The organism is Streptomyces aculeolatus (assembly GCF_020400605.1).
GTDB lineage: Bacteria > Actinomycetota > Actinomycetes > Streptomycetales > Streptomycetaceae > Streptomyces > Streptomyces aculeolatus.
This window is the reverse complement of the sequence record NZ_JAINRD010000021.1, coordinates 112,041-169,711: the sequence shown is the minus strand read 5'-3', so window position 1 is coordinate 169,711 and position 57,671 is coordinate 112,041. Positions and strand designations below refer to the sequence as shown.

Annotated in this window: 50 protein-coding genes (2 of these 50 cut by a window edge); 22 read left to right on the top strand and 28 right to left on the bottom strand. The window is 72.0% G+C overall.

From position 1 onward, the window contains the following. Positions 1–32, top strand: the 3' end of a protein-coding gene (locus tag LG396_RS29175; RefSeq protein WP_018840808.1) for a hypothetical protein. 112 nt of this gene lie to the left of the window's left edge; 32 of the gene's 144 nt are visible here — the last part of the coding sequence; its start codon lies off the left edge, out of view; the stop codon is at positions 30–32. A gap of 214 nt (positions 33–246) precedes the next feature. On the opposite strand, the gene LG396_RS29170 is transcribed toward LG396_RS29175, so the two are convergent. Beyond that, entirely contained in the window at positions 247–2,304 is a 2,058-nt protein-coding gene (locus LG396_RS29170; RefSeq protein ID WP_225797059.1) for a SpoIIE family protein phosphatase, read from the bottom strand. A gap of 120 nt (positions 2,305–2,424) precedes the next feature. On the opposite strand from LG396_RS29170, the gene LG396_RS29165 reads away from it, so the two are divergent. The 5 genes from LG396_RS29165 (at position 2,425) to LG396_RS29145 (ending at position 8,373) form a co-directional block, all read left to right on the top strand. Beyond that, a complete protein-coding gene (locus tag LG396_RS29165; RefSeq protein WP_018840806.1) occupies positions 2,425–2,913 on the top strand; it encodes a GNAT family N-acetyltransferase in 489 nt (162 codons plus the stop codon). Between the two features lie 101 nt (positions 2,914–3,014). After that, positions 3,015–3,794 carry an IclR family transcriptional regulator gene (locus LG396_RS29160; RefSeq protein WP_225797058.1) on the top strand — a complete coding sequence of 260 codons (780 nt, stop codon included), beginning with the start codon at positions 3,015–3,017 and terminating at the stop codon, positions 3,792–3,794. Between the two features lie 109 nt (positions 3,795–3,903). Continuing rightward, entirely contained in the window at positions 3,904–4,740 is an 837-nt protein-coding gene (locus tag LG396_RS29155; protein WP_145900132.1) for an SMP-30/gluconolactonase/LRE family protein, read from the top strand. Between the two features lie 37 nt (positions 4,741–4,777). Then, positions 4,778–5,689: an aldo/keto reductase gene (locus tag LG396_RS29150; protein WP_225797057.1), complete on the top strand. Its 912-nt coding sequence runs from the start codon at positions 4,778–4,780 to the stop codon at positions 5,687–5,689. Between the two features lie 149 nt (positions 5,690–5,838). After that, positions 5,839–8,373 carry a glycoside hydrolase family 172 protein gene (locus LG396_RS29145; protein ID WP_225797056.1) on the top strand — a complete coding sequence of 845 codons (2,535 nt, stop codon included), beginning with the start codon at positions 5,839–5,841 and terminating at the stop codon, positions 8,371–8,373. A 67-nt stretch (positions 8,374–8,440) separates the two neighbouring features. Here the strand turns inward: LG396_RS29145 and LG396_RS29140 are convergent, their stop codons facing one another. The 9 genes from LG396_RS29140 to LG396_RS29100 all read right to left on the bottom strand — a co-directional run bounded on the left by LG396_RS29140 (position 8,441) and on the right by LG396_RS29100 (position 18,997). Continuing rightward, positions 8,441–9,490 (bottom strand): hypothetical protein, encoded by a 1,050-nt coding sequence (locus LG396_RS29140; protein WP_225797055.1) that lies wholly within the window; start codon positions 9,488–9,490, stop codon positions 8,441–8,443. A gap of 119 nt (positions 9,491–9,609) precedes the next feature. Continuing rightward, entirely contained in the window at positions 9,610–10,851 is a 1,242-nt protein-coding gene (mmsB, locus tag LG396_RS29135) for a multiple monosaccharide ABC transporter permease (RefSeq protein ID WP_308190138.1), read from the bottom strand. Then, a complete protein-coding gene (gene mmsA, locus LG396_RS29130; RefSeq protein ID WP_225797054.1) occupies positions 10,848–12,449 on the bottom strand; it encodes a multiple monosaccharide ABC transporter ATP-binding protein in 1,602 nt (533 codons plus the stop codon). Before mmsA ends, mmsB begins: the two co-directional genes overlap by 4 nt. After that, complete coding sequence (gene chvE / locus LG396_RS29125; protein WP_225797053.1) at positions 12,446–13,576, bottom strand: multiple monosaccharide ABC transporter substrate-binding protein; 1,131 nt, start codon at positions 13,574–13,576, stop codon at positions 12,446–12,448. The genes mmsA and chvE overlap by 4 nt, the downstream gene beginning before the upstream one ends. Before the next feature lie 5 nt (positions 13,577–13,581). Next, a complete protein-coding gene (locus LG396_RS29120) occupies positions 13,582–14,589 on the bottom strand; it encodes a U32 family peptidase (RefSeq protein ID WP_225797052.1) in 1,008 nt (335 codons plus the stop codon). A 79-nt stretch (positions 14,590–14,668) separates the two neighbouring features. Then, on the bottom strand, positions 14,669–15,685 hold the full coding sequence (locus LG396_RS29115; protein ID WP_225797051.1) for a zinc-dependent alcohol dehydrogenase: 1,017 nt from the start codon (positions 15,683–15,685) through the stop codon (positions 14,669–14,671). Beyond that, positions 15,678–16,829 carry a mandelate racemase/muconate lactonizing enzyme family protein gene (locus LG396_RS29110; RefSeq protein ID WP_225797050.1) on the bottom strand — a complete coding sequence of 384 codons (1,152 nt, stop codon included), beginning with the start codon at positions 16,827–16,829 and terminating at the stop codon, positions 15,678–15,680. The genes LG396_RS29115 and LG396_RS29110 overlap by 8 nt, the downstream gene beginning before the upstream one ends. A 92-nt stretch (positions 16,830–16,921) precedes the next feature. Beyond that, the gene (locus tag LG396_RS29105; RefSeq protein ID WP_225797049.1) at positions 16,922–18,028 is read right to left on the bottom strand and encodes an aldose epimerase family protein; all 1,107 of its coding nucleotides are present in this window, start codon (positions 18,026–18,028) and stop codon (positions 16,922–16,924) included. Positions 18,029–18,073: 45 nt separating this feature from the next. After that, a complete protein-coding gene (locus LG396_RS29100; RefSeq protein WP_225797048.1) occupies positions 18,074–18,997 on the bottom strand; it encodes an SGNH/GDSL hydrolase family protein in 924 nt (307 codons plus the stop codon). A 226-nt stretch (positions 18,998–19,223) separates the two neighbouring features. On the opposite strand from LG396_RS29100, the gene LG396_RS29095 reads away from it, so the two are divergent. Beyond that, positions 19,224–19,718 (top strand): DUF3145 domain-containing protein, encoded by a 495-nt coding sequence (locus tag LG396_RS29095; protein ID WP_225797047.1) that lies wholly within the window; start codon positions 19,224–19,226, stop codon positions 19,716–19,718. Positions 19,719–19,815: 97 nt separating this feature from the next. On the opposite strand, the gene fabF is transcribed toward LG396_RS29095, so the two are convergent. The 5 genes from fabF to LG396_RS29070 all read right to left on the bottom strand — a co-directional run bounded on the left by fabF (position 19,816) and on the right by LG396_RS29070 (position 24,827). Beyond that, complete coding sequence (gene fabF, locus LG396_RS29090; RefSeq protein WP_026276534.1) at positions 19,816–21,081, bottom strand: beta-ketoacyl-ACP synthase II; 1,266 nt, start codon at positions 21,079–21,081, stop codon at positions 19,816–19,818. 108 nt (positions 21,082–21,189) lie between these two features. Continuing rightward, positions 21,190–21,438, bottom strand: a complete 249-nt coding sequence (locus LG396_RS29085; protein ID WP_018838976.1) for an acyl carrier protein — start codon at positions 21,436–21,438, stop codon at positions 21,190–21,192. An 85-nt stretch (positions 21,439–21,523) separates the two neighbouring features. Continuing rightward, positions 21,524–22,558 carry a ketoacyl-ACP synthase III gene (locus LG396_RS29080; protein ID WP_225797046.1) on the bottom strand — a complete coding sequence of 345 codons (1,035 nt, stop codon included), beginning with the start codon at positions 22,556–22,558 and terminating at the stop codon, positions 21,524–21,526. Then, a complete protein-coding gene (locus LG396_RS29075) occupies positions 22,555–23,523 on the bottom strand; it encodes an ACP S-malonyltransferase (protein WP_225797045.1) in 969 nt (322 codons plus the stop codon). The genes LG396_RS29080 and LG396_RS29075 overlap by 4 nt, the downstream gene beginning before the upstream one ends. Positions 23,524–23,612: 89 nt before the next feature. After that, positions 23,613–24,827 carry a PucR family transcriptional regulator gene (locus tag LG396_RS29070; protein ID WP_186543324.1) on the bottom strand — a complete coding sequence of 405 codons (1,215 nt, stop codon included), beginning with the start codon at positions 24,825–24,827 and terminating at the stop codon, positions 23,613–23,615. A 79-nt stretch (positions 24,828–24,906) separates the two neighbouring features. Here LG396_RS29070 and LG396_RS29065 point away from each other — a divergent pair, with 79 nt between their 5' ends. The 4 genes from LG396_RS29065 to LG396_RS29050 all read left to right on the top strand — a co-directional run bounded on the left by LG396_RS29065 (position 24,907) and on the right by LG396_RS29050 (position 32,757). Then, the gene (locus tag LG396_RS29065; RefSeq protein ID WP_225797044.1) at positions 24,907–25,578 is read left to right on the top strand and encodes a pirin family protein; all 672 of its coding nucleotides are present in this window, start codon (positions 24,907–24,909) and stop codon (positions 25,576–25,578) included. Positions 25,579–25,848: 270 nt separating this feature from the next. After that, positions 25,849–29,472 carry a chondroitinase-B domain-containing protein gene (locus LG396_RS29060; protein ID WP_225797043.1) on the top strand — a complete coding sequence of 1,208 codons (3,624 nt, stop codon included), beginning with the start codon at positions 25,849–25,851 and terminating at the stop codon, positions 29,470–29,472. Between the two features lie 144 nt (positions 29,473–29,616). Beyond that, complete coding sequence (locus LG396_RS29055) at positions 29,617–30,912, top strand: discoidin domain-containing protein (protein ID WP_225797042.1); 1,296 nt, start codon at positions 29,617–29,619, stop codon at positions 30,910–30,912. Positions 30,913–31,146: 234 nt separating this feature from the next. Continuing rightward, entirely contained in the window at positions 31,147–32,757 is a 1,611-nt protein-coding gene (locus LG396_RS29050) for a right-handed parallel beta-helix repeat-containing protein (protein WP_225797041.1), read from the top strand. On the opposite strand, the gene LG396_RS29045 is transcribed toward LG396_RS29050, so the two are convergent. The 4 genes from LG396_RS29045 to LG396_RS29030 form a co-directional block, all read right to left on the bottom strand. Then, a complete protein-coding gene (locus LG396_RS29045) occupies positions 32,697–34,106 on the bottom strand; it encodes a UDP-glucose dehydrogenase family protein (RefSeq protein ID WP_225797040.1) in 1,410 nt (469 codons plus the stop codon). The two genes, LG396_RS29050 and LG396_RS29045, sit on opposite strands and share 61 nt — an antisense overlap. Before the next feature lie 66 nt (positions 34,107–34,172). Then, positions 34,173–35,195, bottom strand: coding sequence for a UDP-glucose 4-epimerase GalE (gene galE, locus LG396_RS29040; RefSeq protein WP_026276535.1), 1,023 nt, complete (start codon positions 35,193–35,195; stop codon positions 34,173–34,175). Positions 35,196–35,242: 47 nt separating this feature from the next. Then, positions 35,243–37,117: a glycosyltransferase family 2 protein gene (locus tag LG396_RS29035; RefSeq protein WP_225797039.1), complete on the bottom strand. Its 1,875-nt coding sequence runs from the start codon at positions 37,115–37,117 to the stop codon at positions 35,243–35,245. 120 nt (positions 37,118–37,237) lie between these two features. Beyond that, positions 37,238–38,263, bottom strand: a complete 1,026-nt coding sequence (locus LG396_RS29030) for a UDP-glucuronic acid decarboxylase family protein (RefSeq protein WP_225797038.1) — start codon at positions 38,261–38,263, stop codon at positions 37,238–37,240. 504 nt (positions 38,264–38,767) lie between these two features. Here LG396_RS29030 and LG396_RS39830 point away from each other — a divergent pair. Continuing rightward, on the top strand, positions 38,768–39,721 hold the full coding sequence (locus tag LG396_RS39830; protein ID WP_225797037.1) for a DUF3710 domain-containing protein: 954 nt from the start codon (positions 38,768–38,770) through the stop codon (positions 39,719–39,721). A 39-nt stretch (positions 39,722–39,760) separates the two neighbouring features. On the opposite strand, the gene LG396_RS29020 is transcribed toward LG396_RS39830, so the two are convergent. Next, a complete protein-coding gene (locus LG396_RS29020; protein WP_225797036.1) occupies positions 39,761–40,681 on the bottom strand; it encodes an NmrA family NAD(P)-binding protein in 921 nt (306 codons plus the stop codon). 107 nt (positions 40,682–40,788) lie between these two features. On the opposite strand from LG396_RS29020, the gene LG396_RS29015 reads away from it, so the two are divergent. After that, entirely contained in the window at positions 40,789–41,376 is a 588-nt protein-coding gene (locus LG396_RS29015; protein WP_225797035.1) for a TetR/AcrR family transcriptional regulator, read from the top strand. A 56-nt stretch (positions 41,377–41,432) separates the two neighbouring features. Here the strand turns inward: LG396_RS29015 and LG396_RS29010 are convergent, their stop codons facing one another. Together LG396_RS29010 and LG396_RS29005 are read right to left on the bottom strand one after the other, a co-directional pair. Further along, positions 41,433–41,801 (bottom strand): YciI family protein, encoded by a 369-nt coding sequence (locus LG396_RS29010; protein ID WP_018838991.1) that lies wholly within the window; start codon positions 41,799–41,801, stop codon positions 41,433–41,435. Between the two features lie 83 nt (positions 41,802–41,884). Further along, entirely contained in the window at positions 41,885–44,656 is a 2,772-nt protein-coding gene (locus LG396_RS29005) for an ATP-binding protein (RefSeq protein ID WP_225797034.1), read from the bottom strand. Between the two features lie 303 nt (positions 44,657–44,959). On the opposite strand from LG396_RS29005, the gene LG396_RS29000 reads away from it, so the two are divergent. Further along, positions 44,960–46,480 (top strand): alpha/beta hydrolase, encoded by a 1,521-nt coding sequence (locus LG396_RS29000; RefSeq protein WP_225797033.1) that lies wholly within the window; start codon positions 44,960–44,962, stop codon positions 46,478–46,480. 230 nt (positions 46,481–46,710) lie between these two features. Then, entirely contained in the window at positions 46,711–47,238 is a 528-nt protein-coding gene (locus tag LG396_RS28995) for a hypothetical protein (RefSeq protein ID WP_225797032.1), read from the top strand. A gap of 122 nt (positions 47,239–47,360) precedes the next feature. On the opposite strand, the gene LG396_RS28990 is transcribed toward LG396_RS28995, so the two are convergent. Both LG396_RS28990 and LG396_RS28985 read right to left on the bottom strand, forming a co-directional pair. Next, positions 47,361–47,573, bottom strand: a complete 213-nt coding sequence (locus tag LG396_RS28990) for a DUF397 domain-containing protein (RefSeq protein ID WP_225797031.1) — start codon at positions 47,571–47,573, stop codon at positions 47,361–47,363. Beyond that, a complete protein-coding gene (locus LG396_RS28985; RefSeq protein ID WP_225797030.1) occupies positions 47,570–48,385 on the bottom strand; it encodes a helix-turn-helix domain-containing protein in 816 nt (271 codons plus the stop codon). The genes LG396_RS28990 and LG396_RS28985 overlap by 4 nt, the downstream gene beginning before the upstream one ends. Positions 48,386–48,474: 89 nt before the next feature. Between LG396_RS28985 and LG396_RS28980 the strand changes: the two genes are divergently transcribed. Beyond that, positions 48,475–48,912: an ATP-binding protein gene (locus tag LG396_RS28980; RefSeq protein WP_225797029.1), complete on the top strand. Its 438-nt coding sequence runs from the start codon at positions 48,475–48,477 to the stop codon at positions 48,910–48,912. A gap of 10 nt (positions 48,913–48,922) precedes the next feature. Here the strand turns inward: LG396_RS28980 and LG396_RS28975 are convergent, their stop codons facing one another. Beyond that, positions 48,923–49,096 carry a hypothetical protein gene (locus LG396_RS28975; RefSeq protein ID WP_165440292.1) on the bottom strand — a complete coding sequence of 58 codons (174 nt, stop codon included), beginning with the start codon at positions 49,094–49,096 and terminating at the stop codon, positions 48,923–48,925. Positions 49,097–49,250: 154 nt separating this feature from the next. Between LG396_RS28975 and LG396_RS28970 the strand changes: the two genes are divergently transcribed. Further along, positions 49,251–49,841: a DUF6879 family protein gene (locus LG396_RS28970; protein ID WP_225797028.1), complete on the top strand. Its 591-nt coding sequence runs from the start codon at positions 49,251–49,253 to the stop codon at positions 49,839–49,841. Between the two features lie 30 nt (positions 49,842–49,871). On the opposite strand, the gene LG396_RS28965 is transcribed toward LG396_RS28970, so the two are convergent. Beyond that, positions 49,872–50,723 carry a helix-turn-helix domain-containing protein gene (locus LG396_RS28965; protein ID WP_225797027.1) on the bottom strand — a complete coding sequence of 284 codons (852 nt, stop codon included), beginning with the start codon at positions 50,721–50,723 and terminating at the stop codon, positions 49,872–49,874. A gap of 270 nt (positions 50,724–50,993) precedes the next feature. Between LG396_RS28965 and LG396_RS39445 the strand changes: the two genes are divergently transcribed. Continuing rightward, positions 50,994–51,116, top strand: coding sequence for a hypothetical protein (locus LG396_RS39445; RefSeq protein WP_263979706.1), 123 nt, complete (start codon positions 50,994–50,996; stop codon positions 51,114–51,116). A 68-nt stretch (positions 51,117–51,184) separates the two neighbouring features. Continuing rightward, positions 51,185–51,622, top strand: a complete 438-nt coding sequence (locus LG396_RS28960) for a hypothetical protein (RefSeq protein WP_225797026.1) — start codon at positions 51,185–51,187, stop codon at positions 51,620–51,622. Positions 51,623–51,656: 34 nt separating this feature from the next. Here the strand turns inward: LG396_RS28960 and LG396_RS28955 are convergent, their stop codons facing one another. After that, entirely contained in the window at positions 51,657–52,496 is an 840-nt protein-coding gene (locus LG396_RS28955) for a serine hydrolase domain-containing protein (RefSeq protein ID WP_225797025.1), read from the bottom strand. A gap of 86 nt (positions 52,497–52,582) precedes the next feature. Here LG396_RS28955 and LG396_RS28950 point away from each other — a divergent pair, with 86 nt between their 5' ends. Beyond that, on the top strand, positions 52,583–52,996 hold the full coding sequence (locus LG396_RS28950; protein WP_100302686.1) for a MerR family transcriptional regulator: 414 nt from the start codon (positions 52,583–52,585) through the stop codon (positions 52,994–52,996). Next, complete coding sequence (locus LG396_RS28945; RefSeq protein ID WP_225797024.1) at positions 52,984–54,006, top strand: aldo/keto reductase; 1,023 nt, start codon at positions 52,984–52,986, stop codon at positions 54,004–54,006. The genes LG396_RS28950 and LG396_RS28945 overlap by 13 nt, the downstream gene beginning before the upstream one ends. Before the next feature lie 209 nt (positions 54,007–54,215). Here the strand turns inward: LG396_RS28945 and aceE are convergent, their stop codons facing one another. Beyond that, the gene (gene aceE, locus LG396_RS28940) at positions 54,216–56,963 is read right to left on the bottom strand and encodes a pyruvate dehydrogenase (acetyl-transferring), homodimeric type (protein WP_225797023.1); all 2,748 of its coding nucleotides are present in this window, start codon (positions 56,961–56,963) and stop codon (positions 54,216–54,218) included. A 374-nt stretch (positions 56,964–57,337) separates the two neighbouring features. Between aceE and LG396_RS28935 the strand changes: the two genes are divergently transcribed. Continuing rightward, positions 57,338–57,671, top strand: partial view of a DUF3052 domain-containing protein gene (locus LG396_RS28935; RefSeq protein WP_018839008.1) — the 5' portion only. 107 nt of this gene lie beyond the right edge of the window; only the first 334 of its 441 coding nucleotides appear in the window; its start codon is at positions 57,338–57,340; the stop codon falls past the right edge of the window.

Below are 57,671 nucleotides of genomic sequence, written 5' to 3'. Positions count from 1 at the left end.
ACGTCCCGCTCATCAGCTTCGACGGTCGCTGACCTGGTATTCGTCCCCGTCGCGGAGGCCGCGGCGGGGGCTTTGCCACGCCCGGGGAGTCCGCGCCCGCGGGGTCGCGACACGCCGAGGACACGGTGTCGTATCGATGGCGAAAATTTGTCGACCAGGTGACAAGTAGTCACCGTCCGGTGGCGCGGTGCGGTGCTCTGCGTGCGGTACGCGCCGGTGCCGTGCGCCGGTGGCGCGCGGAGGCTTTCAGCCGAACTCGGCCCACACGCACTTGTCGTTGCCGCGCGACTCCACGCCCCAGGCGTCTGCCAGCATGTCCACGAGCAGCAGCCCGCGGCCCGAGACGCCCGCTTCGCCCGGTTCGCGGCGGTGGGGCAGGGCGCTGGAGCGGTCCTCCACCTCGACGCGCAGCCGGGACCCGGGCGCGCCGAGCGGCCGGATCGTCACCACCGCGGGGCCGTCGGTGTGCAGCAGGGCGTTGGTGATCAGCTCGTCGGCGACCAGCTCGATCTCGTCCGCGCGCTCGCCCGCGCCCCAGGAGCGCACCGCGCTGCGGATCATGTGCCGGGCGGCGGAGAGCGCCTCGGGGTCGGAGGCCGGGATGTACTGGCGCAGCCGGCTGCCGGGCTGCGCGGTGTCGCCCGCGGTGCGGCGCAGCATCACCAGCGCCATGTCGTCCTGGATGTGCCGCTCGTCGACCACCTCGCACAGCCGGTCCGACAGTTCGGCGATGTCGCCCGGCCCGGTGCTCACCAGCTCCATGAGCTGCGCCATGCCGTCGCCCAGGTCGGCGCCGGGGACCTCCACCAGGCCGTCCGTGCACATCAGCAGCGCGTCGCCGGGGTCGAGGGCCAGGGTTGTCACCGGGTAGTCCAGCGGGCCGAACGTCGCGGAGAGCCCGAGCGGCAGCCCGCCGGGTACGGACAGCGCGCGGCAGCCGCCGTCGGCGTGCCGTACGAGCGGGTCGATGTGCCCGGCGCGGACGAGTTGCAGCGCGCCCGTCGACAGGTCGATCTCCGCGTACGTGCAGGTGGCGAAGCGCTCGGTGTCCAGCTCGTGCAGGAACTCCGAGGCCCGGGCCATCACGGTGGCCGGCGCGTGCCCCTCGCCCGCGTACGCCCGCAGCACGATGCGCAGTTGCCCCATCACCGCCGCCGCCTGCGTGTCGTGGCCCTGGACGTCGCCGATGACGACGCCGACCCGGTCGCCGGACAGCGTGATCACGTCGTACCAGTCGCCGCCGATGCCCTGCCCCTCGTGCGCCGCCCGGTAGCGCACGGCGACCTCGGCGCCCGGCACCTCGGGGATGCTGCGCGGCAGCATGGCCTGCTGGAGGTCCTCGGCGAGGCCGTGTTCGCGGTCGTGCAGCTTGGCGCGCTGGAGGCTCTGCCCGACGCCGCTGCTCAGCGCGACCAGCAGGTTGCGCTCCTCGGGCGAGAAGGCGCTCTTGCCGCGGTAGGACAGCCCGAGCGCCCCGATGACGCGGCCCTCGGCGATCAGCGGCAGGTACGCGGCGGAGTCGATGCCCAGGGACTCCGCGTACGGGTAGAGCCGCGGGTACGCGGCGGCGAACTCCGCCCGGGAGAGCACCAGCCGCGGCCGGCCCGTGCGCACGACCTCGCTCAGCGGCAGCCCGGGGTCGTCCACCCGGACGTAGTCGGCGATCTGCGACTCCGCACCCTCTCCCATGGCGATGATCTGGATCCGCCCCGCGTCCACCAGCCCCAGGACCATGTTCACCGCGCCCAGGCGGGCCAGCCCCTCCGCGCCGCCGAGCACGCCGATCACGTCGTGCACGGTGGTGGCGTTCGCCAGCGCCGCCGTGGTCTGCTGCACGACGCCCGTCTGCCGGCGCCGCTCCTGGTCCAGCGCGAACTGCTGCGCGGAGTAGTTCAGCTCCAGCGTGGCGTCGCGGACCATGCCGATGATGCGGTGCGCCCGGCCGTCGACGTCGCGGAGGATGGCGCCCTGGGTGTGCGCCAGGCGGGAGGAGCCGTCCCGTACCTGCACCCGCAGGTACGCGCTGTAGGCGGGCCGGCCCTGCGCGATGGCCTGGGAGACCAGCGCGTCGAGCCGGGCGCTCTCCTCCTTGGTGACCCGCGAGTTGAGCTGCTGCGGGTCGCCGCCGTACTCCTCCGGCCGCAGGTCGAAGACCCGCAGGGCCGCCTCGTCCAGGTGCATCTGGCCGCCTTCCAGGTCCCAGTCGAAGCTGCCCATGTGGTTCAGCTCCATGCTGAGAGCCGCGGGCGCGGGCCATTCCCCGGCCGCCGGGACCGACGCCGCCGTGCCTCCCCGGTCGCTCATTCCGCTACTTTCGCACCTTTTGTACGGATATTCGAGTGGGTCGCCATTCTACGCCCCGCGCGCAGCCGCCCGCCCGGGAAACCGGTGGCGCCGCTCCCGCCCGCCCGGCATGCTGGGCCCATGCTGATCAGGGACGCCACCGCCGACGACTGGCCCGCCATCTGGCCCTTCTTCCACCGGATCGTCGCCGCCGGCGAGACCTATCCCTACGCGCTGGACATGAGCGCCGAGCAGGGCCGCGACGTGTGGATGCCGCCGCCCCCGGACCGTACGACCGTCGCCATCGACGACGAGGGCCTGATCGTGGGCTCGGCGAAGATGAACGCCAACCGGCAGGGCAACGGCGACCACGTCGCCAGCGCGAGCTACATGGTCGACCCGGACCGCTTCGCGCGCGGCACCGGCCGCGCGCTGTGCGAGGACTCCCTGCGCTGGGCCCGTGCCCGCGGCTTCCTGTCCATGGAGTTCAACGCGGTCGTCGAGACCAACGTGCACGCCGTGAAGCTCTACGAGTCCCTCGGCTTCCGCATCACCGGCACCCAGCCCCGCGCCTTCCGCCACCCCGTGGCGGGCCTGGTCGGCCTGCACTGCATGCACGTCGATCTCTGAACCGGCCCCCATTGCCCGCCGTGAGGACGGACGTTACGCTGCGTCCGTCATTTCGATAACTGGTCGAGATTTCGGACTTCCGATGGGGTGGGTGGGCGCGCATGGGGCGACTCGTACCGGCCGTGACGCGCGCTCTCGACATCCTAGAGCTGTTCCTCGACCGGGACACGACGCTCTCCGCCCCCGAGATCACCCGCAAGCTGGGCCTGCCCAGGACCACCGTGCACGAGCTGGTCACCACCCTGGCCGCCCGCTCCTACCTCGGCACCGTCCCCGGCCAGCCGGGGCGCTACCGGCTGGGCGTGCGCACGTACCAGCTCGGCAGCACCTTCGGCGAGCAGCTGGACCTGGCCGCCGAGGGCCGCGAGGTCGCCCGCGAGGTCGCCGAGACCTGCGACGAGACCGTGCACATCGCGATCCTGGAGGACACGGACGTCATCTACATCGCGAAGGTCGACAGCACCCGCGCGGTACGGATGGTCTCCGCCACCGGCCGCCGGCTGCCCGCGCACTGCACCGCCGTCGGCAAGATGCTCCTCGCCTCGCTGCCTGAGCAGGCCCTCGACGCGCGGCTGCCCGAGGGCCGGCCGCTGGTCGCGATGACGGACCGCAGCCACACCTCCGTACGCGAGTTGCGCCGCCACCTCGCCGGGGTGCGTGAGCGCGGCATCGCCGTCGAGGAGCGCGAGTCCAACCCCGACGTGAGCTGCGTGGCGGCGCCGGTGCACGACTCCGCGGGCCGGGTGGTCGCCGCGCTCAGCATCTCGGTGCCGATGATCCGGTGGAGCGGGGAGCGCAGGGACGAGCTGGCGGAGCTGGCCGCGAAGGGCGCGGGCCGGCTGTCCGGGCGCCTCGGCCACCGGGGCGCGGGGAGCGCGTGACCCCGGGGCGCAGGCGGCGCGCAGCGGGCCGGGACGTACCAGGACACGGCAGCCGGGGACGTACCCGGAGACGAGAGCCGGGGCACACCCGGGGAGGAGCCAGGTGACGATGCTGGACGTGGCCGTACGCACGCGCGCCGAGCTGGGTGAGGGGCCCGTGTGGGACCCCGCGGCCGGGCGGCTGGTCTGGGTCGACATCCTGGGCGCCCGCATCCACGCGTACGACCCGGCCACCGGCCGGCGCACCGTGCAGACCACCGAGCAGCACGTCGGATCCGCCAGGCCGCGCGCCGGCGGCGCCGGCTACGTCGTCAACCTGCGCGACGGCGTCGGGCTCTACGACACCGACGGCGCGTTCCGCTGGCTTGTCCACGAGCCCGTCGCCGGCCGCCGCGGCAACGAGGCGGTGGTCGCCCCCGACGGCGCCCTGTGGGCCGGCACCATGCGCTACGACTCCGCCCCCGGCGGCGGCACCCTGGCCCGCGTCACCGGCGACGGCACGCAGCAGGTCGTCCTGGACGACGTCACCGTCAGCAACGGCACCGGCTGGAGCCCGGACGGCCGGCTGATGTACTACGCCGACACCCCCACGGGCCGGATCGACGTCTTCGACACCGACGGCACCGGGGTCACGGGCCGGCGCCTGTTCGCCGCCGTCGAGGACACCCCGGGCTCGCCGGACGGGCTGTGCGTGGACGCCGAGGGGTACGTGTGGGTCGCGCTGTGGGACGGCGCCGCCGTCCGCCGCTACGCCCCGGACGGCACCCTGGACCGCACGGTGGAGGTGCCCGTACGCCGCCCCACGTCCTGCGCGTTCGGCGGGCCGGAGCTGACCGACCTGTACATCACCTCCTCGTCGCTGGCGGACACGCATCCGCTGGCGGGGTCGGTGCTGGTGCTGCCGGCCGCGGGCCGCGGGCTGCCGCAGGCGCCGTTCGCGGGGTGAGGCGCGGATGACGGCGGGGACGGGAGGTTCGGCGGGTATGGCGGGTTCGGCGGGGACGTTCCGGATCGGCGGGGACCTGGAGGTCGGCCGGCTCGGGTTCGGCGCGATGCAGCTGCCGGCCGGGCCGGCGGACGCGCGGGCGGAGTCGGTGGCGGTGGCGCGGCGGGCGGTGGAGCTGGGCGTCACGCTGATCGACACGGCGCACCTGTACGGCGGCGGCGCGAACGAGGAACTGCTCGCCGAGGCGCTGTACCCGTACCCGGAGGGGCTTCTGATCACCACGAAGGTCGGCGTCGCGCGCTCCGCGGAGACGGGGGAGTGGGGGCTCGACGGGCGGCCCGAGGTGCTGCGGGAACAGGTCGACCACGCCCTGCGGCGGCTGCGGGTGGAGCGGATCGAGCTGCTGCAACTGCACCGCATCGACCCGGAGGTGGACCTCGCCGAGCAGTTGGGCACGCTGCGGGAGTTGCAGGAGGCGGGGAAGGTCGCGCGGCTGGGGCTGTCGGAGGTGACCGCCGGGGAGCTGGCGCGGGCGCGGGAACTGGTGGACGTCGCGAGCGTGCAGAACCGGTACAGCGTGGGCGACCGGGAGCACGAGGCGGTGCTCCGGGCGTGTACGGCGGCGGGGATCGCGTTCCTGCCGTGGCGCCCGGTGCTGGGCGCGCTGCCGCCGGCCGGGGACACGGACGGTGACGGCGCCGGAAACGGCGGCGCGGCGGACGCCGGTGCCCCCGAGGCCCCGTACCGGGTGATCGGCGCCGTGGCCCGTGAACTCGGCGCCACACCCGTGCAGGTCGCCCTGGCCTGGCTGCTGGCGCACTCCCCGGTGGTGCTGCCGATCCCGGGCACCGCGAGGCTCGGCCACCTTCAGGAGAACGTCGCCGCCGCGGGCGTACGCCTGGAGCAGGCGCACCTCGACCGGCTGGACCGGCTGTCGCACGGGGCCTGACGCCGGCCGCCCGGCCTGTGAAATCGATTGCTTGCCGCGGGGCTTGACAGTCGTCGCGTACAACTCCTCTTCTTCACGCACCCCTTGACCCGGCCCATGGTCGCCTCTAGCTTCTCGTGAAATCGATTTCGAGAAGCCTGGGAGACACCGTGGACAGACATGGCCGGATACGCGGCGGCGTCGCCGCACTCCTCGCCGTGGTGACGGCGCTGGCGACCGGGGGCCTGGCGGCGGCCGCGCCCGAGGCACCCGAGCCGCGCGGCGGGCCGGACCGGGGGCAGGACCGGGCGTCGGCCAAGGGACCCGTCGGGTGGGACACGTACCGGCAGCTCGACCGGCTCTCCGACCTGCCGGCCGGCGTGCACACCAAGCAGTTCTCCAGCTACGACCGCACCGGCGGCAACGCGCACGACGGCTTCGACGGCAAGTACTCCTGCCTGCGTACGACCGCCGCCGGCTGCGTCATCGCCGAGCAGGCCGGGGCCGGCGAGATCGGCGCCATCTGGTTCACCCGCGACGAGGGCGACGTCACCAGGACGGGCCGCATCACCATCGAACTCGACGGCGAGAAGGTCGTCGACGCGCCGCTCCAGGACCTGGTCGACGGCAAGCTCGGCGCCCCCTTCGTCAGCCCGCTGGTCGCCAACGCCGACCAGACGTCCGGCGGCGTCGTCATCGAGGTGCCGATGCCGTACCGCGAGTCGATGCGGATCACCACCGAGCACAACCCGCTCTTCCACCACGTCTCGTACCGCACCTTCGCCGACGCCGAAGGCGTCAGCACCTTCGACCCGGACGACCCCGCCCGCGACGTCGTCGACATGCTGCGCGCCGCCGGCACCGCCGACCCCAAGCCGGCCCTGCCCGGCGCCCGCACCCGGCGCACCGCGCTCTCCCTCGCACCCGGCGAGTCCCAGACCCTCGCCCGCGCCACCCGCCCCGGACTCCTGTCCGCGCTGCGCCTGAAGCTCCCGCAGGCCCCGTACGTCGAGCCGCGCAGCGAGACCGACGAGGGCCGGGCGTACGGCGAGGGCGGCGGCAGCGAGTTCACCGTCGCCGTCGACCCCGCGAACGAGGGCGTCCGGCTGACCCGCCGCTACGACCCGATCATCGCGGGCCAGGTCGCCACGGTGTACGTCGACGGCCGCGAGGCCGGCACCTGGGGCCCGACACCGCAGGCCGGCGGCGGGCTGTGGGCCGAGGACAGCGTCGAGGTCCCGGCCGAACTGACCGCCGGGAAGTCGGAGATCACCGTACGCAACGCCTTCGTCTCCTCCGACCTCGACGTCAACGAGTTCACCTACTGGGCCGACAGCCGCGTCGGCGGCGAGACGCGCCGCACCGACACGATGGACGTCGGCGACGCGGCGAGCGAGACCGCCCACGGCTACACCATCACGTCGCCGAACTGGGAGGGCGTGCGCACGTACGACTACCCCCTCGACGACGACCAGCGCGCCGAACTCGCCGCGGCCCAGGAGGTCCTGCGGGGCCTGCGGCTGCGCGCGACCTTCGACGGCGAGCGCACGGTGGACGCCCCGCTGGGCGAGTTCTTCGGCTCCGGCCACGCGACCGCGCCCGTACGGGCCCTGATGTACGGCATCGACGCCGAGGCCGCGGGCGGGCCCGAACTCACCTCGTGGTGGCCCATGCCGTTCGCGCGGAACGCGGAGGTCGAGCTCTACAACGGCTCCGGCACGGCGATCACGGCGGGCACCGCCGAGGTCACAACCGCCGCGTCCCGCACCCACGCGCAGGCCGTCGCCTCCGGCGACGCGGGCCGCTTCCGCGCCACCTCCCACGCCGGGCCGACGGAGCCGGGGGAGAGCTGGGACTTCCTGGCCACGGGCGGCACCGGCAAGTTCACCGGCGTCACCCACACCATGACCGGCGAGCTGAACCGCAACTACCTGGAGGGCGACGAGCGCGTGTACGTCGACGGCGCCCGCACCCCGCAGATCCACGGCACCGGCACCGAGGACTTCTACCAGAGCGGCTGGTACTTCAACCGCGGCACCTACACCCAGCCCTTCAACGGCAACCCCACCCACCTCGGCCCGCCCACCGGCTGCGCGGCGGAGCGGGACTGCACGGGCACGTACCGGCTGATGATCCACGACGCGGTGCCGTTCACGCAGTCGATCGACTTCGACATCGAGCACGGCTTCGTCAACGACAAGCAGGCGGACTACTCGACGACCGCGTACTGGTACGGCGAGAAGAAGCCGGCCGGCACGCGGACCGACACCCTCGACGTGGGCGACGCCCGCAGCGAGAAGGCCCACGCCTACACGTCGGACGCCCCCGGCGACGTCACCTCTCTGGACTCCGTCTTCGACGGCGACGCGCAGCACCCGCGGCAGCTCACCGCGGACACCCGCGCCACGACGGCACCGGTCAGCTTCACCCTGCGCGTCGACCGCGGCAACGAGGGCGTGGAACTCCGCCGCACGAGCGACCAGGCGCAGCCGTACCAGCGCGCGGCGGTGACCGTCGACGGAGAGGAACTGCCGGACTGGCTCCAGCCGCTGGGCAACGCGGAACGCCGGTGGCTGGACGACACGTACCAGATCCCGGCGAGTGCGACGGCGGGCAAACGCGAGATCACGGTGACGCTGACCCCGGCGGCGGACGCCCCGCCGTGGTCGGCGGAGTCGTACGAGGCCCACACCCTGGGCGGCTGACCCGGCCCCGCCACGGAACCCCGCCCCGCAGGAACGTCAGGTACCTGCGGGGCGGGGGCTCGGGGGGTCACTCGTACTGGGCGAGGACCGTGCGGGCCGTGGATTCCGCCGCGGCGCGGCGGTCGGCGGCCGGGCCGGGGGCGACGTACCAGACCCTGACCAGGAGGTTGCCCTTGCGGACGTAGAGGTTGTCGTCTTCCGGGTCCGTGTGGACGAGGGCCTCGTCGCCCAGCCCTTCCAGCGGCTCGCTGCCGAACGCGACCTGGTCGAGCGCGTACGCCGCCTCCGTCGTTCCGTCGCGGTCCGCGAGCGTGCCGGGAGCGAACGCCGCGGCCTCCACGAAGAGCCGGCTCTCCGGGCCGCCATCGCCCCCGCGCCAGTGGCACCTGCGGATCTCGTCGCCGGCAGGCGACTCGGCCGACGGTTCCACGCCCGGCATCAGCCGCGCCCCCTGGGCGCGCAGCGCCCCGCACAGCGGCTTCACCTGCCGCACGTCGTCCGCGGCGGGCTCCGGGGGCTTCGGCAGTTCGGCGTCGTCAAGCGGCGCGCCGGCGGCGTCCAGGACCTCCCGGGCCGCCGCCAGGACGGCGGTCTCGGCGGTGGCCGGCGGCACGGCGGCGGCGTCGTCGAACTTGTACCCCGTGCCCGCCTCGACCCACACCACGACGTTGCGCTGCCGCACGACGAGCTTGTGGGTGGTCGGGCCGCCCCGGTAGGTGACCGCGCCGTCGCCGAGTCCGGGCACCTTCCGCAGGCTCCTGGCCGGGGCGCCGCCGAGCCTTCTCACCTCGTCCGGGGGAAACTCCGACGCGGCGGCCTCCGTCGCGGTCACGTCGTTCTCCCGGTCGGGGGTGTATGCCTCCACGCTGACGGTCAGGGTCTGCCCGGTCTCCGACGCCCGGTCCGTCATCCAGTGGCAGACCTTCCCCCTCGACGGTTTGATGCGCAGCAGCGCCAGGGTGTCGGCGGAGACCTCGCGGCACGCCGCGTCGGCGGCATCCGGCCTGACCTCCCCGTCCTCCCACCCGTCCGAGCCGGACGAACACCCCGCCGCGCCGAGCAGCGCCGCGCCCGCGCAGAGTGCGGCGATGCCCTGCCGTAACGCCCGTCGCGCCATGGCCCGTTCCCCCTGTCGTCCGCTGTGAGGTCGGACGGTGAGCGTAGCGGCGGGGCACCGGGGCCGGCGGGGTCGTTACGCGGCTGTCGACCGGTTCGTCGCGGACGCGGAGATTCCGGTTACGAACCCGCCCTCCGCTTGTTCCAGATGTCGAAGCCCACCGCCGCCAGCAGCACCAGCCCTTTGATGACCTGCTGGTAATCCGTGCCCAGGCCCACCAGCGACATGCCGTTGTTCAGCACCCCCAGCACCAGGCCACCGATGACCGCGCCGAACACCGTGCCGATGCCGCCACTCATCGACGCGCCGCCGATGAACGCCGCCGCGATCGCCTCCAGTTCGAACATCTCGCCGGCCTTCGGGACGCCCGCGTTCAGACGGGCCGCGTAGACGCAGCCCGCGAGGGCGGAGAGGACGCCCATGTTGACGAAGACCAGGAACGTGACCCGCTTGTCCTTCACGCCGGACAGCGTGGCCGCCGCCCTGTTGCCGCCCAGGGCGTACACGTGGCGGCCGACGACGACGTTGCGCATCACGTAGCCGAGGGCGACCAGCAGGCCCGCCATGATCAGCAGGACCACCGGGACGCCCCGGTAGCTGGCCAGCATCAGCGTGGCGACGAGCACGGCCCCGACGATGAACGCGCACTTGCCCAGCCACAGGGGGTACGGCAGCACGTCCAGTTCGTACGACAGCTGGCGGCGGCGGTCCCGCCACTCCTGCCACAGCAGGAACAGCCCGACGCCCACGCCCAGCAGCAGCGTCAGGTTGTGGTAGTTCGTGTCCGGGCCGGCCTCGGGGAGGAAGCCCTGGGCGATGTTCTGGAAGCCCTTGGGGAACGGGGACAGCGACTGGCCTTCGAGCACGATCTGCGTGAGGCCGCGGAAGACCAGCATGCCCGCCAGCGTCACGATGAATGAGGGGATGCCGATATACGCGATCCAGTAGCCCTGCCACGCCCCGGCGGCCGCGCCGATGAGCAGCGAGCACGCGAGGGCGAGCGGCCACGGGAAGTCGTGGTTGACCATCATGACGGCGGACATGGCGCTGACGAACGCCACCAGCGAGCCGACGGACAGGTCGATGTGGCCCGCGATGATGACGATCATCATGCCCATGGCCAGGATCAGGATGTAGCTGTTCTGCTGGACGATGTTGGAGACGTTGCGCGGCAGCAGCAGGGTGCCGTCGCTCCATATCTGGAACAGCAGGACGATCAGGCCGAGCGCGACGAGCATGCCGTACTGCCGCATGTTGTTGCGCATGGCGTTCAGCAGCGCGGCGGCGAGTGCCCCGCCGCGTCCGCCGCCCGCCGGCGCGGCCGGCGCCGAATCGGGCTTCTCCGTGGTCACCGGGCTCATCCGTCGTTCCTTACGTGCGTGGTCATGTGGCGCATGAGGACTTCCTGGGTGGCCTCGGCCCGTGGCACCTCGCCGGTCAGCCGGCCCGCGGCCATCGTGTAGATCCGGTCGCACATCCCCAGCAGTTCCGGCAGCTCGGAGGAGATGAAGACCACCGCCTTCCCGCGGGCGGCCAGTTGGTCGATGACCGTGTAGATCTCGTACTTGGCGCCCACGTCGATGCCGCGGGTGGGCTCGTCCAGCAGGAGCACCTCGGGGTCGGCGTGGACCCACTTGCCGAGCACGACCTTCTGCTGGTTGCCGCCGCTGAGGCGGCCCACGGTCTCGAACACCGTCGGGGTCTTGATGTTCATCGACCTGCGGTAGCCCTCGGCCACCCGCCGCTCCTCGTGCTCGTCGACGGCGCCGCGGCGGCGGAGCTTCGGCAGCGACGGGAGGGTGATGTTGCGCATGACGTTGTCGATGAGGTTCAGGCCGTACGTCTTGCGGTCCTCGGTGACGTACGCGATGCCGTGCCGCACCGCGTCCGGCACGGTGTGCACGTCGGCCTCCCGGCCGTCGACGCGGACCACCCCGGCCTCGTACCGGCCGTAGGAGCGGCCGAAGACGCTCATCGCCAGCTCCGTGCGGCCCGCGCCCATCAGGCCCGCGATGCCGACGATCTCGCCGCGCCGCACCTCGATGGAGACGTCGTCGACGACCTTGCGCTCGTGGTCGATGGGGTGGCGTACGGTCCAGCCCTCGACGGCCAGCGCGACGGTGCCGGCGTCGGCGCCGCGGTAGTGCGAGCGTTCGGGAAAGCGGTGGTCGAGGTCGCGGCCCACCATTCCGCGGATGATGCGGTCCTCCGAGAGCCCGCCGCCCTCGCCCCCGCCGCCGTCCCCGTCCTCGGCCCCGCCGCCGTCCCGTACCGCCAGCGTCTCGATCGTCCGGCCGTCGCGCAGGATCGTCACCCGGTCCGCGACCTGCCGGATCTCGTTGAGCTTGTGCGAGATGAGGATGCACGCGATGCCCTGGTCCCGGAACTCCCGGATGAGGTCCAGCAGTTTGCGGCTGTCCTCGTCGTTGAGGGCGGCGGTCGGCTCGTCGAGGATGAGGAGCTTGACCTCCTTCGACAGCGCCTTGGCGATCTCCACCAGCTGCTGCTTGCCCACGCCGATGTCCGCGATCCGCGTCTGCGGCTTCTCCGCGCCCAGCCCGACGCGCCGCAGCAGTTCGGCGGCGGCGCGCAGCGTCTCGTTCCAGGAGACGACCTTCAGCCGCCGGCTCGCCCGCTCGTTGCCGAGGAAGATGTTCTCGGCGATCGACAGGTACGGCACCAGGGCCAGCTCCTGGTGGATGATGACGATGCCGCGCGCCTCGCTGGCCCTGATGTCCCGGAACGCGCACGGCTCGCCCTCGAAGAGGACCTCCCCCTCGTAGCTGCCGTGCGGATGGACTCCGCTGAGGACCTTCATCAGGGTCGACTTGCCGGCGCCGTTCTCACCGCAGACGGCGTGGATCTCGCCGGGCGCGACGGTGAGCCCGACGTCGGCGAGCGCCGTGACGCCGGGGAAGGTCTTGGTGATCGAGCGCATTTCGAGGACCGGAGCGGTCACTTGAGGTCCCCGGCCTGGTAGAAGCCCTCCTCGACCAGCAGGTCGGTGTTGGTCCTGTCGATGCTGACCGGGTCCAGCAGGAACGACGGGACGACCTTGACGCCGTTGTCGTACGTCTCGGTGTCGTTGACCTCGGGCTTGCCGCCGGTGAGCACGGCGTCGGTCATCTGCACGGCCTGCTTGGCGAGCTTGCGCATGTCCTTGTAGACGGTCTGGGTCTGCTCGCCGGCGATGATGGACTTCACCGACGCCAGTTCGGCGTCCTGCCCGGTGACCACCGGCAGTTCCTTGCCGCCGCTGCCGTAGCCCGCGCTCTTCAGCGCGGAGAGCACGCCGATGGAGATGCCGTCGTACGGCGACAGCACTGCGTCCACGTCCTCGCCGCCGTAGTTGCCGCTGAGCAGGTCGTCCATCCGCTTCTGCGCGGCGGCGCCGTCCCACCGCAGGGTGGTGACCTGGTTCAGCTTCGTCTGCCCGGAGCGCACCGTGAGCTGTCCGGAGTCCAGGTAGGGCTGGAGGACGGACATGGCGCCGTTGAAGAAGTACCGGGTGTTGTTGTCGTCCGGGGAGCCGGCGAAGAGCTCGATATCGAACTTCTCGCCCTTGTCCTCCTCCAGCTTCAGGGCGTCCACGATGTACTGGCCCTGCAGCTTGCCCACCCGCTCGTTGTCGAACGAGGCGTAGTAGTCGACGTTCTCCGTCTGGAGGATCAGCCGGTCGTACGCGATGACGGGGATGTCGGCCTCCTTCGCGTCGGCCAGCACCTCCGTCAGCGACGTGTTGTCGATCGCGGCGACGACGAGCGCGTCGACGCCCTTGGTGATCATGTTGTCGATCTGCGCGACCTGGTTCTCGACCTTGTCCTCGCCGAACTGCAGGTCGGTCTCGTAGCCGGCCGCCTCGAACTCCTTGACGATGTTCTCGCCGTCGGCTATCCAGCGCTCCGAGGACTTGGTGGGCATCGCGATGCCGATCGTGCCGCCCTCCGCGGAGTCCTTCTTCTCCTCGCTGCCGCCCTCGCTGTCCTGGCCGCAGGCGGCGAGGGCGAGGGCGAGCGCGGAGACGGCGGCGGCGGTGCGCAGGCGTGCGGCTCGGGAGATGCGTCGCGAGGTGCGGGGGGTGCGCATGGTGGTCAGATCCCTTCGGGTACGGAGGCGGAGTCGGGAGCGGAGTCGGGAGCGGGGTCGGAGGCGGAGTGGGGGGCGGGGAACCGGCGCAGGTCGCCGGGCAGCCGGGACCCGGGCGGCGACATGTCGCCGCCCGCGCCGAGCCGGTCGAGGAGGTCCAGGACCAGCCGCCCGCGGCGCACCCGTTCGCGCGCGGTGGCGATCACCGTCTCGCGCATGTGGGCGCCGTACGGGTAGATCCCGGGGGCCTTGGACAGGCCGAACTTCAGGTACAGCGGCGCCCCGCGCCGGATCAGCTCGGCGGCGTCGTACATCCGCACGAAGCCGCCGAGGTCGTCGGGCGCCTCCACGTACAGGTCCATCGGCGCCGCGCTGGCCCGGCGGATCTCGGTGAGCTGCTGGAGCGACAGGTCCGAGGGGATGTTCAGCGAGTCGGCACCCAGCCGCTCCCACACCGCGTACGCGGCGGGGTTCACCGGGCCGACGAGCGCGGAGACCTTGAACGTGGTGTGCGCCGGCAACTCGCCCAGCTCGCGCAGCCCGTGCAGCAGCCACAGCACGCCCTCGTCCGCGACGAGCAGGCACGTCACCCCAAGACTGACGGCGCGCAGCGCGTCCTCCACGCAGCCGGCGACCTGGTCGTGCCCGCGGGCCCGCAGCCCGGCGCCGCCGGAGGCGCTGCGGGCGGCGGCACCGGTGTCCCAGGTGCCGCGCGGGCCGGTGAACAGCGACAGCTCGATGTCACGTGCCGCGCAGGCAGCGACCATGTCGGTGATCTCGTCGTCCGTGAGCATCCACACCCCGCTGCCCTGGCTGATGCGGTGGACCGGCACCCCGAGGCGCGTGCTCTCCTTCAGAACGGCGGCCAGCGCCTCGGGGCCCTCGACGGACGGGATCTCGGTGCGCCAGCGGCCGCCGTCGGGGAAGGCGTGCGGCGAGGTGTCGACGGGGTCGGGCGGCGGGGCGGCGAAGCCGAGGCGGCCGAGGGCCGGTTCACCGGGGGCGTGAGGCACGGTACTCCTTCGTTCGGAATATCGGACATCGTTCGGTTCCCAATCGACGGGAAGGCGGCAGCGGCAGCCGCTCCCGCACCTACGGCCGCAGCAGCACCTTGCCCACCGCGGGGTCCCCGCCGCCGACCAGGCCGACGGCCTTCTCGTACGCGTCCAGCGGCAGTTCGTGCGTGATCAGCGCCGCCGGGTCCAGCAGCCCGGCGCCGAACGCGCGCACCGCGTACGACCACGCCGCCGACGAGGCGCCGAAGACGCCGGACACGGCGATCTGCCGCATCGCCAGCTCCACCGGGTCGATGCCCGCCGCGCCGGCCGGCGGGATGCCGGCGACGACGGCCCGCCCCCCGCGCCGCAGGAGCGCCACCGCGGCCACCGCCGAGCGCGCCGCACCCGCCGTCTCCACCACCACGTCGTACGCCCCCGCCAGGCCCGCGGCAGCGCCGGGTGCCACCGCCCGTGCGCCGAACCCCCGCGCCACCTCGGCCCGTTCCTCCCGCGGCTCCACCACCAGCAGCTCCGCCGGCTCCGCCCCGGCGAGCAACTGCACCGCCAGCAGCCCCAGCGTCCCGCCCCCGACCACGGCCACCCGCTCGCCCGGCTGCGGCCCCGCGCGCAGCACCGCCGCCGCGGCGACGGCCGCCGGCTCCAGCAGCGCGGCGGCGCGCAGGTCGGCGTCATCGTCCAGGACGTGCAGCAGCCGCGCCGGCACGGTGACGGTCTCGGCGAACGCCCCGGCGCGGGTGAACCCCGTCTCGTCGTAAGGACCGGCGCACAGGTTCGTCTCCCCGGCCCGGCAGCGCGCACACACCCGGCAGCAGCGGAAGCCCTCCGCGACGACCTTCCGCCCGGCCGGCACCCCGCCGGCGCCGGGCCCGGCGGCCTCGACGGTCCCCGACCACTCGTGCCCGGGGGTCAGCGGGTACGCGACGTAGCCGGCGGGCCGGGTGCCGTCGTACACCTCGCGGTCGCTGCCGCACACCCCGGCCGCGTACACCCGCACCCGCACCTCGCCGGGACCGGGCGGCGGCGACGGCACGCGCTCGACCCGCGCGCGCCCCGGCTCCCGCAGCACGACGGCACGGTGGGACTCAGCCATCGGGGTTCCTCTTCTCCCAGCCGTCCGCCCACAGGTCGAAGTGCGCCCGCTGCTGGGGGAACTCCGCCGCCGCGTCGGTGTCCAGCTCCACCCCCAGGCCCGGGGCCTCGGAGCGCGAGAAGAAGCCGTCGACCACCTCGGGCGCGCCCCTGACCACGTTTTTGATCTCCGCGTCGGCGAAGTCGTTGAAGTGCTCCAGGATCTTGAAGTTGGGTGTGCAGAAGCCGACCTGGAGGGAGGCCGCGGTCAGCACCGGGCCGCCGACGTTGTGGGGTGCGACGAGCACGTAGTGGGTCTCGGCGGTGGCGGCGAGCTTGCGGGTCTCCAGGATGCCGCCGACGTGCCCCACGTCCGGCTGCACGATGTCCGCGGCCTGGCTCTCGAACAGCTCGCGGAACTCGATCCGGTCGTGGATCCGCTCCCCGGTCGCCACCGGCAGGTCCACCCGCCCGGCCACCTTCGCCAGCGCCCTGAGGTTCTCCGGCGGCACCGGCTCCTCCAGCCACGCGGGCCGGAACGGCGCCATCTCCCGCGCCAGCCGCACCGCGGTGGCGGGGGAGAAGCGGCCGTGCATCTCCAGCATCAGCTCCGTCCCGTCGCCGACGGCGTCGCGCACGGCCTCGACGAGGGAGACCGCGTAGCGGGACTCGGCGTGGTCCAGCTCGAAGCGGCCCGCGCCGAACGGGTCGATCTTCAGCGCCCGGTAGCCGCGCTCGACCACCCGGCGGGCGGCCTCGTGGTACGCCTCCGGGGTGCGCTCCGTGGTGTACCAGCCGTTGGCGTACGCCTTCACCCGGTCGGTGACCGCGCCGCCGAGCAACTGCCACACGGGCACGCCCAGCGCCTTGCCCTTGATGTCCCAGCAGGCCGTCTCCACGCACGCGATCCCCGACATCACGATCTCGCCGGCGCGGCCGAAGTCGCCGTACTTCATCCGGCGGACCAGGTCCTCGATCGCGAACGGGTCGGAGCCCGCGATGTGGTTCACCTCCGCCTCGCGCAGATAGCCGACCAGGGCGTCGGTGCGGCCCAGCATCCGGGTCTCGCCGACCCCGGTCAGGCCCTCGTCGGTGTGCACCTGGACGTAGGTCAGGTTCCGCCAGGGGGTGCCGACGACATGCGTGCTGATCCTGGTGATGCGCACGACTGGTGGCTCTCCTTCACCGTGTTCGAAATTTCGTCAGGCGTTCGAAATCCAGGCCAGACGGTAAGGAGGCCGGCGGCGGCTGTCAACGGTCAGCGCACGGCGAACTCGTAGACCGTGGCCGAACGGTAATCCTCGCCGGGCCGCAGCACGGTCGAGGGGAAGTGCGGGTGGTGGGGCGAGTCGGCGAAGTGCTGCGTCTCCAGGGCGAGTCCGTCGCCGGGACGGTACGCCCGCCCGGACGGGCCGGTGAACGACGGGAAGACGAAGTTCGCCGTGTAGAGCTGGAGCCCGGGCTCGGTGGTCAGCACCCGCAGCGCCCGCCCCGAGGCCGGCGAGTGCACCTCGGCGACCGGCTCGGGTCCGGCGGTGACGCCCTTGTCGAGCACGAAGTTCTGGTCGTACCCGAGGCCGATCAGCAACTGCGGGTGCCCGGAGCGCAGTTCGGCGCCCACCGGGCGCGTGGTGCGGAAGTCGAACGGCGTGCCCGCCACGTCCGCGATCTCGCCGGTCGGCGCCGAGGTGGGCGCGTTGACGGTGAAGCGGCTCGCGGCGATGCGCAGCCGGTGGTCCTCGATGCTGCCGCTGCCCTCGCCGTCGAGGTTGACGTACGTGTGGTTCGTCAGGCTCACCACGGTCGGCGCGTCGGTCGTCGCCTCGTAGTCGAAGCGCAGCGCGCCCCCGGCGGTCACCGTGTACGTCGCCCGCACCTCGAGCGTGCCGGGGAAGCCCTCCTCGCCGTCCGGGCTCGTCCGCGACAGCAGCAGCGCCGCGGCCCCCGGCGCGGCCGGCGCCTCGGCGGCGGCCCACACCCGCTTGTCGAAGCCGCGGGCGCCGCCGTGCAGGCAGTTGGGGCCGTCGTTGGCGGGCAGCGCGTGGGTGCGGTCGCCGAGGGCGAACGAGGCGCCCGCGATGCGGTTGGCGTACCGCCCGATGAGCGCGCCGAAGTACGGGTCCGGGTGCTCCACGTACTCGTCCAGCGTCGCCAGGCCCAGCGCCACGTTCGCGTACCGGCCGGCCCGGTCCGGCACCTCCACGGACTGCACGATCCCGCCGTACGACAGCACCCGCACCCGGGTGCCGCCCGCGACCAGCGTCCACCGCTCGACGGGCGTGCCGTCGGCGAGCTTCCCGAACGGCTCGGCGGTCACGGACGGCGCCGGCACGGCGTCGGGCGGGGGCAGGGGGGTCTCGGCCATGGCACGACCCTATGCGCCCCGCCGGCCCCGCCCGAGCCCCCGGGCCTAGCCCTCCTCACGGGCCGCGCGGAGCTTGTCGTACGCGATCCGCGCCAGGACGTTCTGGCCGTCCTCGTCCGGGTGGAAGGAGTCCCAGCGGCTCAGGTGGTCGCCGGTGAAGGCGTACTGGAACGCGGCCCCGTCGTCGTACACGCACAACGGGTGCTCCCCGCACTCCTCCTGGAGCACCGCGTTGAACTCCACCACCCGGTCCTGCACCTCCTCGCGCCGCCCGGTCGCCGACGCGCCCAGGTCCGAGGGCTCCGCCAGCATCGACTGGCAGACGCCCAGCGACCATATCTGCCGCGTCAGCACGCTGCCCCGGCCCACCTCCCACAGCCGCATGAGGCTCGGCACGCTGGAGACGTACACCTGCGTCCGCGGCAGGTCGGCCTCCAGCCGGTCCAGCGAGTCCGCCACCGCCGTGCGGAAGTCCGCCACCGGCGTCATGCCGGCCGCGCTGTCCGTGCAGGCGTCGTTGGCGCCGATGAGTATCGTCACGAGACCGGGCTGGCGGGCGATCGCCTCGCCCGTCTGGACGGGCAGGTCCGCCACTTGCGCGCCCGAACGGGCGAAATTCCACGTGTGCCCCGACGGCTTGTCCAGTAAACGCTGCGCGAGGCTGTCCACGTCCTTCGAGTCGCCCGTCGACCAGGACTTCTCCGGGCAGTCGGACAGCGGCTCGCAGGCGTGGAAGCCGCGCGTGATGGAGTCGCCGAGCGCCGCGACGGACGCCGGCGGCCGCGGCGCCGCCCGGGCCCGCTCCGGCCGCGCGCTTCCGTCCCCGGCATCCCCGGCGCCCTCCGCGCCGCCTGACGGCGCGGCAGATCCCCTGTCTTTCCCCTGTGTCGCACCCTCGCCGGTGCAGCCGGCGAGGACAAGTGACAACGCGGCAGCCCCCGTGCAGACGAGTGCCGTGCCTGTGCGCATCCCTGCGCTCCCTCCCGCCCCCGAGGTCCTCCTCCGAACGTAGGTCAGCATGCCCAGGACCGACCGTACGGCACGCGCGGGGTGCGGCGGCACGGTAGCTTGGCTGGTGCTCAACGGGCCGTATCGCGGCGGGACAGCACCCGGTGACGGAGTGTCCTGTTTACCCGGAAAGGCGACCCGTGGTGTTTACTCTAGGCAACTTCGAGCCCGCGGATGGAGGCCCCCGGTGACGACACGTGGAGTTCTGTTCGTCCACTCTGCCCCGCGGGCACTCTGCCCGCACATCGAGTGGGCGGTCGCCGGCGTCCTCGGCGGCCGGATCAGCCTCGACTGGATCCCGCAGCCCGCCTCTCCCGGCACGTGGCGCGCGGAGTTCTCCTGGCAGGGCGAGCCCGACACCGCCTCCCGCCTGGCCTCCGCGCTGCGCGGCTGGCACCTGCTGCGCTTCGAGGTCACCGCCGAGCCGTACGCCACCGCGGAGGGCGAGCGCTACAGCTCCACCCCCGACCTCGGCATCTTCCACGCCGTCACCGGCGTGCACGGCGACATCCTCATCCCCGAGGACCGGCTGCGCGCCGCGCTGACGCGCGCGCAGCGCGGCGAGACGCACCTGGAAGCGGAGATCGCCAAGCTGCTGGGCAAGCCGTGGGACGACGAGCTGGAACCGTTCCGCTACGCCGGCGAGGGCGCCCCGGTCCGCTGGCTGCACCAGGTCGTCTGACCCCGCCGCCCACCCGCCGCACCAAGTGGTCCGCCCCGGCGGGCCGTCGGGCCCGCCGGGGCGGTACGTGCGCTGCGTGCGGTGCCGGACCGCGGCGTCAGACCGAGCGGAACGCCAGCACCACGTTGTGGCCGCCGAAGCCGAACGAGTTGTTCAGCGCCACGATCGGGCCGTCCTTCGGCAGCGGCGTCGCCTCCACGGCGATCAGCTCCGGGTCGATGTCGTCGTCCAGGTCGTCCACGTTGATCGTCGGCGGGGCCACGCGGTGCTTGACGGTCAGCACCGACGCCACCGACTCGATACCGCCGGCGCCGCCCAGCAGATGGCCGGTCATCGACTTCGTACCGGAGACGAGGACGTGCCGCAGGTCGTCGCCGAAGACCTTCTCCATGGCCTTGACCTCCGCCACGTCGCCCTGCGGGGTCGACGTCGCGTGCGCGTTGACGTGGACGACCTCGGCGGGGGTCAGGTCGTTGTGCGCGAACAGGTTCTCCAGCGCCGCCGCGATGCCGCGCCCGCTGGGCTCCGGCTGCGCGATGTGGTGCGCGTCCGCCGACAGGCCCTGGCCCACCGCCTCGCAGTAGACCTTCGCCCCGCGCCGCCGCGCGTGCTCCGCGGACTCCAGCACCAGCACGCCCGCGCCCTCGCCGAGCACGAAGCCGTCGCGGGCCTTGTCGTACGGGCGGGAGGCGCCCTGCGGGTCGTCGTTGTTCTTCGACATCGCCATCATGTTGGCGAACGCCGCGATGGGCAGCGGGTGGATCGCCGCCTCCGTGCCGCCGGCCACGACGACGTCGGCGCGGCCGGTGCGGATCATCTCCACCGCGTACCCGATCGCCTCCCCGCCGGAGGCGCAGGCGCTGACCGGCGTGTGCACGCCGGCCCGCGCGTTGATCTGCAGGCCGACGTTGGCCGCCGGGCTGTTGGGCATGAGCATCGGCACCGTGTGCGGCGACACGCGCCGGGCGCCCTTGTCCCGGAGGTTGTCGTACTGCTCCAGCAGGGTCGTCACGCCGCCGATGCCGGAGGCGACGACCGCGCCGAGGCGGTCGGGGTCGACCGCGGCGTCCTCGCCCGCCTTGGCGGTGAACCCGGCGTCGGCCCACGCCTCCCGGGTGGCGACCAGCGCGAACTGCGCCGCCCTGTCCAGCTTGCGGGCCTGCGGCCGGGGGATGGTCTCGGTGGGCTCCACGGCGACCTCGCCGGCGAAGTGCACGGGCAGGTCCGCGGCCCACTCGTGGTCCAGTTCCGCGATGCCGGAACGGCCGGCCACCAGGCCGTCCCAGGTGGATGCGCTGTCGCCACCCAGCGGTGTGGTGGCGCCGATTCCGGTGACGACCACGGTGCGATCGGTCGCGTTCACGTCGATGCTCACTCCGAAGGTTGAGGTGTTTCCACGGCGCCACCGCGGGCCGCCGCCCGCGCCCGGGGGCGCGGGGGAGCAGGTGGCGACAGCGGGCGAGCCGGTCGGTCAGCCCTGGTGCTTGAGGATGTAGTCGGTGGCGTCACCGACGGTCCTGAGCTGCTTGACGTCGTCGTCCGGGATCTTGACGTCGAAGCGCTCCTCGGCGGCGACGACGACCTCGACCATGGACAGCGAGTCGACGTCCAGGTCGTCGGTGAACGACTTGTCCAGCTGGACGTCCTCGACCGGGATGCCGGCGATCTCGTTCACGATCTCCGCGAGACCGGCGACGATCTCTTCCTGAGTGGCGGCCATCTTGGGGACTCCTTCTTTCCGTTCCTTGAGGGTTCTTCTCGGTGGGAGTGAGCTGCACGGCGGCCGGGCGCGGCCCGGCCGCGGGTCAGGGCAGGGTCACGACCGTGGCGGCGTAGACCAGTCCGGCCCCGAAACCGATGACGAGGGCGGTGTCCCCGCTCTTCGCCTGCCCGGTCGCCAGCATCCGCTCCATGGCCAGCGGGATGGAGGCGGCCGAGGTGTTGCCGGTGGTCTCGATGTCGCGGGCGACCGCGACATGCTCCGGCAGCTTGAGGGTCTTCACCATCGAGTCGATGATCCGCATGTTGGCCTGGTGCGGGATGAAGACGTCCAGCTCGTCCGGCGTGATGCCGGCGGCGTCCAGGGCCTCCTGGGCGACCTTGGCCATCTCGTAGACCGCCCAGCGGAAGACCGTCTGGCCCTCCTGGGTGAGCGCCGGGAACTTGACGTCGCCGTTCTCGTCCAGGGGCAGCTGCGCCAGGTCGCCGATGCGGAAGCGGTCCCACCCCACGGTCTGCTTGATGGTCTGGTGCTTGTCGCCCTCCGAGCCCCACACCGTCGGGCCGATGCCCGGCTCCTCGGCGGGGCCGACGACGACCGCGCCGGCGCCGTCGCCGAAGAGGAAGGCGGTGGTCCGGTCGGACTTGTCGGTGAGGTCCGAGAGCCGCTCGACGCCGACGACGAGCACGTGCTCCGCGCTGCCCTCCACGATCAGGCCCTTGGCCAGCGTCAGCCCGTACCCGAAGCCGGCGCAGGCGGCGGAGATGTCGAACGCGGCCGGCTTGCCGGCGCCCAGCAGGTGCGCGATCTGGGTGGCGACCGACGGGGTCTGCATGAAGTGCGAGACGGTCGAGATGATCACGGCGTCGATCTGCTCCGCCGTCACGCCTGCCGCGGCGAGCGCCTTGCCGGCGGCCTCGACGGACATCTGCGCGACGGTCTCGTCCTCGCCGGCCCAGTGCCGGGTGGCGATGCCGGAGCGGCTGCGGATCCACTCGTCGGAGGAGTCGATGTACTGGAGGATCTCCTCGTTGGACACGACGCGGGTCGGGCGGTAGCCGCCGACGCCCATGATGCGGGCGTACGGAGCACCCTTGGTGGGGCGGATCTTCGCGGTCATGCGCTCTCCTCCGCGGCCGTGGGGGCGGCCGTCTCTGCGGCCGTCTCGGCGACGGCGGCGCGGGCCTTCTCGATGTCCTCGGGGGTCTTCACCGGCACCGCCCGCACGCCCTTCAGCGCGCGCTTGGCGAGCCCGGTGAGCGTGCCGCCCGGGGCGGCCTCCACCACTGCGGTCGCGCCGTGCGCCGCGAAGGTCTCCATGCAGGCGTCCCAGCGCACCGGGCTGGCGACCTGCGCGACCAGGCGCTCGACGATCCCGGTGCCCGTCGTGACGACGCTGCCGTCGCCGTTGGACACGTACGGAATCCGCGGGTCGGCGGGGGTGAGCCGGGCGGTCTCCGCGGCCAGCGCGGCCACCGCGGGCTTCATGTGCTCGGTGTGGAAGGCGCCGGCGACCTTCAGCGGGACGACGCGCCGGGTGCCCTCGGGCTTGTCGGCGGCCAGCTCCGCGAGCTGCGCGGCGGTGCCGGCGGCGACGATCTGGCCGGCGCCGTTGACGTTGGCGGGGGTCAGGCCCAGGCGGTCCAGGTGCGCGAGGACCGTGTCCTGCTCGCCGCCGAGGATCGCGGCCATGCCGGTCTCGGTGACGGCGGCGGCCTTCGCCATGGCCAGGCCCCTGGCCCGGACCAGCGCGATGGCCTCCTCATCGGTGATCACCCCGGCGAGCGCCGCGGCGGTCAGCTCGCCCACGCTGTGGCCCGCGACCATGCCGACGTCGCGGCGCAGCGGCCCGGGGCCTTCGAAGAGCGCGTACGCACTGACGAGGCCGGCGGCGACCAGCAGCGGCTGCGCCACCGCGGTGTCGCGGATCTCGTCCTCGTCCGCCTCGGTGCCGGCGCGGACCAGGTCGAGCCCGGCGACGTCCGACCAGGCCGACAGCCGCTCGGCGACGCCGGGCAGGTCGAGCCAGGGGGTGAGGAAGCCGGGCGACTGGGCGCCCTGGCCGGGAGCTACGAGTACGAGCACCCTTCAACCTTCTCTTGTCGGGGGTGTCCGCCGCCCGTGGGGACGGGGACGAAGAACACCGGAGGGATTTGTTGAGTCCGAACAAATGACTAGGGCTGGGGTTCCGTCTCGGTCAGTCGGCCGAGGATCAGTGCGATACGCAGAGTAAACGCCGAACGGACATCGGACGGGGACCAGCCCGTGACATCGGTCACACGTCGCAGCCGGTAGCGAACGGTGTTGGGGTGAACGAACAACATCCGCGCGGCGCCCTCGAGGCTCGAGGCCTGCTCCAGATACACGCTCAGCGTCTCCAGGAGCGCCGAGCCGGCCTCCGCGAGAGGACTGTAGATCTCCTCCACCAGCTGCTCGCGCGCCGCCGGATCCCCGGCGATCGCGCGCTCCGGCAGCAGGTCGTCCGCCAGCACGGGCCGCGGCGCGTCCTCCCAGGCCGAGCACGCCTTCAGCCCGGCGGCCGCCGCCTGTGCCGAGCGCGTCGCGGCCAGCAGGTCGCCCACCACGGGGCCCGCCACCACCGGCCCCTGCGCGAACGGGCCGATCAGCGCCTTCGCCGCCTTCAGCGGCTCCGCGCTGCCGCCCGCGATGACCACGAGCCGGCTGCCCAGCACCCCGGTCAGCACCTGGAGCTTCGCGTGCCGCGCGGCCCGGCGGATCGCCTCCACGGTCAGCTCGCTGTCGCCGTCCGGCGCGGTGCCCAGCACCACGCACACGTGCTCCGGCGAACTCCAGCCGAGCGCCGCCGCGCGGGACACCGCGCCCTCGTCGGCCTCGCCGGAGAGCACCGCGTTGACCACCAGCGACTCCAGCCGGGCGTCCCAGGCGCCGCGGGCCTCGGCCGCCTGCGCGTAGACCTGGGCGGTGGCGAAGGCGATCTCGCGGGCGTAGACGAGCAGGGCCTCGCGCAGCGCGGACTCGTCGCCGGGCGCGGCGACGTCCTCGATCGCGGACTCCATCACCTCGATCGTCGTACGCACCATCTCCACCGTCTGCCGCAGCGTGATCGCCCGGGTCAGCTCGCGCGGCGCCGTGCCGAACACGTCGGTGGAGATGGCCTGCGGCGTCTCGGGGTGCCGGAACCACTCCGTGAACGCCGCGATGCCCGCCTGCGCCACCAGCCCGATCCACGAGCGGTGCTCCGGGGGCATGGCCCGGTACCAGGGCAGCTGCTCATCCATACGGGCGATGGCGCCGGCGGCGAGTTCCCCGGACGACTTCTCCAGCCGGCGCAGGGTCGCGGCGTGCGGATGCTGCAACCGGGCGGCGTCGCGATCGGGCGGCTCGGGTGTCTCGGTCGGTTCAGGCACGGGTCTAGCCTGCCCTATCCGGGTCGCGTCGGACGAAAGAGGCGTCCGGCGGCCGTCTTCCGGGGCGTACGGTGGCGGGGTGATTCAGCTACGGCGGGCGCGGGGGCGCTACCGCGGCGGGGACGCGCAGGCGGGGATCGAGACGCTGCACGCGTTCTCCTTCGGCGGCTTCTACGACCCGGAGAACGTGCGCTTCGGCCCGCTCGTCGCGTGCAACGAGGAGCGGCTGGCACCGGGCGCGGGCTTCGCCGAACACCCGCACCGCGACATGGAGATCGTCACCTGGGTCCTCGACGGCGAGCTGACCCACGAGGACTCCGCCGGCCGCACCGGGACCGTCCGCCCCGGGGACGTCGCCCTGCTGTCCGCGGGCACGGGCATCCGGCACGTGGAACGCAACGGGGGCCCGGCGCCGCTGGCGTTCCTGCAGATGTGGCTGATGCCCGCGGCCCCGGGCGGGGACCCCTCGTACGAGGTGGTCCGCGGCATCGCCGACGGCACGCCGCTGGCCGTCGAGCGGGCCGCGTCGGTGCTGCACGTGCGCCGGCTGCGCGCGGGCGAGCGCACGGCGCTGCCGGACGCCCCGTGGGTCTACGTCCACGTCGTCCGCGGCGCGGTGCGCGTCGGCGGCGAGTCCCCGGCGGCGGAGCCGGGCGACGCGGTGCGCATCGCGGGCTGCGAGGGGCTCGACCTGACCGCGGAGGGGGCGGCGGAGGTCCTGGTGTGGGAGATGCAGGCGGCGGAGGCCTGAGCGGCGGCGGCCGAATCGTGCCGCCCGCCCGCGTGCGCAGACCGGTTTTCCACTGGACGACATCCGGAATCGGTGCTCCGGGACCGGTCCCCGCGGGCCTCTGACAGCGTGGCGCACCATCGCCGTACCCGACCTCGCGGTGTGCACCCCCGACCGTCCAGCCCCGCCCGGCCGCCCCGGCCGGCCCGGTGCTGCCAATCCCAGTGAGGCCCTGTGAGACGAATCCATCGTGCGCTTGCGGTGGGGCTGTTAGCCCTCGGAATCTCGACCGTGTACCAACCCGTCGCCTCGGCCGAGCCGGGTGGCCCCCTGGAGGTCACCGGCGTCACGGCCAGCGCCGACGACGGCAACGTGCCCGCCAACACCCTCGACGGCGACCTGAGTACGCGCTGGTCGGCCGAGGGCGACGGGGTGTGGATCCGCTACGACCTCGGCTCGGCGCAGACGATCGGCTCCGTGTCGGTCGCCTGGCACCAGGGGGACACGCGGAAGAACACCTTCGACGTCGAGGTGTCCGACGACGGATCCTCGTGGACGCCGGCCCTGTCGCGGAAGACCACCAGCGGCAGCACGCTCCAGCCGCAGAACTACGACTTCGCCGACACCTCCGCGCGCTATCTGCGCATCGTCGGCCACGGCAGCACCACCAACGACTGGACCAGCATCACCGAGACGGCCCTCTACGGAGCCGACGGCGGCAGCGGCTCCTGCGACTACCCGGCCGACGTGCTGGACCTGACGAACTGGTACATCGGGCTGCCGGTCGGCGAGGAGGAGTCGCCGACCAACGTCGAACAACCGGAACTCGCCACGTACGCGAACGACCCGTGGTTCACCGCGACCGACGACTGCGCGGCCGTGCAGTTCCGCGCCGCCGTCAACGGGGTCACCACGAGCGGCTCGAACTACCCGCGCTCGGAGTTGCGCGAGATGACGGACTCGGGGGAGACCAAGGCGAGCTGGTCCTCGACGTCCGGCACGCACACGATGGTCATCGACCAGGCCATCACGGACCTCCCCGAGGACAAGCCCGATGTCGTCGCCGGGCAGATCCACGACTCCGACGACGACGTGTCGGTCTTCCGCCTGGAAGGCAGCAAGCTCTACGTCACCTCTCCCGACGACAGCAACCACAAGCTGGTGGACGAGAACTACGAGCTGGGCACCAGGTTCGAGGCCAAGTTCGTGGTCGCCGACGGCGAGATCAAGGCCTACTACAACGGCGTGCTGCAGACCACGCTCGCGGAGGACTTCTCCGGCGCCTACTTCAAGGCGGGCGCGTACACGCAGGCCAACTGCGAGCGCTCGTCGCCGTGCAGCGACGACAACTACGGCCAGGTGGAGATCTACGGGCTGAGCGTCACCCACGACGACGACCAGGGAAGCGCTGACCCGACCGAGGCCGCCGAGCGGTACGGCTGGGGCGAACCGCTGCCGGTGTCGGACGAGTTCGACTACACCGGCCCGGTCGACCCGGAGAAGTGGGACGTACCGTCGGGCGAGGTCGGCGGGACGCCCCAGTGCTGGGAGGGGCATGCCGGGAACGGCCGCCGGTGCGGGAAGAACAGCACCGTCGCGGACGGCATCATGACGATGCGCGGCGAGGCGAACGGCGATACGGGATGGATCCGGCAGAACGTCGACATGCAGTACGGCCGCTGGGAGGTCCGGTCCCGGTCACGGAACACCGGCGCCGACGGCGGGCTCTACCACCCCCTGCACCTGATCTGGCCCACCGCCGGCAACCGGCTCGAGAACGGGGAGTACGACTGGGTCGAGTACTCGAACCCGGACGCGCAGTGCCTGGGGGCGTTCCTGCACTATCCGCAGAGCCCGACGGATGAGAAGGAACACGAAGAACTCTGCCCCGTCGACATGACGGAGTGGCACAACTTCGCGTTCGAGTGGACGCCGGAGGAGCTGGTCGGCTACGTCGACGGCGCCGAATGGTTCCGGCTTTCCGACGGCGCGAACTCCGAGCGGGGCGACATCCAGACGATGCCGCTGGGGAACTACGTCATCCAGCTCGACAACTTCACCGGCGACAGCGGACTGCGCCCGGCGGTGTTCGAGGTCGACTGGGTCCGGACGTATGCGCTCGGGGGCGGCGGAGACTCCCCGGGTCCCGCGGTGCCGGTCGAGGCGGTCTCGGCCAGCGCCGACGACGGCAACGTGCCCGCCAACACCCTTGACGGCGATCTGAGCACCCGCTGGTCCGGCGAGGGCGACGGGGTGTGGATCCGCTACGACCTCGGCTCTGAGCAGACCGTCGGGTCGACGTCGATCGCCTGGCACCAGGGAGACACCAGGAAGAACACCTTCGACGTCGAACTGTCCGACGACGGCTCGTCGTGGAAGACGGTCCTGTCGGGGAAGGAAAGCAGCGGGACCACCCTCCAGCCGCAGAACTACGACTTCGCCGACACCTCCGCGCGCTATCTGCGCATCGTCGGCCACGGCAGCACCACCAACGAGTGGACCAGCATCACCGAGACGACCGTCCACGGGCCCGACGGCGGGGGCGAGGACCCGGGCCCCGGCCCCGGCCCCGGCCGTACCGTGCCGGTCGCGGACTCGGACGAGTTGCAGGACGCCTTTGCGGACGCGCGTGCCGGGGACCGCATCGTCCTCGCCGACGGGGCGTACTCGATCGGGAAGATGAGCGGGAAGAACGGGACCGCCGACGAGCCCATCACGGTCGTCGCGGAGAACCGCCACCAGGCGGTCGTGGACGACGGCCAGTTGGAGGTGGCGGACTCCTCGTACGTCACCTTCGAGGGCCTGAAGTGGACGAACAGCGACACGCTGAAGATCACCGGCTCGAACAACGTGCGGCTGACCCGCAACCACTTCCGGCTGACCGAGGAGTCCTCGCTGAAGTGGGTGATCATCCAGGGTGAGAACAGCCACCACAACCGAATAGATCACAACCTCTTCGAGGACAAGCAGCAGCTGGGAAACTTCATCACCATCGACGGATCCGAGACCCAGCAGTCGCAGCATGACCGGATCGACCACAACCACTTCCGCAACATGGGTCCGCGTGCGGAGAACGAGATGGAGGCCGTCCGGGTCGGCTGGAGCGAGATCTCCGAGTCGAGCGGATTCACCGTCCTCGAGTCGAACCTCTTCGAGAACTGCGACGGCGATCCGGAGATCGTCTCCGTGAAGAGCAACGACAACATCGTCCGCTACAACACGTTCCGCACCTCGCAGGGCGTGCTGTCGCAGCGGCACGGGAACCGCGGTTCCTTCTACGGCAACTTCTTCCTCGGCGAGGGCAAGGAGGGGACGGGCGGCATCCGGATCTACGGCCAGGACCACAAGATCTACAACAACTACTTCGAGGGCCTGACGGGCTCCGGCTTCGACGCCGCGCTGCAGATCGACGGCGGCGACGTGGACACCTCGGGCGCACTCAACGCGCACTGGCGCGTCTACCGGGCGACCGTCGTCAACAACACCTTCGTGGACAACGTGTCGAACATCGAGGTCGGCGCCAACTACGACCTGGCGCCGGTCGACTCGGTCGTCGCCGACAACGTGGTCACCGGCGACCGCGGCAAGCTGTTCAACGAGCTGATGGAGCCGGTGGACATGACCTACGCCGGCAACATCGCGTGGCCGACCGGATCGGCGACCGTCGGCGTCGACGCACCCCCCGACGCCGTCAGGGCGGCGGACCCGCTGCTGGCCCCCGACGGACCGGTGCAGCGGATCGGCGCGGGAAGCCCGGCGATCGACGCCGGCAGCGGCGGCCACCCGTTCGTGACGGACGACATGGACGGCCAGGCCCGCAGCGGCGCCGTCGACGCGGGAGCCGACGAGCGGTCGGCGTCCGCCGCCACGCGAGCCCCGCTCACCGCGGCCGACGTCGGCCCCGGCGCTCCGTAGGGACGCGGGTGCGACCGGCGGCGGGCCGCCGCCGGTCGCACCCCGTCGTCGCCCGGTGCAGAGGACCCACTCCAAGGAGACGAGACGCACGTGAACGTTCTGAACGCCCGTACACGGACGGGAACGACGAGGAGAGGCATACCGGTGAGACGCCTGCTGACCGCCGGGCTGGGCGCGTGCACGGTGCTCGGCTCGGTGGTGGCGCTCGGCCCCGCGGCATCGGCGGCGACGCTGCCCATCACCGCCGCGACGGCCAGCTCCCACGACGGCAACGGGCCGGCCAACGCGATCGACGGCGACCTGTCGACCCGCTGGTCCGGCGCCGGCGACGGGGTCTGGATCCGCTTCGACCTGGGCACGGTCACGACCGTCGACTCGGTGGCGCTGGCCTGGTACGAGGGCGACGACCGGCGGGCCACGTTCGACGTCGAGCTGTCCCGGGACGGCTCGGCGTGGTCGCCGGTGCTGTCCCGCGAAACCAGCAGCGGCACCACCGGCGGCTTCGAGACGTACGACTTCACCGCCGGGCAGGCCCGCTACGTACGGATCGTCGGCCACGGCAACGACTCCGCCGACTCGGCCAAGTGGACGAGCATCTCGGAGGCGACCGTGTCCGGGGAGCCCGGTGGCGACCCGGAGCCGCCCGGGCAGTCCCTCGGCGTCGGCGGGGTGGCGACTCCGCCCGGCGCGATCCTCGTACCGGACCAGGACTCCCGGTACGAGATCGACTCCGGTGGCACCGCGGCCGACCCCGACGTCCACGACTGCCAGGGGAACACCGTCCGCGGCGGAATCCTCATCGAAGCCGACCACGTGGTCGTGCAGAACTGCCGGGTGGTCGCCGAGCAGCAGTACGGCATCTACTCGGACGACAACACGGACGTCACCATCCAGAACAACGACATCAAGGGCGTCGAGGGCCCCGGCGACCTGAACGCCATCACGTTCTTCGGCGACCGCCACAAGATCATGTACAACACCGCGATCGACTTCGTGACCGGCGACCCGGGCGACAGCCACACCGACTTCATCCAGACCTGGGTGTCCAGCTCCCACCCCATCGCCAGCGACGACGTGCAGATCCGCGGCAACAAGGCCGTCGGCCCGGCGAACCCGGACCGCGACGAGAGCATCCCCAGCATCCACCAGTGGCTCATGGCCGAGGACTACGGCCGCGGCGGGAACTCCGGCGGCAACACCGACGGCATGAAGAACTGGATCGTCGCGGACAACGAGATGGGCGACAGCTGGAACCAGTCCGTCAAACTCGACGGGCCCGACGACGTGTCGATCACCCGCAACGACTTCGCGGGCTCCTCGACCCGGGTCATGGAGGTCACCTCGGCCTCGACCGGCGTGAAGTTCTACGCCGACAACGAGGTCGGCCCGGACTACGGCTCGGTCGGCATGCCGGTCACCCCGGGCGAAGGGCCCGCCTGAGGGAGCACGGCCCCGGCCGCTTCATTCCTATGCGTCATGTCGCTCACGAAACGAGGGCGCGGCCTCTGGCAGGCTGATTTCCCCGTCGGAGAACCCGGTGAGGAAACCAGAGGAGTGAGTGCGCTGGGACCGGCAGGAACGAGGAGGGCTGACGGACCGTCCGAACGTGCGGGAGGCGCGGCGTACGCCGGTGCGTCGCGCCACCGGCTCGTGACGGGAGTGTCGGCCGCTCTCGTGGGCCTCCTCCTTTCCGGCTGCGAGGCACTGCCCAAGCCCTATGCCCCGCCGGGCAAGAACTCCGGTGGCGGGTACACCTACTACGTCAGCCCGGACGGCGACGACGGCAACGACGGTCTCTCCCCCGAGCGCCCCTGGCGGTCCCTCGCACACGCCGACGACGCGCGGTTCAGGCCCGGGGACCGGCTCCTGCTCAAGGCCGGAGCGCGGTTCCGCGGCGAGCTGACCCTCGGCGAGAAGGACGCGGGCAGCGCCGAGGAACCCGTGAAGATCGAGTCGTACGGCAGGGGGCGCGCCACGATCGCGAGCACGGGCGGGACGGCGATCTCCGTCCACAACACCTCCGGTGTCGAGATCCGCGACCTCAACCTCGTGGGGGACAGGGCATCGTTCAGGAAGAAGCCCGGCATCAACTTCTTCGCCGACGTGCCGGACGGCGGAAAACTGGAGCACGTCATCGTGGCCGGCGTCGAGGTCTCGCACTTCAGGGCCGGCATCAGCATCGGCGCCGGAAAGGGCACCACCTCGGGATTCCGGGACGTACGGATCAGTGACGCCACGGTGCGTGACAACAAGGATGCCGGTCTGTCGACGTACGGGCCGGACTTCGATACCCGTGATCCGGCGTACGCCCACGAGCGGGTGACCGTGTCCCGCGTCAGGGCTTTCGGCAACGACGGCGATCCGCGAGCCCACGGCCGCAACACCGGCAGCGGCATCGTCCTCGGCAGTGTCCACGGGGGCAGGGTGCAGCGGGCGGTCGCGCACGACAACGGGGCGAGGTCGTCCGCCAGGGCCGTGGAAGGGCCGGAGGGCATCTGGACCTACGACTCGACCCGCATGGTCATCGAGAACAGCGTCTCGTACGCCAACCACACCGGCTCGCGTTCGGACGGGGGCGGGTTCGGCCTGGACAACAACGTGTCCTCGTCGGTCCTTCAGTACAACCTGTCCTACCGCAACGACGGCCCCGGCTACCTGGTCTATTCGGCCGCCGACAACGGTGCGCAGAAGGACAACACCGTCCGCTTCAACCTCAGCGGGAGCGACTCCCGGAAGTTCTCCCTGTACGGCGCCATCGTGGCGTACGGCAAGAGGATCAAGAATGTGGACATCTACCACAACACCGTGGTGCAGGCGGCCAACGGAGCCGTTCGGCCCCCGGCCCTCCGTCTGCAGGAGGGACTCAGGGATGCCACGGTGCGCAACAACATCTTCGTCACCGACGGGGTGCCGCTGGTCGCCTCGTCCGCCGCGTACAAGCCGACGGCGGTGCGGTTCCAGGGCAACAGCTACTTCAGCACCGGAGAGTGGACGGTGGAGTGGGGTGCCGGGTCGTACGACGGGCTGAGCGGGTGGCGTATGGGCACGGGCCAGGAGATCCTCGGCAATATTGCGACGGGGACGACGGAGGACCCCTGCCTCCCGGGGGCGGCGGCCCCGGTCACGAGTGTGTCCGGGGCCGCCAGGATGGTGCCGACGTGCGCCGCCGGGGTGGCGGGCGCGGTGGACCTGGAGGCGATCGGTGTCGACCCGGGTCCGGTGGACTACTTCGGGGACAGGCTCAGCGGGTCGCCGTCGGCCGGAGCGGCGCAGCCGGAGCCGTGAGGGATGACGACCCGCGCCGGCTGCCGGCCGAGGGCCGGGGCGGGCCGGCCGAGCGCCCGCACGAACCAGCCCGCGGTGCGCCACCGGTCGGCATCGAGGCTGTTGCGTGCGTCCAGGATCTTCGGGGTGCGCACGACCGTCGCCAGTGCGGCCGGATCGAGGTCGCGGTAGTGGCCCCACTCGGTCAGGTGCAGCACCAGGTCGGCGCCCCGGCACGCCGCGGCCGCGTCGGCGGCGTACCGCAGGGCGGGCAGGACCGCCCGGGCGTTGTCCACCCCTTGCGGGTCATGGACGTGTACCTCGCCGCCCCGGTCGTGGATCGCGGCCGCGACGGCGAGGGCGGGTGAGTCGCGTACGTCGTCGCTGTCCGGCTTGAACGTCGCGCCGAGGACCGCGATCCGGCGGCCGGTGAACGTGCCGCCGGCCAGGTTCCTGGCGATCGCGACGGTGCGCCTGCGCTGCCGCATGTTGATCTCGTCGATCTGCCGCAGGAACGCCACCGCCCGGCCCACGCCGAGTTCCCCGGCGCGGGCGGCGAAGGCCCGGATGTCCTTGGGGAGACAGCCGCCGCCGAAGCCGAGGCCGGCGGAGAGGAAGCGCCGGCCGATGCGGGTGTCGTGCCCGATGGCGTCCGCGAGGGTGACCACGTCGGCCCCGGCCGCGTCGCACACCTCGGCCATGGCGTTGATGAACGAGATCTTCGTCGCGAGGAACGAGTTGGCGGCCACCTTGACCAGCTCCGCCGTCGCCGGATCCGTGCCGACGTACGGGACGCCGGCCCGGAGCATGGGTGCGTACACCGCTCGCAGCGTCTCGTCCGCCCGGTCCGAATCGGTGCCGACCACGAGGCGGTCCGGTTCGAGGGTGTCCTGGACCGCGAAGCCCTCCCGGAGGAACTCGGGGTTCCAGGCGACCTCGGTGTCGACGCCGGGGGCGAGTTCGCGCAGCCGCGCGGTGAGCCGGGCGGTCGTGCCGACCGGCACGGTGGACTTGCCCACGATCAGGCACGGGCGGTGCAGATGCGGCGCGAGTGAGTCGATGACCGCGTCGACGTGGCGCAGGTCCGCCGCCGGCGAGTCGCGCCGCTGGGGTGTGCCCACGCAGACGAAGTGGACCTCGCCGAAGTCGGCGGCCTCGCGGAGCGAGGTGGTGAACCGCAGCCGGCCGGAGCCGACGTTCGCGGTGAGTACGTCGTGCAGACCGGGCTCGTAGAAGGGTGGTCGGCCCTCGGCCAGCGCCCTGACCTTCCCGGCGTCGATGTCGACGCCGAGGACCTCGTGCCCGATGTCCGCCATGCACGCGGCGTGCACGGCTCCGAGATATCCCGTACCGATGACCGTCAATCGCATGCGTTACCCCTGTCTGTCTGACTTCTGGCTCCTGAACCGCCGAAACACCGATGGCTGCAGATGTGGTCAGTCGGGATAGCCCGACGGGTTCAGCTCCTGGAACGCCCATGCGTCGCGGCACATGGCGGCGAGGTCGCGGGTCGTGGCCCAGTTCCAGGCCCGGGCCACGGCGCCCGGGTCGGCGACGAGCGCGGCCACGTCACCGGGCCGCCGCGCGGTGACCTCGTACGGGACGGGTCTGCCGCAGGCGCGGGAGAACGCCGCCACGAGTTCGAGGACCGAGGTGCCCGCGCCGGTGCCGAGGTTGAAGGTGCGCATGCCGGTGTCGTCGTCGAGGTGTTCGAGAGCGACGCGGTGGCCGTCGGCCACGTCCATCACGTGGATGTAGTCGCGGACCCCGGTGCCGTCGGCGGTGGCGTAGTCGTCGCCGAAGACGCGGAGCCGGGGCAGCCGCCCGACGGCGACCTGGGTCAGGAACGGCATGACGTTGTTCGGCACCCCGCGGGGGTCCTCGCCCAGCAGGCCGCTGGGGTGCGCGCCGACCGGGTTGAAGTACCTGAGCGCGAGGACGCTCATCTCCGGCAGCCGTCGGCACACGTCGGCCAGGACCTGCTCGCAGAGCCACTTCGTCGTGGCGTACGGGTTGGTGGGGCCGGCCGGGTCGTCCTCGGCCAGCGGCACCTTGGCGGCGTCGCCGTAGATTGAGCACGACGACGAGAACACCAGGCGGTGCACACCGTGCTCACGCATGGCGGACAGGAGCGCGGTGGTGCCTCCGACGTTGGTGTCGTAGTACTCGACCGGCTTCTCCACGGACTCGCCGACCGCCTTCTTCGCGGCGAAGTGGATCACCGCGTCGACGGGGTGGGCGGCGAACACCGCCGACAGCGCGCGCCGGTCCCGCAGGTCGCTCTCGTACGCCGCGGTGACCGGGCGGCCGGCGACCTTGGCGATCCGCTCCAGGGCGCGGGGCGAACTGTTGGAGTGGTCGTCGAGCACCACCACGTCGTAGCCGTGGTCGAGCAGTTCCACGCACGTGTGGCTGCCGATGAACCCGGCGCCGCCGGTCACCAGCACTGTTGCTGACATGGGAGAACCTCTTTCGACGTCGTTGCGGGATGGGGGCGGAGCCGGTCTCACCAGTCGAGTACGCCCGTCAGGTAGACCGGGTACATCGAGATGGCCCAGGTGAGCGGCAGCAGCAGGAGGCCGCCGGCGAGGAACGGCGGGCCGGCCGTCCGGAGCGCGCGGTGGAAGCGCACCCCGGCAGCCCTGGCCGTCTCGAGGACGTGCAGCCAGGCGACCGCCAGGGTGACCAGGAGGTACGACACGGCACCGGCGAGGCAGAGGAAGACGTACCCCGCGGCGGGGCCGGTCAGCTCGCCGGTGATGGCCGCGGCCGTCAGCACCCACGCGACGAAGAGGTGGGGGGCGACGAGACGCAGGGGCAGGGGCTCCAGGCCGGCGCGGCGCTTCGGCGTGACCTTGAAGACGACCGTCCTGGGGCGCAGCCGCTGGAGTACGGCCGTGCTCACACCCCAGACGACGAACGGCCAGCGGGCCAGGCTGAACAGCCAGTTCTCCCAGCTCACGACCGGTGCGTCCCGGGGACGCAGCAGGCCGCGGCGACGCATCACCACGGCCAGGAGAACCATCCACACGGTCATCGCCCAGAAGTGGCCGAGGAACTCGAAGTAGTTCACGTCGATCCACGGCAGCCCGGTGACGGCCGCCACCGGGGGCAGCGCGAGTCCGACCGTCGACGTCAGTGCGAGCAGCGGGTAGTACGACAGCGCGAGCAGGAAGCGTGCACGCAGCAACCCGCTCATCCGGCCCAGGTGCCGGGGCACCAGGCCCATCATCATCACCGCGAGGCTGCGCGACCACTGGAACTCCTGAGTCGCCATCGCCGCGAAGGTGATCGGCCCGTCGCCGTGCGCCTCGGCGTCGATGGCGAACGCCCCCTCCCATCCCGCGGAGTTGAGCAGGAAGGCGGTGGAGAAGTCCTCCGCCAGTTCGGGGCCGATGCCCCCGATGTCGCGCAGGGCCCGGGTGCGCACCGCGTAGTGGGAGCCGATGCACACGGGGGCGAGTCCGGCGGAGTGGCCGAGCTGGACGGCGCCGTGGAACATGGCTTCCCGGTGCAGGCGCCCGCGGGCCGACCACGAGGCGGCCGCGTTGGCGTCGCACACACTGGGGGCGGCCACGTATCCGACCGCGGGATCGGCGAACGGCCGGACCACCTCGGTCAGATACCTCCGGTGCGGGACGTGGTCGCAGTCGAGCTGGGAGACGACGTCGTAGTAGCGGTACCCCCAGTGGTCGTAGAAGAAGGCGAGATTGCCCTCCTTGCAGCGCGTCCGGCGCGGCCAGGCGGCCCTGTGGTAATCCGCCTGACCGCGCCGGCACGACACCCGCACCCCGTTCGCCGCGCACCATCGCAGGACCTCTGCGGACGGGTCCTCGTCACAGAGCCACACGTCGTACGCGTACGGGAAGTCCTGCGCCAGCATCGCCAGGAGCGTGCCGCGGGCCATCTCCCAGTGCTCCGACGGCGCGCGTGTCACCACGAACGCGGTGCGCACGCGCGGGACATCGATCCGCGGATGGAATCTGCGCAGGCGCAGGACCGGGACGAGGAAGTGCAGGGGCATGAGCGTCAGGTACATCAGGAGCACGCTGTTCACGATCAGCCCCGGCCAGCCGATCCGGTGCGCGGGCTGCAGCCACCATGACCAGAACCAGACCAGGCAGAGCAGCCAGCCCGCTGTCAGCGTCGCCACCTTCGCCTGGTCGGCCCGGGAGAGCACGGTGACGAAGCTGGTGGCCCGGGTGCGCAGCGACCGTGAGGGCCGGCCGAACGCGGGGCCGTCGGGGGAGAGGCGAACGACGTTGCCGTCCGAGAGTGCGAAGATCCGGTCACTCAGGTCCTGCTGCGTGTCGGCGGTGTCCGTGCGGGGCCCACCGGTCGCCACAGCCTGGCCTGCGAGCCCTGGCTCGGCCTGCGTCATGGGAACGTGCTCCGGGAGTCGTTTCGGCGCGGCGGCGCGAGGGGATTACGGCCGCCCTGATCGAAAGTGGCTCGGGCCACAACCGCCGGCATGCCGGCGGTTCCGGGCCTTACGCGCGCGTCAGAGCCCGCTCTCGGCGGCCGGCCCTGCGGCCCCGACGGCACGGGCGCCGTCCTCCTGGCCGCCCCTGATCGCCGCGGCGCCGGCCGCCACGTCCCGGGGCCGGGCGGCGAACCACTCCACGGTCCGCCGCAGCCCCTCCTCGATCCCCACGTCCGGGTACCAGCCGAGCCGGTCCTGCGCGCGGGTGATCACCGGGCGGCGGCGGGCCGGGTCGTCGACGGGCAGCGGGTGGTACTGCAGCTCCGACGTGGAACCGGTGATTCCCAGGACGAGTTCGGCGAGTTCCGTGACGGTCCGCTCCGCCGGGTTCCCCAGGTTCAACGGGCCGCCCTCGGGCGAGTCGAGCATCGCGACGATGCCGCGGACCAGGTCGTCCACGAAGCAGAAACTGCGCGTCTGCTTTCCGTCGCCGTAGATCGTCAGCGGCTCGCCGCTCAGGGCCTGCGTGATGAAGCTGGACACCACGCGGCCGTCCTGCGGGCGCATGCGCGGGCCGTAGGTGTTGAAGATGCGCAGGATGCCGACGTTCACACCGTGGGTGCGCCGGTAGGCGGCAGAGAGCGCCTCGGCGAACCGCTTGGACTCGTCGTACACGCTTCTCGGCCCGACGGGGTTGACGTTCCCCCAGTAGCCCTCGTCCTGCGGATGGACCAGGGGGTCCCCGTACACCTCGCTGGTCGAGGCCAGCACGAAGCGGGCGCCATGGCGCCGGGCGAGGCGGAGGCAGTTCTCGGTGCCACGGCTGCCCACGGCCAGCGTCTCCAGGGGCCACCGCAGATAGTCGGGCGGCGACGCGGGGCTCGCGAGATGCGCAACGGCATCGAGCCGGCCCGGAACGTCCGCCGCGGTGCTGACGTCGGTATGGATGAACTCGAAGGCGGGATACGCCTTCAGGTGTGCGATGTTCTCCGGCTTGCCGGTCGAGAAGTTGTCCAGGCACACCACGGAATTCCCACGCCGCAGCAGTGCTTCGCACAGGTGCGACCCCAGAAACCCGCCGCCACCGGTCACGGCAACGCGCATGTTGTTCTCCACGGGTCAAGAAGACGCGGCTCCGGGAGCGGGGGACCCACCGCCCCTTTCGTGGCAGGGGAGTTTCCGGACGGAGACGGCTCTCGGTGAACCGCAGAAAAAGCATATGGGCATAAGTAAGATTTGCCTCAAAAGGTGCGGGGCTCCACTGGGCCGATCAGCCGTACGCGGGCGCGCGCCCACCGCCGCGATCACCGCCCAAAGAAACGCACCCGCCCCACCACCCCACCCACCCCCGACTCACCCCCGCGTGTGAACGCCCCCCTGCGCGTCGCCGGTCCCGGAAAGCCCTCCCGCCGCCGGCACGGACGCCGGACGCTGCGCTCGACTCACCGGCACCGGCCCGAGTGACCCCGGCGGCCGACGGAATCGTTCCGGCCCCACGGCACCGTGCTCCCGCCTACACTCAAGAACCGGTCGTGAAGAAGCTGACCAGCGGAAATGCAGGTGCCGGCCGCCGGCCCGCAACCAGCTCAGCAGGTGAGGAGTTTGGTCGTGTCGGAATCGGCGGCGCAGGTCAGGGAGATTCTGCGGCACCTTGAAACCGAAGGAGGGCCCCGGGCCTCCCTCCCGGGCGAGCGCCAGTGGTCATGGCGTCGCGTCACACCCGGAATGCTCGCTGCCCTCGCCGTTCACACCGCAGTCTCGGACGAGTTGGGGGGACTTCCCGACGGCGACGGTGTGGAAAGGGTGCTGGCCGGGGCCGTCGCGCACACGCGGGGACTGGAGCATGTCGATGTCGGCGACCTGGCCGCACTGCTGCGCGCGGACCTGGTGCGGGCGAGTCGCCTCGACCTGCCGGGAGGAATGACCTGGGAGGGGTGCTTCCGCCTCCTCGACGGGCTGGTGGGTGCCCGCCGTATGTCCTCCGCGGACGTTGACGATCTGCTGGAGCGGGCGGAAGCCGCGTGCCGACGGATTCTGGAGAGCGGGCTCATGACGGAGTCCCGGGTACGCGACGGCGAGTACGGGCCGTGGGACGTCTCGGAATCCTGGAGTTCGGACGTCGGTCGGACCGCCGTCGGGACCCTGCGGGTGCCGCGTATACCGGGAGTCGACATCCTGCCCTACCGGGTCGAGGACAGCACTCTGGGCGCAACCGCGAAGCTCGTCGGCGTGAGGTTTGTGCTCCAGGCGTTCCAAGTCGGATCGACTGGCAAGACGTGGCGTTCCTCCCGGCAGGGCATCATGGCGAACGCCGTGGCCGAGGGTGGCGAGGCGAAAGAGGCAACTCACGCTCTCGGCCCCGAGGTTATGGCGCGTATGCCCCGTGCCGGGGACGGAAAGACGGTGGAGCTGAAATTCGTCGGCTGTGACGGCCCCGGGTGGATTCTCAGGGGAATGATGTCCGGGGCGGGAGCCATGTCGGACATCATCGACGCGAGGATCCATTTCCTCTTCACCCACACGGTGGTCGATCTGCGGGATCCGGAGGGCGCCGAGGAGTGAGCCCGCAAGCGCCTGGCGGCAACCGGGCGGCCAGGGGATTCAGAATTCGGTCGGCAGGTGGTGGTGGGCCCACTGGTTGAAGTCGGTGAGCGGGATGCCCAGGGCCCTCGCGTACTCGGGGCGGCCGGGCTGGCCTGCCGTGTTCAGCCACTCGTGCGTCACGCCCATCGGCGGCATGCCCGCGGCGAGGGCCTGCTCTGCCGTCATCTCCGGTGCGGGCAGGTGCGTACCGAGGACGCGCGAGAGGACCTCGGCGATCTCCGTCATCGACAGGTAGTCGCTCGCCAACTCCAGCTCGACCCGGTCGAACCGCTCCGGTGCCGCGATCGCCGCCGCCGCCGCGCGGCCGATGTCGTCCACCGCCACCAGGGAGAGCCGCGTCCCCGGGTTCAGGACGCTCACCAGGCCGCCTTCGACGCCGCGCGGGAAGAGGAACCCCATGGAGGGAAGGAAGTTCTCCATGAACGTGCCCGGCTTGAGGAGCGTCCAGCGCGGAAACCCGGCCGCCCGAAGCCGGTCCTGGACCGCGGCCTTGGCGGCCAGGCTGGCCGCCACCGCCCAGCGCCCCTCCGCCCAGCCGGGGGTCCCGGTGTGCTGCCCGGCGCCCGTGACCGAGGAGTGCACGAACTGCCGGACCCCGGCGGCCCGCGCGCCCTCGATGAGGTTCACGCCCTGGGCCACCTCGCCGTCGAAGTCGAAGCCGTCCGCGGTCACGGCCGGCATCTGTACGGAGAACACCGCCCGGGCGCCGGCCGCGGCCCGGATCACGGAGTCGCGGTCGCGGAGGTCGCCGGCCGCCAACTCGGCGCCGAGCGCCGCGACATCGCGGGCCCGGTCGCCGCCCGGGTCCCGTACCAGCGCGCGGACGGGAACCCCCGCCGCCCGCAGGGCGCGGACGGTGGCGCCGCCCTGCCTGCCGGTGGCGCCGGTGACCAGGACGGGTGCGGAAGCTGCGGGCATGGCGCTCCTCGGGTACGGGCCGGAGGTTAAACGGCGGGGCCCGCCGGTTAGCCTCCGGGTACGATACGGCGGACCCCGCCGCTTCGTAAACCCGGAGGCGAGACGCCATGCCCGGCACCCAGCGCGCAGACGCCCGGCGCAACTACACGCGCATCCTCGCCGTCGCCGCGGAAGAGGTCGCCGCGCAGGGCGCGAACGCCTCCCTGGAACAGATCGCCCGCACCGCGGGCGTCGGCTCCGCGACCGTACGGCGCCACTTCCCCACCCGCCGCGCCCTGTTGGAGGCGGTCTCCCGCGACCGGATCGAAACCCTCCGCGGGCGCGCTCACGACCTGGCCGCCGAACCCGACAGCCGCAAAGCCCTCCTGCGGTGGCTCGACGACGTCGTCGCCTACTGCGTCACCGCCCGCGGCCTGGCCGCCGCCCTGTCCTACGACACCGCCGGCACCGACCCGGTACGCGGCAACTCCTGCGCGGCCGCGCTGGAGGAAGCGGCGGACCCGCTCCTGCAACGGGCCGTACAGGACGGCGCGGTGACACCGGACGCCACCGTCGCCGACCTGATCACCCTCATCGTCGGCATCACCCTGGCCACGGAACACCACCCCGACCCGGCCCCCGAGGCGACCCGCCTCTTCCACCTGGCCGTGACGGGCCTCGGCCCACAGCGCCGTGAAGCGCGCCCGGGGACATGACCCCCGCGGCACCGGCAGCCCGGCAGCCCGGCAGCCCGGCTGCCCGTCACGGATCGTCAGGCACCGGGCTCTTCCTGGAGGGCCCGCACCTCGACCCTGCTGCGCAGCGCCCGCGAGCCCTGCTTGGCCCATTCGAGCGCGACGTCGTCGTTCTCGGCCTCGATGATCCAGAAGCCGCCGAGGTACTCGTCGGCCTTGACGAACGGGCCCGGTGTGATGACGGGGGTGTCTCCGGAGTAGTCCACCGTGGTCGCGCTCGACGGCGGCTGGAGGCCCCCGGCGGTCACGAACGCCCCCGCCTCCTGAACGGCGGTGTTGAACGCACCGACCGCGGCAATGACCTCCTGCAGCTCCGCGGGGTCCATGCTCTCCATCGTCGGCTCCTCGGCGGAGTCGTGCGGGAGGCTCAGGAAGTACTTCGTCATCGTCGTCTCCTCGTCGTACGGGCGCCGGCCGGCGGCCGCTGCCTGGATGCCCGCAACGCTAGGCGCGGCTCCCCGCCGACGTATCAGTCATCGTGACCGGTGTCCGGGAAGCCGGCGACCGGCTCCGGCCCCCGGACGAGGCGGGCCAGCCCCGCGCGCCCGGTGACGCCGAGCTTCGGGTACGCCTTGTAGAGGTGGTGGCCGACGGTCCGCGGGCTGAGGAAGAGCTGTGCGGCGATCTCCTTGTTGGTGCGACCGCCGGCGGCCAGCCGTACGACCTGCAGCTCCTGCGGGGTCAACAGGGTGAGCGGGCCGCTGCGCCGAGGCTCGTCGCCCCGCTCGCCGAAGGCGGCCAGCTCGCCGCGCGCACGCTCGGCCCAGAGCCGCGCACCGAGGCGCTCGAACGCGGACACCGCCGCCGCGAGATGGCCGCGGGCCTCGGCACGGCGGCGACGGCGCCGCAGCCACTCGCCGTAGACCAGCTGGGTGCGGGCGCGCTCGTAGGGGCCGCCGTGCCGCTCGTGGAGCCGCAGCGCCTCGGCGTACAGCGCATCGGCGTCGGCGTCGTCGGCCAGCAGGGCCCGGCACCGCAGGGCGAGTCCGGTGGCGACCGGCCGGTCGACGTGCCCGGCCCAGTGCCGGAAAGCCGCCAGCGGTCCGCGGGCGCGATCCGGCGTGCCGGCGCGCACGGCAGCTTCCACCAGATCCGGCACCGCCCGCACCAGGAGGTCGCGGCCCGCGGGACCCTCGGACACCCGCTCGAGCCGGTCGAGCGCGTCCCCGAACCGCCGGGCGGAAAGGTCGAGCATCCCGAGACCCCAGGCCGCGATCTCGGCATTGACCCGGTGCCGGGCCCGCGCCCGCGGGAGCACCTCCTCGGCGAGCGCCCGGCAGCGTGCCTCGTCACCCGACACGGCGTGCAACCACACCTCCACGGACCGGTGGGCCAGGCTCTCGGTCGTGTTCCCGAGTTCGTCGCTGACGGAAACGCCTTCCGCCGCACACGCGCGGGCGTCCGCGAACTCGCCGCGCAACAGCCGCGCCACGGCCAGCACGTTCAGGGTGTACGGGACCCATCCCAACGCCCCGGAGGCCCGCACCGCGGCCAGCATGTCCTCGGTCCCGGCGACGACGCCGTCGTCGTCGGCGATCATGAGCCCGCCGAACCCGGCGGTGATGCGATGCATCAGGTCGTGCCCGCCATCGGGTGCGGCGGTGTGGAGTTCGCGCATCGGGCCGACGGCCGTCTCCGGACGTCCGGCGAAAAGCTCCGCCCACCCGAGAAGGGCGGCGACAACGGGTGCCCAGTGCTCCGGCGGGGTGAACCCGCGCATCAGAACAGCCGCACGCTCCAGGAGGTCGTGCGCCGCCCCGTGCCGGGCGGCGTGCGCGGCCTCGTAGAGCGTGAGCGCGGCGCGCTCCGGATCGGTGCCGCGCACCAACGCGGCGGCGTCGAGCGTCAACTCCGCGTCGGCCCGCGGCGAGGTGCGTTCGTACTCCACGGCGCCACGGGTGTAGATGGCGTCGGCCCTGACGCCGGGGTCGGCGGTGAGCGCGAGCGCTTCGGCCGCCAGCCGGGCGGCGCGGTCGGCCTTGCCCGCGTCGTACGCGGCCTGGCTGGCGCGGGCGATACGCCGGGCCTTCAGCTCCCGGTCGGCACTGAGCCGCCCGGCGCGTTCGTAGGCGGCGCACACCGCCATCGCGCCGCCCCGGTGCCAGGCCCGCTCCGCCACGCCCTCGAGTTCGACCGCCACCGCCTCGTCGGGTCCGGTGGCGGCGGCAGCGAGGTGCCAGGCCCGGCGGTCGGCGTCGGCGTCCGCGCGCAGCGCCTCGGCGTACGCGCGATGCACCTCGATCCGCCGGTGCAGCGGCGCGTCCTGGTAGGCGGCTGCCCGCACCAGGGGGTGGCGGAACGTGATCCGGCTGTCGATCCGGACCAGCCGGTCGCGTTCGGCGGGCGCCAGGTCGCCGGCGGCGCCACCGAGGGATTCGACCACGTGCAGGATCGTCGCAAGGGGCGCCGCCGTGTCGGCCGCCGCCACCAGAAGCGCGCGTTGGGTGCGGTCGGGAAGCTCCACGATCTGGTGGCGGAACGCCTCCTGCACGCGGCGGGTCACCGGCAGCGGGCCGACCTGCTCGGCCGGGTCGGACTCGTCGACGTCGCCGGCCGCGAGCCGCGACGAGCCGAGCTCGATGATCGCCAGGGGATTGCCGCCGGACTCCGCGAGAACCCTGGCCCGCCCCCGTTCGGCGAGTTCCGGTGCGTGGCCGTCGAGCAGCCTGGCGGCATCGGGGGCGGCGAGGCCGGACAGATCCACGACCTCGACGCCCGCGAGCACGGACGGCACCGACGTCTCACGCACCGCGAACAGCACCGCGATCGGATCGGCCACGAAGCGGCGGGCGGCGAACAACAGCGCCTCCACGGAACCCTGGTCGAGCCATTGCAGGTCATCGACCACGCACAGCAGCGGGGACTCCTCGGCCAGATCGGCGAGCAGCGACAGGATGCCGGCGGAGATCAGGAACCGGTTGGCGTCGTCCCCCTCGGCCAGGCCGAAAGCGCAACGCAGCGCCGTCGCCTGGGGAGCGGGCAGGGCGTCCAACCGGTCCAGGTGCGGAAACAGGAGTTGGTGCAGGCCGCCGTACGCCAGCTCGTAGTCGGACTCGATCCCGGCACCGCGGACCACCCGCATGCCCTCGGCCTCGGCGATCGACACGGCGTGGTCCAGAAGGACCGACTTCCCGATCCCCGGTGCGCCCCGCAGCCCCAGCGCCCCGCTGCGTTCGCCACGCGCATCCGCCAGCAGCCGCCGCACCCGCGCCTGCTCGACGCCCCTCCCCACCAGTGCCATGCGGGCACCCTAGCCCGCGGTTTGCGAACCCGTTCGCCCCACCAGGCCCATGGCCCTGGCAACCCTCCCGGCCCGGGGCCTCAAGCCGCGTGACCGCGCGTACCGCCTGCGGACGAGCCGTAGCCACGGGGCGAGGCGCCCTCGGCGGCCCGTCGGCGGGGGTTATCCCCCTGTGGGGTCCGGTAGTTGGCCCGATGGTCGCGGGGTGCGGGGGGCTCGTAGTTTCGGGGGTCGGCCCACCGCCCCCGGCGCCACCGGGCGCGCCCGGGGAAGCCGCCGTCGTACAGCCCTCCCAGGAGCACCATGCGCAGACCCGCCCTCATCTCCCTCGCCCTGCTCGCCGCCACCGCCCTCTCCGCCTCCCTCTCCGCCGCCGCCCCACCCCCCGACCCCCGCCCGCGCATCGACTGGCGCCCCTGCTCCGCCGCACACCACCCCGAGCTGGCGAAAGCCGGTGCCGAGTGCGGGAAGCTCGCCGTGCCTCTCGACCACGCCGCCCCCCGTGGCCGCACCGTCGACATCGCCGTGTCGCGCATCCGCGCCACCGCCGCCCCCGCCGAACGCCGCGGCATCCTCCTCGCCAACCCCGGCGGACCCGGCGGTCCCGGACTCGACTACCCCCTCTCGCTGCGCCCCGTCCTCGGCGACGTCGCCGACCGCTACGACCTCATCGGCTTCGACCCCCGCTTCCTCGGCGACAGCACCCCCCTCGCCTGCACCCCGCCCGCCGCACCGCCCGCCCCCGTCAGCGGTACCCGCCGGCAGGTCTTCGACGCGACCGCCGCTTCCGCCCGCGACATGGCACACCGCTGCGGACAGCCCCCGGGCAACACCGCGCTCCTGCCCCACGCCACCAGCCGTAACGTCGCCCGCGACATGGACGCCGTCCGCGCCGCCCTCGGCGAACCCTCGCTCTCGTACTACGGCGTCTCCTACGGCGCCGACCTCGGCGCCGTCTACACCCAGCTCTTCCCCCGCCGCGCCGACCGCATCGTCCTCGACAGCGGCACCGACCCCTCACTCACCCAGTACGAGCTGTTCCAGGCCACCGGCCCCGCCGCCGAAGCCGCCCTCGACGAGTGGGCCGCCTGGACCGCCGCCCGCCACGGCACGTACCGCCTCGGCCGCACCGCCCCCCGCGTCCGCGCCACCGTCGAACGGCTCGTCACCCGCGCCGAACGCCGCCCCCTCACCATCGGCGACCACACGGCGGACGCGAGCCGACTACGGCTGATCACCCACCAGTTGCTGCAGTACGAGGAGTCCGACCCGGCGCTCGCGCGGATCGTACGCAACCTCAAGGACGCCGCCGACGGCCACGCCGTCGAGCCCGACCCGGTGCTCGCCCAGTGGCTGCAACTCCTCGGCTCACCCGAAGCGGACGAACTGTTCTCCGTCCCGTCCTTCACCATGTGCGCCGACGGCGGCTGGCCCGCGGGCGGCTGGCCCGCCGGCACGGACGCCTACTGGCGCGCCACCCAGCAGAGCCGCGCCACCCAGCCGGTCTTCGGCCCCCAGGCCAACGCCATCTCCGCCTGCACCTTCTGGCCGGTCGCACCCGGCGACACCGGCACCGCCATCGGCAACGACGTACCCGTCCTCGTCCTCCACGCGACCCGCGACAACAACACCCCGTACGCGGGCGGCGTCGCCCTGCACCGCGCACTGCGCGGCTCCCGCCTCCTGAACGTCGACCTCCGCAGCCACGGCGTCTACGCCAACGCCGTCAGCGGCAACAACCCCGTCCCCTGCGCCGACGAAGCCGTCAACACCTACCTCGCCGGCGCCCCCCTCCCCGAGACCGACCGCACCTGCCGACCCTGACCGCCGGCACCGGCCCGCCCGCCCCGCCGGGCCGGTGCGACGCGCACGCCCCCACACACCCGGCGGAGCAGCGGCCTCGTCGGCAGCTGGGGTCTCCGAGCCCGTATGCCTCGACGCCGAGGGCAAGCCGGTCGGCGGCGGGTAAAGACGGGTAAAGGCGGCTCTGTCCGTGAGTCACGATGTGCACGGGGAAAGTTGGCTTCACCGAGCCGTACAGGTAGAAGTAGCGCATGGATTTGAACTCCCCGGCAGCCGTCGCGTTCATCGCCGCAGTCGTATCCGTCCTCGGAACGCTGCTGACGGTTCGCGCCGCAGTTCGGACCAGCCGCAACTCAGTCGTTCAGGCCCACAACGCAGTGGTTCAGGCGCAGGTCCAAGAGATCATCAAGAAGAGGATCGAGTTCTATCCCCAATTCTGGAAGATACCTGTTCGATACGAAACGAACTGGACCCTCACTCACCAGGACAAGACCCGTGAATGGGCCGAGCAGTACGCACGGGATCTCAACGAGTTCAATCTCGAGGGTGGCGTCTTCTTCTCCCAGGCCGTCTACGAGAAGTTCGTCGAGCTGCGAGAGCTGCTCCACGAAGCCATCGACGAAACCCTTCCAGGCGCCCAGGTTCCGCGCGGCCTCACCGACCGCATACGCCGAGTCTTCTACGGCGACCGCGTCTACGGCCCCGGCTTGTCCACCGTCCTCAAAGATGACCTCGGTAGCTACCAAAACGCTTTGCTCGCTCGCCGCAGCGACCGCTGAGCATCACGCTTCCGGGACGACTGCCGGCCGTGATCGCGACAAGGCCGCGCTCGCAGAGGCGGAACTCGCCCTATGCACACCGCCGGGGCATCGCACCCGGAGACAGAACGGCACGATCAGCGTTACCCCGCCGAGTACTTCGGCAGGGGCGGCGCTGTGGCGGCGGCGTGGGTGACGAAGGCGGACCATGCTTCGGGGGTGAAGCAGAGGTGGGGGCCGTGGGGGTCCTTGGAGTCCCGGACGCGGACGGCACCCGGGGCGGGGGCTACCTCGACGCAGGCGCCGCCTTCGTCGTTGCTGTAGCTGGACTTGAACCAGTCGAGCTCGTCATTCATCGCTCCTCCAGGAGCTTCGTGATGAACCGTAGGGAGTCCCGCGGGCACAGGGCCTCGCGGGCGATCATGTCATGGCGACGCATCACGGTGCTGACCTTCTCCCTATCAGCGTAGAGGACTCCCGCTGTCTGGCCTTCCTCGTAGGCGAGATGCTCGTGCTCCGGTGTCTCCACGATGACGAACGGCCCTCGGAAGCCGGGATGGATGCCGCTGTCGGCGGTCATCACCTGCACGGTGACGTTGCGCTGCTCGGCGGTCTCCAGCAGCCTGCGCAACTGCCGTTCGTAGGCTTCTGCACCGCCGAAGCGGCATCGCAGCGCCGCCTCCTCGATGACGAAGCTGAACGAGCGGTTCAGGATTCCCAGCAGCTTCTGTCGCTCCAGCCTGGCCGTTACTCGCTGCTCGAACGTCTCCTCTTCCAGCGGTGGCACGAACGCTGACAGCACCGCCCGGACGTACTCCTCCGTCTGCAACAGACCCGGGATGTATCGGGGTTCGTACCAGATCAGAGAGACAGCCTCCATCTCGTACGACATGAACTCCTGCGAGTACGACGCGAACTTCTCCGGCTGCAAGTACCCCAGCGCAGCCACCAACATCCCCTGCGCATCGCACATCTCATCCGCCACCTGCAACAACCGCGGCGTCGGACGGCGACGACCCTGCTCCATCATCTTCACGGTGTCGTAGGCGTACCCCGCCTCCGTCGCCAGCTCCTCGCGGCTCACGCCCGCCCGCGTGCGCCACCGCTTGGTCTGGTTGCCGCAGTACCGCCACTGCACCGGGGGCTGGGAGTTTTCGAGCGTAGTCACCGCATTCACCTCGCCGTTGAGGGGTACGGAGGGCAATCGACCCCCCGTGCCCCTACTCACAGTAGCGAGCGGCAACCACTCTGTGAGAGGTGAACCTCAAAGATCCCACGCCCTTCCCACCGGACGTCGTGTGGCGGCTGCCGACGAGCCGCCGCAGCCCCGCCCGCGGCCGTGTTCTCCTCGCCGAGCAGGCGCGCGAGTGGAAGCTGCCGCCCGAAACAGCCGACACCGCCGTGCTGTTGGTGAGCGAACTACTGACCAACGCGTGCCTCCACGCCCGCGCCCCGCGCGGGCGGCACATCGCCGCCCGCTGCGTGCTGGGCGACGGCGGGTTGCGCGTGGAGGTGTCCGACGCGGGGGACGGCGAGCTGCCCACGCCGCACGAGGCCGGGCCCGACGACGAGTCGGGCCGGGGGCTGGCGCTGGTGGCGGCGCTGGCTTCGCGGTGGGGCGCCTATCCGCGGCCGTACGGGATCGGCAAGACCGTCTGGTTCGAGCTGCACGACGTGCTGCCGCCCGGAACGTAAACGGGCCGCCTTACGCCTCCGCGGGCCGGGCGTCCTCCGGCGCGTCGTCCCCTGCCGCGCCCGCCGCCGCCTCGGCGTCGGCCGGTTCGGTCTCCTCGGCCAGCTTCACCACCGCCACCGCCGCGACGACCACGCCCGCGACCGTGACCAACTTCTCTAACGCACTGCCGAACCCGAAAAGCATCGTCTCTCCCCCTCCACATCACTCACCCACCAGCCTAGCCCCGGCCACCGACAGCGGTCCCTGTCCCTTCCAACGAAGGGCGGTAGCACGGTGTAGTGGAGGGTGCACAGGGTGGTGATACTGGGTTGATCCGACCCCAGGAAAGGACCACGCCATGGCCCGACGACTGCGCTTCACCGGCACCGGGCGCCCGCACCTCGACCGGGGGCCCCGCATCCTCGACCCCGACCGGTTCGCCCGCCTCTTCGAGGACTTCGAGCACTCCGCGTGGCACCTGGAGATGCGCCGTCGCTATGCCGTCGACGAAGAGGGCGACGACTGGGCGCAGTTCACCGCCGGGCGGCGGCCCACGTGGGATCTCGACACCCCTTGGTGCCGAACGATAAGGGCCAAGACCCGGGACGGCGCATACGTCGGCCGGGTGCGGATCCTCGACAACCCGCCCACCACCGGGCAGCGCTTCCTGCTGGCGTACTCCGAGAAGAACGCCGAGCTCGGCGAGGACGTCCGCAACATGTGGCGGGCGGACGCCGAGCGTGTGAATCTGCCGCCGGAAGACTTCTGGATCTTCGACTCGCAGACCGTCGCCCTGTGCCTCTTCGACACCGACTACCAGCTCACCGGCGCCGAGTTGATCACCGAGCCGGTACGCGTCAACCAGTACAACCGGCTCCGTGACATCGCGCTGCACTACGCCACGCCGTACAAGCGGTTCGCCGAGCAGCTCGCCGGCCAAGAGGCATAGAGCACGCCAGTCCCATCCGGCGACTCGTCGTCACGGCGGGCTGAGCATGCTCCGGGCGCGGGCGATGACCCGGTGGGCTTCCGGCCCGTACAGCGCGGACTCGCGGAGAGTCCGCCACGTCCGCAGGTACGTGTCAACGCTGGCCGAATCGTCGATCCACAGCTCGGCGTGCCAGTTCTCGACAATCGCTTCCCGGTCGTCGTACAACCAGAAGGCCGTGGCCGCGGGGATCTTCAGCGGCGCGGAAAGCGGGATGATCCCCAGCTCCACGGTGTCGAGCCCCACTGTGCCGGCGAGGCGGTCGAGCTGGGCGGCGAGGACCGCGGGCGGGCACACGAGTGCGTGGAGAGCGGGTTCCCACAGGAGGAGCCGAAAGGTCTTCGAGGAGTCGTACAGCGCCTCCTGCCGCTTCACGCGGGAGCGCACCGCTTCCTCGGTGTCGCGCGGGGAGCGCTGGAGTCCCGCGTATCGCGTGAAGATGTGCCGGGCGTAGTCCGGGGTCTGGAGAATCCCGAAGATCATGGAGGATTCCCACCCGCGGAACACGGTTGCCGCCGCGTGGGCGTTGAGGTGTGTGTCCTGCACCGCCTTGTGCCCGGCAGCCAGTTGACGCCGCCACGAGCGGATGTGGGACTCAAAGCCGCGCAGTCGGGCCAGGAGTTCCTCGTAGGCGTCCGGATGTCCCGTTGCGTCTGCCCACCGGCGCAGGTCGTCGGAGGTAGGCGTCTGACGCCCGTTCTCCAGCCTGCTGACCTTTGACTTGTTCCAGCCGTGCCGGTCGGCGAGCTGTGTGCCGGTGAGCCGGCCTCCAGGGGCCGAGAGTCTCAGCTCTCGAAGCCTCGTCCCGAGTGCTTCGCGAGCCTTCTGATAGTCCGTGCTCACCGGCTCATGCTCCTACTCCCCGGCCGGCCGCGCCGCGAAGTGCTCGTATCGGACGGCGTAGTGCATCGCCGCATCTCGGGCCTGGGCACGGATGCGGGGACGCAGCAGTTTTCCTCACAACTTCCCGCAACCCGGCAGACGAGTCAAGCAACTTGGCGCAACCGCGATAGCCCCCGGGGTCCCTTGCTTCCTACGTTGCTGTGCATTCAGAACCTGACTCGATCTCCGCCCCGGGCGGTCCGGGGCGGTCTTGAGAGGAGGCACCCGACGATGACCCTTCCGATGGCGGCCGCCACCCCCGCCGCCCGGGCCGACCCGGGGGACGAGGACGACAACACCGACATCGAGGACGGCGACGGAGGCGGCGGCAACCCGTCCCCGGGGCACCGCTGAGATGTCAGGAAATGTCAGTCCCCGCGGCTACGGTGCCGCGGGGGCCGACACGGAGCGACAGGAGCGCCATGGGCAGCGAGCAGACCGGCACCGGCCGCGTCACCGTCTTCCCGCTCACCCACCGCTGGCCCGACCGCCGCTGCCTGGTCGCCTACACCACCACCGGCCACTTCGGGACCACCGCCGTCGTCGGCATCCTGCCGGTGCCCGAGCTGGAGCACCCCGACCTGCTGGCCGTCGCCGCCGACCACCACCCCCAGGGCCTCTACGGCTCCCGCGGCGGACACGAGAACGCCTGCGCCGGCTGGGTGATCTGCACCGGCTGGTCCGCCCGTATCGGCGGCTCCGGCCCCCGCCTCGACCTCACCGACGCCGGCTGGCGGCTCCGGTCGGGCCGCAGCATCGAACTCGCCGCACCGATGTACGGCCATGACGTCCTGCACACCGGCACCTTCGCCCTCGACGACGCCGAGCAGACGAAGCAGGCCCTTCGGCTCGTCCGCTGACCGTCCCCCGCCGCCGACCGCGCGGCGGCAGCGGTCACTTCCCCGCGGCCAGCTCCGCCAGGACCCCGTCCGTGAACGGCGGCCACACCTCTGTCGCCCACTCGCCGAACTGCCGGTCCGTCAGCGCCACGCACGCCGCCCCGTGGCCCGCCGCCGTGGGCGCCTCCGGGTCGGCCCACACGAACGTGCCGGACTGGCCGAAGTGGCCGTACGTCTGCGGGGAGGACGACGCCCCCGTCCAGTGCGGGGACTTGCCGTCGCGGATCTCCAGGCCCAGGCCCCAGTCGTTCGGGTTCTGGTGCCCGTAGCCGGGCAGCACGCCCTTCAGGCCGGGGAACGCCACCGACGTCGCCTCCGCGTGCGTCTCGTCCGAGACCAGCCGCGGCACCAGCAGCTCGGCCGCGAACCGCGCCAGGTCCGCCACCGTCGACGTCGCCGCGTGCGCGGGCGAGCCGTCGAGGGTCGTCGCCGCCATGCCCAGGGGCGCGAAGACCGCGTCGCGCACGTACTCCGCCAGCGGTATGTCCGTGGCCTTGGCCAGGTGGTCGCCGAGGGCCTCGAAGCCGGCGTTGGAGTACAGCCTGCGGGTGCCGGGCGGGGCCATCACGCGGTGCTCGTCGAAGCCGAGGCCGGAGGTGTGCGCAAGCAGGTGCCGGACGGTCGAGCCCTCCGGGCCCGCCGGCTCGTCCAGCTCGATCGCGCCCTCCTCGACGGCCACCAGTGCCGCGTAGGCCACCAGCGGCTTGGTCACCGACGCCAGGTAGAAGCGGTGGTCCACCGGGCCGTGCGTCCCGGCGAGCGAGCCGTCGGCGCGCAGGGCCGCGGCGGCCGCCGTTTCGACGGGCCACGAGTCGATCACAAGCAGGCTGTCCATGCGCCGAGCCTAACCCGGGCATATCTTGTTGCTTGGAGTGCACTCCAAGCAAGTAGCTTCGACGCGTCGAGAGTGGGGAGCCGGCAATGAGCCTGACCGCAGCGGCCCGGGTGCGCCCCGTGGGCCAAGATCACTACTCCATCAGCGAGGTCGCCTCGTACACCGGGCTGAGCGCGCACACCCTGCGCTGGTACGAGCGCATCGGGCTGCTCAACGGCGTACACCGCTCGCACACCGGGCAGCGCCTCTACACCGACGGCGACCTCGACTGGCTCGACCTCATCGGCAAGCTCCGGCTCACCGGCATGCCCGTGGCCGACATGGTCCGCTACGCCGAGCTGGTACGGGCCGGGGACCAGACCATGCCCGAGCGCACCCAGCTCTTCCGCGAGCACCGCGAGGTGGTCCGGCAGCAGATCGAGGATCTGCGGACGACCCTCGCCGTCCTCGACTTCAAGATCGAATTCTACGAGGGAGCATCATCCCAGTGCACTCCGTGAACACCCCCATCGCCACCGTCCCCCTCGGCACCGACGGCCCCCGGGTCGGCGTCCAGGGACTCGGCTGCATGGGCATGAGCTTCGCGTACGGGCCCACCGACGCGGACGCCGCCCGCGCCACCCTGGACCGCGCGCTCGAACTCGGCGTCACCCTGTACGACACCGCCGACATGTACGGCGACGGCGAGAACGAGAAGTTCATCGCCCCCTTCATCCGCGCCAACCGCGACGCCGTCACGCTGGCCTCGAAGTTCTCGCTCTCCACCGACCCCGGGGATCCGCAGAAGCGCGTGATCCGCAACGACCGGCCGTATCTGCGCTCCTGCATCGAGGCCAGCCTGCGCCGCCTCGGCGTGGAGACCATCGACCTGTACTACATGCACCGCCGCGACCTGCGGGTGCCCATCGAGGACGCCGTCGGCTACATGGCCGAGCTGGTCCAGGAGGGCAAGGTGCGCGGGCTCGGGCTGAGCGAGGTCACCGGCGCCGAGCTGCGCGCGGCGCACGCCGTGCACCCGATCGCGGCCGTGCAGTCGGAGTGGTCGGTCTTCAGCCGCGACGTGGAGCGCACGGCGGTGCCCGCGGCGCAGGAGCTGGGTGTGGCCTTCGTGCCGTACTCGCCGCTCGGGCGCGGCTTCCTCACCGGCTCGTTCGTCGACGCCGACGCCGACCTGACCGCTGACGACTTCCGCCGCACGATGCCGCGCTTCACCGGCGGCAACGGCGCGAAGAACGCGGAACTGCTCGCGCCGCTGCGGCAGATCGCCGAGGCGCGCGGGGCCACGCCGGCGCAGATCGCGCTCGCGTGGGTGCACGGGCAGGCCGCGCTGCGAGGGATGGCCGTCGTGCCGATCCCCGGGACGCGGAAGCCGTCGCGGGTGGAGGAGAACACGGCGGCGACGGCGATCGAGCTGACGGAGGCGGAGTGGGCGCTGCTGGAGCCGCTGGCCGGGCAGGTCGCGGGCCCGCGGCACGCGGACGTCAACTTCACGTCGGCAGGCAGGGAGTAGGAGCGCTGACGTCCTCCGGGCGACAGATGTCAATCATCAGATGACGGATGCTGACATCTGTCATCCGTCCGGCCTTCCCACGCCACCCTGCGCCCATCGCACACCGCGGGCCCGGGGCGTACGAGAAGTCTCGTACGCCCCGGGCCCGCGCTCATGCCCCAGTCCACCGCGCGAAGGCGGGCCACCGGCCCGCCCCCGAGCGGGAGGTGTCAGGCGTCGCCGCCGGCCGCGCCAGGGTCGGCCGCCGCGACGTCGAGGAGCTGGTACCGGTCGATCGCCTGCTTCAGCACCGAGCGGTCCACCTTCCCCTCCTTCGCCAGCTCCGTCAGCACGCCGACCACGATCGACTGCGCGTCGATGTGGAAGAACCGCCGCGCCCCGCCGCGGGTGTCGGCGAAGCCGAAGCCGTCGGCGCCCAGCGACTGGTACGTGCCCGGCACCCACCGCGCGATCTGGTCGGGTACGGACCGCATCCAGTCGGACACCGCCACGAACGGCCCCTCGGAGCCCGAGAGCTTCCGCGTCACCCACGGCACCCGCTGCTCCTCCTCCGGGTGCAGCAGGTTGTGCCGCTCGGCCTCGACGGCCTCGCGGCGCAGCTCGTTCCACGAGGTGGCCGACCACACGTCGGCCCGTACGTCCCACTCCTCGGCCAGGATCCGCTGGGCCTCCAGCGCCCACGGCACGGCCACGCCGGACGCCATGATCTGCGCGGGGACCTGACCCGCCGTCGCCGGGGACAGCTTGTGGATGCCCTTGACGATGCCCTCGGCGTCGACGTTCTCCGGCTCGGCCGGGTGCACGATCGGCTCGTTGTACACGGTCAGGTAGTAGAAGACGTCCTCGCCGTGCGGGTGCTCCGGCGACGAGCCGTACATCCGCCGCAGACCGTCCTGCACGATGTGGGCGATCTCGAAGCCGAACGCCGGGTCGTACGCCACGGCCGCCGGGTTCGTCGACGCCAGCAGCTGGGAGTGGCCGTCGGCGTGCTGGAGGCCCTCGCCGGTGAGCGTGGTGCGGCCGGCGGTGGCGCCGATGACGAAGCCGCGCCCGAGCTGGTCGGCCATCGCCCAGAACTGGTCGCCGGTGCGCTGGAAGCCGAACATCGAGTAGAAGACGTAGACCGGGATCAGCGGCTCGCCGTGGGTGGCGTACGCCGTGCCGGCGGCGGTCAGCGCGGCCGTACAGCCGGCCTCGGAGATGCCGTCGTGCAGGAGCTGGCCGGTGGGCGACTCCTTGTAGGCGAGGAGCAGCTCGCGGTCCACGGACTCGTACGTCTGGCCCAGCGGGTTGTAGATCTTGGCGCTCGGGAAGAAGGAGTCCATGCCGAACGTGCGGTACTCGTCCGGGGCGATCGGCACGAAGCGCTTGCCGATCTCCTTGTCCCGCATCAGGTCCTTCAGCAGCCGGACGAACGCCATCGTGGTGGCGATCGACTGGGTGCCGGAGCCCTTCTTGACGGCCGCGTAGGTCTTGTCGTCCGGCAGCTTCAGCGGCTGGGAGCGCACCACGCGCGTCGGCACGTACCCGCCGAGGGCCTGCCGGCGGTCGTGCATGTACTGGATCTCCTCGGAGTCCCGGCCCGGGTGGTAGTACGGCGGGAGGCCGTCCTCCAGGTCCTTGTCCGGGATGGGGAGGTGCAGCCGGTCGCGGAAGCGCTTGAGGTCCTCGACCGTGAGCTTCTTCATCTGGTGCGTGGCGTTGCGGCCCTCGAAGTTCGGGCCGAGGGTCCAGCCCTTGATCGTCTGGGCGAGGATGACGGTCGGCTGGCCCTTGTGCGCGACGGCTGCCTCGAAGGCGGCGTAGACCTTGCGGTGGTCGTGGCCGCCGCGGCCGAGGTGGAGGAGCTGCTCGTCGCTCATCTCCTCGACCATCTTGCGCAGCCGCAGGTCGTCGCCGAAGAAGTGCTCGCGGATGTACGCGCCGGACTCGGTGGCGTACGTCTGGAACTGGCCGTCGGGCGTCGTGTTCAGCTTGTTGACCAGGGCGCCGTCGCGGTCCTGGGCCAGCAGGGGGTCCCAGGAGCGGTCCCAGACGAGCTTGATCACGTTCCAGCCGGCGCCGCGGAAGTACGACTCCAGCTCCTGGATGATCTTCCCGTTGCCGCGCACCGGGCCGTCGAGCCGCTGGAGGTTGCAGTTCACCACGAAGGTGAGGTTGTCCAGGCCCTCGCGGGCGGGCAGCGACAGCTGGCCCAGCGACTCCGGCTCGTCCATCTCGCCGTCGCCGAGGAAGGCCCACACGTGCGAGTTCGAGGTGTCGGCGATGCCGCGGGCGTGCATGTACCGGTTCATCCGCGCCTGGTGGATGGCGCCGAGCGGGCCGAGGCCCATGGAGACGGTGGGGAACTCCCAGAAGTCCGGCATGTTCCGCGGGTGCGGGTAGCTCGACAGGCCCTGCGGGGCCTTGGAGTGCTCCTGCCGGAAGCCGTCGAGCTGCGCCTCGCTCAGGCGGTCGAGGAGGAAGGCGCGGGCGTAGATGCCGGGCGAGGCGTGGCCCTGGAAGAAGATCTGATCACCTCCGCCACCGTCGTCCTTGCCGCGGAAGAAGTGGTTGAAGCCCACGTCGTACAGGGACGCGGAGGAGGCGAAGGTGGCGATGTGGCCGCCGACGCCGATGCCGGGGCGCTGCGCCCGGGAGACCATCACGGCCGCGTTCCAGCGGGTCGCGTTCAGGACCTTCCGCTCGATCTCCTCGTTGCCGGGGAAGAACGGCTCGTCCTTGGTGGCGATGGTGTTGACGTAGTCCGTGCTGCGCATCTCGGGAACGGCCACACGCTTCTCGCGGGCGCGTTCGATGAGGCGGAGCATGAGATAGCGGGCCCGTTCCCGGCCGCGCTCGTCGACCGCCGCGTCAAGCGAGTCGAGCCACTCCTGGGTCTCCTCGGGATCGAAATCCGGGACCTGGCTGGGAAGGCCGCCAATGATGATCGGGTTGCGATCGGATCCGGAAGCCACGCTGCCCCTTTGCTTGTACGTATCGGTAATCGGACTGCTCGCGGATGAGAGGTCTCGCGCTGATTCCCATCGTCCACCGCGGTTGCGGCCACGTCATCTCTACTGTTTGGTAACCCTGCATTCCCTCCACCGAGGTTCCACCGGGACCGCCGTGGAGGGGCAGTACAGGCTGATCGCCAGCGTACCCGCAGGCAACCCGGGCGACTGCGCCCCCTGGTCCAGGGGTGCCCTCCATAGGGCGGGATCGGCCGCCGGGTACTTGCGCGATTCGCCCGGCACGTGTGGACTACGCCCATCGCCCTCGCGTGCGCGCGGGTGTGATGCTGATTTCGGCAGACATCGGAAGACACAGGCACACGAGCAGGAGGCAATCCGTGAGCGCGACCGCGGACCACGCGGAGGAGCGGACCAACCCCGCCACCAGGCTGGGTTTCCAGGCCGGAGAGGTGGTCCAGGAGATCGGTTACGACGACGACACCGATCAGGAGCTTCGCGAGGCCATCGAATCGATCACCGGGCAGAACCTCGTGGACGAGGACTACGACGACGTCGCGGACGCCGTCGTGCTCTGGTTCCGCGACGACGACGGCGATCTGACGGATGCGCTGGTGGACGCCACCACCATGATCGACGAAGGCGCCCCGGTCTGGCTCATGACGCCCAAGACCGGCCGTGACGGCTACGTCGAGCCCAGCGACATCGGCGAGG

Coding starts and splice junctions, on each gene's coding strand:
- LG396_RS29150 (WP_225797057.1), top strand. CDS start 4,778: ATGGCGGGTTCGGCGGGGACGTTCCGGATCGGCGGGGACCTGGAGGTC.
- LG396_RS29035 (WP_225797039.1), bottom strand. CDS start 37,117: ATGACGCAGGCCGAGCCAGGGCTCGCAGGCCAGGCTGTGGCGACCGGT.
- LG396_RS28990 (WP_225797031.1), bottom strand. CDS start 47,573: ATGAATGACGAGCTCGACTGGTTCAAGTCCAGCTACAGCAACGACGAA.
- chvE (WP_225797053.1), bottom strand. CDS start 13,576: ATGCGCACCCCCCGCACCTCGCGACGCATCTCCCGAGCCGCACGCCTG.
- LG396_RS29170 (WP_225797059.1), bottom strand. CDS start 2,304: ATGAGCGACCGGGGAGGCACGGCGGCGTCGGTCCCGGCGGCCGGGGAA.
- LG396_RS28955 (WP_225797025.1), bottom strand. CDS start 52,496: ATGGACAGCCTGCTTGTGATCGACTCGTGGCCCGTCGAAACGGCGGCC.
- LG396_RS28995 (WP_225797032.1), top strand. CDS start 46,711: ATGGATTTGAACTCCCCGGCAGCCGTCGCGTTCATCGCCGCAGTCGTA.
- LG396_RS29140 (WP_225797055.1), bottom strand. CDS start 9,490: ATGGCGCGACGGGCGTTACGGCAGGGCATCGCCGCACTCTGCGCGGGC.
- LG396_RS29080 (WP_225797046.1), bottom strand. CDS start 22,558: ATGACCGCGAAGATCCGCCCCACCAAGGGTGCTCCGTACGCCCGCATC.
- LG396_RS29100 (WP_225797048.1), bottom strand. CDS start 18,997: ATGCGCACAGGCACGGCACTCGTCTGCACGGGGGCTGCCGCGTTGTCA.
- LG396_RS29155 (WP_145900132.1), top strand. CDS start 3,904: ATGCTGGACGTGGCCGTACGCACGCGCGCCGAGCTGGGTGAGGGGCCC.
- LG396_RS28975 (WP_165440292.1), bottom strand. CDS start 49,096: ATGCTTTTCGGGTTCGGCAGTGCGTTAGAGAAGTTGGTCACGGTCGCG.
- LG396_RS29085 (WP_018838976.1), bottom strand. CDS start 21,438: ATGGCCGCCACTCAGGAAGAGATCGTCGCCGGTCTCGCGGAGATCGTG.
- LG396_RS39445 (WP_263979706.1), top strand. CDS start 50,994: ATGACCCTTCCGATGGCGGCCGCCACCCCCGCCGCCCGGGCCGACCCG.
- LG396_RS28950 (WP_100302686.1), top strand. CDS start 52,583: ATGAGCCTGACCGCAGCGGCCCGGGTGCGCCCCGTGGGCCAAGATCAC.
- LG396_RS28970 (WP_225797028.1), top strand. CDS start 49,251: ATGGCCCGACGACTGCGCTTCACCGGCACCGGGCGCCCGCACCTCGAC.
- LG396_RS29015 (WP_225797035.1), top strand. CDS start 40,789: ATGCCCGGCACCCAGCGCGCAGACGCCCGGCGCAACTACACGCGCATC.
- LG396_RS29030 (WP_225797038.1), bottom strand. CDS start 38,263: ATGCGCGTTGCCGTGACCGGTGGCGGCGGGTTTCTGGGGTCGCACCTG.
- LG396_RS28960 (WP_225797026.1), top strand. CDS start 51,185: ATGGGCAGCGAGCAGACCGGCACCGGCCGCGTCACCGTCTTCCCGCTC.
- galE (WP_026276535.1), bottom strand. CDS start 35,195: ATGTCAGCAACAGTGCTGGTGACCGGCGGCGCCGGGTTCATCGGCAGC.
- LG396_RS29160 (WP_225797058.1), top strand. CDS start 3,015: ATGGGGCGACTCGTACCGGCCGTGACGCGCGCTCTCGACATCCTAGAG.
- LG396_RS29045 (WP_225797040.1), bottom strand. CDS start 34,106: ATGCGATTGACGGTCATCGGTACGGGATATCTCGGAGCCGTGCACGCC.
- LG396_RS29000 (WP_225797033.1), top strand. CDS start 44,960: ATGCGCAGACCCGCCCTCATCTCCCTCGCCCTGCTCGCCGCCACCGCC.
- LG396_RS29020 (WP_225797036.1), bottom strand. CDS start 40,681: ATGCCCGCAGCTTCCGCACCCGTCCTGGTCACCGGCGCCACCGGCAGG.
- mmsB (WP_308190138.1), bottom strand. CDS start 10,851: ATGAGCCCGGTGACCACGGAGAAGCCCGATTCGGCGCCGGCCGCGCCG.
- LG396_RS29115 (WP_225797051.1), bottom strand. CDS start 15,685: ATGGCTGAGTCCCACCGTGCCGTCGTGCTGCGGGAGCCGGGGCGCGCG.
- LG396_RS29105 (WP_225797049.1), bottom strand. CDS start 18,028: ATGGCCGAGACCCCCCTGCCCCCGCCCGACGCCGTGCCGGCGCCGTCC.
- LG396_RS29165 (WP_018840806.1), top strand. CDS start 2,425: ATGCTGATCAGGGACGCCACCGCCGACGACTGGCCCGCCATCTGGCCC.
- LG396_RS29005 (WP_225797034.1), bottom strand. CDS start 44,656: ATGGCACTGGTGGGGAGGGGCGTCGAGCAGGCGCGGGTGCGGCGGCTG.
- LG396_RS29010 (WP_018838991.1), bottom strand. CDS start 41,801: ATGACGAAGTACTTCCTGAGCCTCCCGCACGACTCCGCCGAGGAGCCG.